Source organism: Plantactinospora mayteni (assembly GCF_016862935.1).
GTDB classification, from domain to species: domain Bacteria; phylum Actinomycetota; class Actinomycetes; order Mycobacteriales; family Micromonosporaceae; genus Plantactinospora; species Plantactinospora mayteni.
In genome coordinates, this window is sequence record NZ_BONX01000031.1 from 1 (window position 1) to 55,905 (window position 55,905).

General features: G+C 71.6%; 59 protein-coding genes and 1 pseudogene (1 of these 60 only partly in view). 42 read left to right on the plus strand and 18 right to left on the minus strand.

The window, feature by feature from the left end:
• Positions 1–904: pseudogene (locus Pma05_RS22195) on the plus strand (hypothetical protein); the annotation flags it as partial.
• 224 nt (positions 905–1,128) lie between these two features.
• Here the strand turns inward: Pma05_RS22195 and Pma05_RS22200 are convergent.
• The gene (locus Pma05_RS22200; protein ID WP_239312855.1) at positions 1,129–1,323 is read right to left on the minus strand and encodes a winged helix-turn-helix domain-containing protein; all 195 of its coding nucleotides are present in this window, start codon (positions 1,321–1,323) and stop codon (positions 1,129–1,131) included.
• A 353-nt stretch (positions 1,324–1,676) separates the two neighbouring features.
• Here Pma05_RS22200 and Pma05_RS22205 point away from each other — a divergent pair, with 353 nt between their 5' ends.
• The 8 genes from Pma05_RS22205 (at position 1,677) to Pma05_RS22240 (ending at position 9,505) form a co-directional block, all read left to right on the plus strand.
• On the plus strand, positions 1,677–2,711 hold the full coding sequence (locus Pma05_RS22205) for an ABC transporter substrate-binding protein (RefSeq protein ID WP_203859384.1): 1,035 nt from the start codon (positions 1,677–1,679) through the stop codon (positions 2,709–2,711).
• 11 nt (positions 2,712–2,722) lie between these two features.
• Positions 2,723–3,514, plus strand: a complete 792-nt coding sequence (locus tag Pma05_RS22210; protein ID WP_203859385.1) for an ABC transporter permease — start codon at positions 2,723–2,725, stop codon at positions 3,512–3,514.
• 19 nt (positions 3,515–3,533) lie between these two features.
• Positions 3,534–4,319 carry a class I SAM-dependent methyltransferase gene (locus Pma05_RS22215; protein WP_203859386.1) on the plus strand — a complete coding sequence of 262 codons (786 nt, stop codon included), beginning with the start codon at positions 3,534–3,536 and terminating at the stop codon, positions 4,317–4,319.
• A 275-nt stretch (positions 4,320–4,594) separates the two neighbouring features.
• Positions 4,595–4,948, plus strand: coding sequence for a hypothetical protein (locus Pma05_RS22220; RefSeq protein ID WP_203859387.1), 354 nt, complete (start codon positions 4,595–4,597; stop codon positions 4,946–4,948).
• Positions 4,949–5,060: 112 nt separating this feature from the next.
• Positions 5,061–5,906, plus strand: a complete 846-nt coding sequence (locus Pma05_RS22225; RefSeq protein ID WP_203859388.1) for an alpha/beta fold hydrolase — start codon at positions 5,061–5,063, stop codon at positions 5,904–5,906.
• Between the two features lie 124 nt (positions 5,907–6,030).
• On the plus strand, positions 6,031–7,863 hold the full coding sequence (locus Pma05_RS22230; protein WP_203859389.1) for an NHL domain-containing thioredoxin family protein: 1,833 nt from the start codon (positions 6,031–6,033) through the stop codon (positions 7,861–7,863).
• Positions 7,864–7,942: 79 nt separating this feature from the next.
• Positions 7,943–8,620 (plus strand): PAQR family membrane homeostasis protein TrhA, encoded by a 678-nt coding sequence (gene trhA, locus Pma05_RS22235; RefSeq protein WP_203859390.1) that lies wholly within the window; start codon positions 7,943–7,945, stop codon positions 8,618–8,620.
• A gap of 333 nt (positions 8,621–8,953) precedes the next feature.
• Positions 8,954–9,505: a SixA phosphatase family protein gene (locus Pma05_RS22240; protein ID WP_239312895.1), complete on the plus strand. Its 552-nt coding sequence runs from the start codon at positions 8,954–8,956 to the stop codon at positions 9,503–9,505.
• 81 nt (positions 9,506–9,586) lie between these two features.
• On the opposite strand, the gene Pma05_RS22245 is transcribed toward Pma05_RS22240, so the two are convergent.
• The 4 genes from Pma05_RS22245 to Pma05_RS22260 all read right to left on the minus strand — a co-directional run bounded on the left by Pma05_RS22245 (position 9,587) and on the right by Pma05_RS22260 (position 14,107).
• A complete protein-coding gene (locus Pma05_RS22245; RefSeq protein WP_203859392.1) occupies positions 9,587–9,856 on the minus strand; it encodes a DUF6458 family protein in 270 nt (89 codons plus the stop codon).
• 144 nt (positions 9,857–10,000) lie between these two features.
• Entirely contained in the window at positions 10,001–11,890 is a 1,890-nt protein-coding gene (locus Pma05_RS22250; protein WP_203859393.1) for an acyl-CoA dehydrogenase, read from the minus strand.
• A 229-nt stretch (positions 11,891–12,119) separates the two neighbouring features.
• A complete protein-coding gene (locus Pma05_RS22255; RefSeq protein WP_203859394.1) occupies positions 12,120–13,247 on the minus strand; it encodes a PP2C family protein-serine/threonine phosphatase in 1,128 nt (375 codons plus the stop codon).
• A 224-nt stretch (positions 13,248–13,471) separates the two neighbouring features.
• Positions 13,472–14,107 (minus strand): septal ring lytic transglycosylase RlpA family protein, encoded by a 636-nt coding sequence (locus Pma05_RS22260; RefSeq protein ID WP_239312858.1) that lies wholly within the window; start codon positions 14,105–14,107, stop codon positions 13,472–13,474.
• Between the two features lie 189 nt (positions 14,108–14,296).
• Between Pma05_RS22260 and Pma05_RS22265 the strand changes: the two genes are divergently transcribed.
• The gene (locus Pma05_RS22265) at positions 14,297–14,848 is read left to right on the plus strand and encodes a phosphoribosyltransferase family protein (protein ID WP_203859395.1); all 552 of its coding nucleotides are present in this window, start codon (positions 14,297–14,299) and stop codon (positions 14,846–14,848) included.
• Between the two features lie 144 nt (positions 14,849–14,992).
• On the opposite strand, the gene Pma05_RS22270 is transcribed toward Pma05_RS22265, so the two are convergent.
• The 3 genes from Pma05_RS22270 to Pma05_RS22280 are packed head-to-tail and all read right to left on the minus strand — an operon-like array spanning position 14,993 to position 18,227.
• Positions 14,993–16,123 carry an SUMF1/EgtB/PvdO family nonheme iron enzyme gene (locus Pma05_RS22270; RefSeq protein WP_203859396.1) on the minus strand — a complete coding sequence of 377 codons (1,131 nt, stop codon included), beginning with the start codon at positions 16,121–16,123 and terminating at the stop codon, positions 14,993–14,995.
• A 5-nt stretch (positions 16,124–16,128) separates the two neighbouring features.
• Positions 16,129–17,487, minus strand: coding sequence for a radical SAM protein (locus tag Pma05_RS22275; protein ID WP_203859397.1), 1,359 nt, complete (start codon positions 17,485–17,487; stop codon positions 16,129–16,131).
• Between the two features lie 17 nt (positions 17,488–17,504).
• Positions 17,505–18,227 (minus strand): hypothetical protein, encoded by a 723-nt coding sequence (locus tag Pma05_RS22280; protein ID WP_203859398.1) that lies wholly within the window; start codon positions 18,225–18,227, stop codon positions 17,505–17,507.
• 177 nt (positions 18,228–18,404) lie between these two features.
• Between Pma05_RS22280 and Pma05_RS22285 the strand changes: the two genes are divergently transcribed.
• The 3 genes from Pma05_RS22285 (at position 18,405) to Pma05_RS22295 (ending at position 22,494) form a co-directional block, all read left to right on the plus strand.
• The gene (locus tag Pma05_RS22285) at positions 18,405–19,091 is read left to right on the plus strand and encodes a response regulator (protein WP_203859399.1); all 687 of its coding nucleotides are present in this window, start codon (positions 18,405–18,407) and stop codon (positions 19,089–19,091) included.
• A complete protein-coding gene (locus Pma05_RS22290; RefSeq protein ID WP_425567671.1) occupies positions 19,088–20,206 on the plus strand; it encodes a HAMP domain-containing sensor histidine kinase in 1,119 nt (372 codons plus the stop codon). The genes Pma05_RS22285 and Pma05_RS22290 overlap by 4 nt, the downstream gene beginning before the upstream one ends.
• 524 nt (positions 20,207–20,730) lie before the next feature.
• Positions 20,731–22,494 (plus strand): DUF4153 domain-containing protein, encoded by a 1,764-nt coding sequence (locus tag Pma05_RS22295; RefSeq protein ID WP_239312861.1) that lies wholly within the window; start codon positions 20,731–20,733, stop codon positions 22,492–22,494.
• Between the two features lie 119 nt (positions 22,495–22,613).
• Here Pma05_RS22295 and Pma05_RS22300 read toward each other — a convergent pair whose 3' ends face one another.
• Positions 22,614–22,901 (minus strand): hypothetical protein, encoded by a 288-nt coding sequence (locus tag Pma05_RS22300; RefSeq protein WP_203859400.1) that lies wholly within the window; start codon positions 22,899–22,901, stop codon positions 22,614–22,616.
• Between the two features lie 3 nt (positions 22,902–22,904).
• On the minus strand, positions 22,905–23,264 hold the full coding sequence (locus Pma05_RS22305) for a hypothetical protein (RefSeq protein ID WP_203859401.1): 360 nt from the start codon (positions 23,262–23,264) through the stop codon (positions 22,905–22,907).
• A 224-nt stretch (positions 23,265–23,488) separates the two neighbouring features.
• On the opposite strand from Pma05_RS22305, the gene Pma05_RS22310 reads away from it, so the two are divergent.
• The 17 genes from Pma05_RS22310 (at position 23,489) to Pma05_RS22390 (ending at position 39,692) form a co-directional block, all read left to right on the plus strand.
• Positions 23,489–24,265, plus strand: a complete 777-nt coding sequence (locus Pma05_RS22310) for a helix-turn-helix domain-containing protein (protein ID WP_203859402.1) — start codon at positions 23,489–23,491, stop codon at positions 24,263–24,265.
• On the plus strand, positions 24,258–24,446 hold the full coding sequence (locus Pma05_RS22315; RefSeq protein ID WP_372441527.1) for a DUF397 domain-containing protein: 189 nt from the start codon (positions 24,258–24,260) through the stop codon (positions 24,444–24,446). Before Pma05_RS22310 ends, Pma05_RS22315 begins: the two co-directional genes overlap by 8 nt.
• Positions 24,447–24,623: 177 nt before the next feature.
• Positions 24,624–25,031: a hypothetical protein gene (locus tag Pma05_RS22320; protein WP_239312897.1), complete on the plus strand. Its 408-nt coding sequence runs from the start codon at positions 24,624–24,626 to the stop codon at positions 25,029–25,031.
• A 1-nt stretch (position 25,032) separates the two neighbouring features.
• A complete protein-coding gene (locus Pma05_RS22325; RefSeq protein WP_203859404.1) occupies positions 25,033–26,676 on the plus strand; it encodes a sodium/solute symporter in 1,644 nt (547 codons plus the stop codon).
• A gap of 47 nt (positions 26,677–26,723) precedes the next feature.
• Positions 26,724–27,290, plus strand: coding sequence for a flavin reductase family protein (locus tag Pma05_RS22330; RefSeq protein ID WP_203859405.1), 567 nt, complete (start codon positions 26,724–26,726; stop codon positions 27,288–27,290).
• Between the two features lie 208 nt (positions 27,291–27,498).
• Positions 27,499–27,882: a DUF485 domain-containing protein gene (locus tag Pma05_RS22335; RefSeq protein WP_203859406.1), complete on the plus strand. Its 384-nt coding sequence runs from the start codon at positions 27,499–27,501 to the stop codon at positions 27,880–27,882.
• Positions 27,879–29,573 (plus strand): monocarboxylic acid transporter, encoded by a 1,695-nt coding sequence (locus tag Pma05_RS22340; RefSeq protein ID WP_203859407.1) that lies wholly within the window; start codon positions 27,879–27,881, stop codon positions 29,571–29,573. Before Pma05_RS22335 ends, Pma05_RS22340 begins: the two co-directional genes overlap by 4 nt.
• Before the next feature lie 162 nt (positions 29,574–29,735).
• Positions 29,736–30,716, plus strand: coding sequence for a UDP-glucuronic acid decarboxylase family protein (locus tag Pma05_RS22345; protein WP_203859408.1), 981 nt, complete (start codon positions 29,736–29,738; stop codon positions 30,714–30,716).
• Between the two features lie 76 nt (positions 30,717–30,792).
• Complete coding sequence (locus Pma05_RS22350; RefSeq protein WP_239312864.1) at positions 30,793–32,049, plus strand: LCP family protein; 1,257 nt, start codon at positions 30,793–30,795, stop codon at positions 32,047–32,049.
• Between the two features lie 164 nt (positions 32,050–32,213).
• Entirely contained in the window at positions 32,214–33,470 is a 1,257-nt protein-coding gene (locus Pma05_RS22355) for an LCP family protein (RefSeq protein ID WP_203859409.1), read from the plus strand.
• Between the two features lie 275 nt (positions 33,471–33,745).
• Positions 33,746–34,690: an LCP family protein gene (locus Pma05_RS22360; RefSeq protein WP_443678468.1), complete on the plus strand. Its 945-nt coding sequence runs from the start codon at positions 33,746–33,748 to the stop codon at positions 34,688–34,690.
• Between the two features lie 75 nt (positions 34,691–34,765).
• Positions 34,766–35,101: a rhodanese-like domain-containing protein gene (locus tag Pma05_RS22365; RefSeq protein WP_203859410.1), complete on the plus strand. Its 336-nt coding sequence runs from the start codon at positions 34,766–34,768 to the stop codon at positions 35,099–35,101.
• A gap of 17 nt (positions 35,102–35,118) precedes the next feature.
• Positions 35,119–35,958 (plus strand): glycerophosphodiester phosphodiesterase, encoded by an 840-nt coding sequence (locus Pma05_RS22370; RefSeq protein ID WP_275414733.1) that lies wholly within the window; start codon positions 35,119–35,121, stop codon positions 35,956–35,958.
• Positions 35,959–36,110: 152 nt separating this feature from the next.
• Positions 36,111–37,571, plus strand: a complete 1,461-nt coding sequence (locus Pma05_RS22375) for a sensor histidine kinase (protein WP_203859411.1) — start codon at positions 36,111–36,113, stop codon at positions 37,569–37,571.
• Positions 37,572–37,752: 181 nt separating this feature from the next.
• A complete protein-coding gene (locus tag Pma05_RS22380) occupies positions 37,753–38,160 on the plus strand; it encodes an ATP-binding protein (RefSeq protein WP_203859528.1) in 408 nt (135 codons plus the stop codon).
• A gap of 285 nt (positions 38,161–38,445) precedes the next feature.
• Positions 38,446–39,363, plus strand: a complete 918-nt coding sequence (locus Pma05_RS22385) for a DUF5926 family protein (RefSeq protein WP_372441528.1) — start codon at positions 38,446–38,448, stop codon at positions 39,361–39,363.
• Positions 39,364–39,485: 122 nt separating this feature from the next.
• Positions 39,486–39,692 (plus strand): hypothetical protein, encoded by a 207-nt coding sequence (locus tag Pma05_RS22390; protein ID WP_203859412.1) that lies wholly within the window; start codon positions 39,486–39,488, stop codon positions 39,690–39,692.
• Between the two features lie 300 nt (positions 39,693–39,992).
• On the opposite strand, the gene Pma05_RS22395 is transcribed toward Pma05_RS22390, so the two are convergent.
• The 3 genes from Pma05_RS22395 to Pma05_RS22405 form a co-directional block, all read right to left on the minus strand.
• Positions 39,993–40,193 (minus strand): DUF397 domain-containing protein, encoded by a 201-nt coding sequence (locus Pma05_RS22395; RefSeq protein ID WP_203859413.1) that lies wholly within the window; start codon positions 40,191–40,193, stop codon positions 39,993–39,995.
• Positions 40,194–40,348: 155 nt separating this feature from the next.
• On the minus strand, positions 40,349–40,549 hold the full coding sequence (locus tag Pma05_RS22400; RefSeq protein WP_203859414.1) for a DUF397 domain-containing protein: 201 nt from the start codon (positions 40,547–40,549) through the stop codon (positions 40,349–40,351).
• Positions 40,542–41,318, minus strand: coding sequence for a helix-turn-helix domain-containing protein (locus Pma05_RS22405; protein ID WP_275414735.1), 777 nt, complete (start codon positions 41,316–41,318; stop codon positions 40,542–40,544). The genes Pma05_RS22400 and Pma05_RS22405 overlap by 8 nt, the downstream gene beginning before the upstream one ends.
• A gap of 621 nt (positions 41,319–41,939) precedes the next feature.
• On the opposite strand from Pma05_RS22405, the gene Pma05_RS22410 reads away from it, so the two are divergent.
• Positions 41,940–42,227: a flavin reductase gene (locus tag Pma05_RS22410; RefSeq protein ID WP_203859416.1), complete on the plus strand. Its 288-nt coding sequence runs from the start codon at positions 41,940–41,942 to the stop codon at positions 42,225–42,227.
• A gap of 155 nt (positions 42,228–42,382) precedes the next feature.
• Here the strand turns inward: Pma05_RS22410 and Pma05_RS22415 are convergent, their stop codons facing one another.
• Positions 42,383–43,609: an arginine deiminase gene (locus Pma05_RS22415; protein WP_203859417.1), complete on the minus strand. Its 1,227-nt coding sequence runs from the start codon at positions 43,607–43,609 to the stop codon at positions 42,383–42,385.
• A gap of 164 nt (positions 43,610–43,773) precedes the next feature.
• On the opposite strand from Pma05_RS22415, the gene Pma05_RS22420 reads away from it, so the two are divergent.
• The 5 genes from Pma05_RS22420 to pheA all read left to right on the plus strand — a co-directional run bounded on the left by Pma05_RS22420 (position 43,774) and on the right by pheA (position 47,583).
• Positions 43,774–44,511, plus strand: a complete 738-nt coding sequence (locus Pma05_RS22420; RefSeq protein WP_203859418.1) for a hypothetical protein — start codon at positions 43,774–43,776, stop codon at positions 44,509–44,511.
• Between the two features lie 231 nt (positions 44,512–44,742).
• On the plus strand, positions 44,743–45,180 hold the full coding sequence (locus Pma05_RS22425; RefSeq protein ID WP_372441535.1) for a PAS domain-containing protein: 438 nt from the start codon (positions 44,743–44,745) through the stop codon (positions 45,178–45,180).
• A 301-nt stretch (positions 45,181–45,481) separates the two neighbouring features.
• Positions 45,482–45,871, plus strand: coding sequence for an ACT domain-containing protein (locus Pma05_RS22430; RefSeq protein ID WP_203859420.1), 390 nt, complete (start codon positions 45,482–45,484; stop codon positions 45,869–45,871).
• Between the two features lie 196 nt (positions 45,872–46,067).
• Entirely contained in the window at positions 46,068–46,616 is a 549-nt protein-coding gene (locus tag Pma05_RS22435) for a hypothetical protein (protein WP_239312871.1), read from the plus strand.
• A gap of 10 nt (positions 46,617–46,626) precedes the next feature.
• Positions 46,627–47,583: a prephenate dehydratase gene (pheA, locus tag Pma05_RS22440; protein WP_203859422.1), complete on the plus strand. Its 957-nt coding sequence runs from the start codon at positions 46,627–46,629 to the stop codon at positions 47,581–47,583.
• A 45-nt stretch (positions 47,584–47,628) separates the two neighbouring features.
• Here the strand turns inward: pheA and Pma05_RS22445 are convergent, their stop codons facing one another.
• The 3 genes from Pma05_RS22445 to Pma05_RS22455 form a co-directional block, all read right to left on the minus strand.
• The gene (locus Pma05_RS22445) at positions 47,629–48,357 is read right to left on the minus strand and encodes an AIM24 family protein (protein ID WP_203859423.1); all 729 of its coding nucleotides are present in this window, start codon (positions 48,355–48,357) and stop codon (positions 47,629–47,631) included.
• Positions 48,358–48,458: 101 nt separating this feature from the next.
• Complete coding sequence (locus Pma05_RS22450; RefSeq protein ID WP_203859530.1) at positions 48,459–48,800, minus strand: metallopeptidase family protein; 342 nt, start codon at positions 48,798–48,800, stop codon at positions 48,459–48,461.
• Between the two features lie 173 nt (positions 48,801–48,973).
• Entirely contained in the window at positions 48,974–49,405 is a 432-nt protein-coding gene (locus tag Pma05_RS22455; RefSeq protein ID WP_203859424.1) for an OsmC family protein, read from the minus strand.
• Between the two features lie 186 nt (positions 49,406–49,591).
• Here Pma05_RS22455 and Pma05_RS22460 point away from each other — a divergent pair, with 186 nt between their 5' ends.
• The 4 genes from Pma05_RS22460 to Pma05_RS22475 all read left to right on the plus strand — a co-directional run bounded on the left by Pma05_RS22460 (position 49,592) and on the right by Pma05_RS22475 (position 53,589).
• Complete coding sequence (locus Pma05_RS22460) at positions 49,592–50,407, plus strand: hypothetical protein (RefSeq protein WP_203859425.1); 816 nt, start codon at positions 49,592–49,594, stop codon at positions 50,405–50,407.
• A 73-nt stretch (positions 50,408–50,480) separates the two neighbouring features.
• Positions 50,481–51,737, plus strand: a complete 1,257-nt coding sequence (gene serS / locus Pma05_RS22465; RefSeq protein ID WP_203859426.1) for a serine--tRNA ligase — start codon at positions 50,481–50,483, stop codon at positions 51,735–51,737.
• Between the two features lie 152 nt (positions 51,738–51,889).
• The gene (locus tag Pma05_RS22470; RefSeq protein WP_203859427.1) at positions 51,890–52,711 is read left to right on the plus strand and encodes an HAD family hydrolase; all 822 of its coding nucleotides are present in this window, start codon (positions 51,890–51,892) and stop codon (positions 52,709–52,711) included.
• Positions 52,711–53,589: an HAD family hydrolase gene (locus Pma05_RS22475; RefSeq protein ID WP_203859428.1), complete on the plus strand. Its 879-nt coding sequence runs from the start codon at positions 52,711–52,713 to the stop codon at positions 53,587–53,589. Before Pma05_RS22470 ends, Pma05_RS22475 begins: the two co-directional genes overlap by 1 nt.
• A 67-nt stretch (positions 53,590–53,656) precedes the next feature.
• On the opposite strand, the gene Pma05_RS22480 is transcribed toward Pma05_RS22475, so the two are convergent.
• The gene (locus tag Pma05_RS22480) at positions 53,657–54,262 is read right to left on the minus strand and encodes a bacterial proteasome activator family protein (RefSeq protein ID WP_203859429.1); all 606 of its coding nucleotides are present in this window, start codon (positions 54,260–54,262) and stop codon (positions 53,657–53,659) included.
• A gap of 114 nt (positions 54,263–54,376) precedes the next feature.
• Here Pma05_RS22480 and Pma05_RS22485 point away from each other — a divergent pair, with 114 nt between their 5' ends.
• Together Pma05_RS22485 and Pma05_RS22490 are read left to right on the plus strand one after the other, a co-directional pair.
• Positions 54,377–55,216, plus strand: coding sequence for an alpha/beta hydrolase family protein (locus Pma05_RS22485; protein ID WP_203859430.1), 840 nt, complete (start codon positions 54,377–54,379; stop codon positions 55,214–55,216).
• Between the two features lie 46 nt (positions 55,217–55,262).
• Positions 55,263–55,905: the 5' portion of an ABC transporter substrate-binding protein gene (locus Pma05_RS22490; RefSeq protein ID WP_203859431.1), read on the plus strand. It continues 569 nt past the right edge of the window; only the first 643 of its 1,212 coding nucleotides appear in the window; its start codon is at positions 55,263–55,265; its stop codon lies off the right edge, out of view.

Here is a 55,905-nt window from a genome sequence, read left to right on the forward strand (position 1 = left end):
ACAGGACCGGTTCGGCGGCCCCGCACCGTTCGACGGGGACCGGTTCGGCGGGCCCGGGCAGGGCGAGCCCGACCGGTTCGGTGGCCCCGGACCGGCCGGTGGCGGTCAGTTCGGTGGCCCCGGTCCCGCCGGTGCTGGCCAGTTCGGTGGACCCGCGCCCTTCGACGGAGACCGGTTCGGTGGCCCCGGTCCGGCTGCTGACCCCGGCCAGTTCGGCGCGTCCGCACCGACCGGCACCGACCGGTTCGGCGGGCCGCCCGGGCCGCCCGACTTCGGGCCACCCCCCGGGCAACCGGGCTTCGGGCCGCCGCCCGGGGCCTCGGGCTTCGGGCCGCCGCCCGACGGGGACGGCCCCGGGTTCGGCCGGCCCGGTGCCGCAGGTGCGGGACCGGCGGCGTACGGAGCGCCCGGGGCGGGACCGGGGCCGTACGGGGCACCGCCCGGCGGCACGCCTCCGTACGGGTCACCGGCGCCCGGCGGCCCGAGCTGGGGCGCATCGGGCGAGGGCGAGCAGGGCCGGTTCGACTCGTTCAAGCCCGAGGCTGCGGAGTCGGAGACGAAGACCGAACCGCCGACGCCGCAGGTACGCAACGGCAAGGTGCTGTTCCTGGTACTGGTCGCGGCGGTACTGCTGCTGGCGATCCCGCTGGGCACGCTCTGGCTGCTCGGCAAGATCGGCAGCGAGGAGGCGGCACCCCCGTTCAACCCGGCGGTGGGCGCCTGCGTCAAGGACTCCGGCGGTACGCCCGTGATCGCGGACTGCGCCGAGCAGGGCGTCTTCAAGGTCGGCGCGAAGGTGACCGACAAGAAGGAGTGCCCGGCGGACACCCCGCAGACGATCGTCGTACCGGATCGCAAGGAAGTGCTCTGCCTGCAACCGGCGGCGGCACCGACCGGCGGATAACAACTCGGTACGGCTCAACCAACCCAGCGGCTCAGCGACACGCAGCGCCCCGCCTCCCGGTCCACCTGAGGCGGGGCGCTGTGTCGTCGCTGTGCCGGACCTTTCCGGGGCTTGCTCCACCTTGGACCACCGAATGGCGGCTCAGCCCGGCGGAGCACCGCTCGCCGGTCTGCCCGGGCTTTCCCCGATCAGTCTGCCCGGGCTTTCCCCGATCACCGAGCGCGTCAGTCGGGAGCGGGCGTCACGTACACGCCCCTGCCTTGATGCCCCTGGAGCACACCCCGCTCCTGTAGCCGTGCCAACGCCTGTTTGATGGTCGGCGCCGAGCACTTGTACTGCTCCCGGAGCTGGCTGATCGAGGGTAGCTGGTCGCCCGGCCGAAGCTCGCCACTCGCGATCTTGGCCTCTACGTCTCGCATGACGCGGCGGTACACCGGCTCAGCCGGCGAGGCAGGTGCAGGCATATGAGGTCCCCCTGGGTAGTCAACAAGATCGGACCATGACTGACCTGGCAACACAAGCGAGCCTAGACATCGACGTTGACTTGGATTGCCTGGCAATCTAAGTTGGCTGGGCAGGTCCGGGTGATCACCACGGCAGGCGACTCCTCCGAGTTCGTCCGCACCCGCTCCTTTGTCGTGCCGCGACAACGGCGCGACCGTGACCCGCATCACGTCGGCATCCGCGCTCAGCCGTGCCCGCAGCGCTCCGTGGCCCGGAGGATCCCGACCCCAACTTGGCTTACCAAGCTTTACAAGTGTGAGGAGATCACATGACGCTCGTACTGACTCGCCGTCGCCTGCTGGCCGGTGCGGCGGTGACCGCCACCGCCGCGGCGATGACGGCCTGTGGCGAAGACGACGGCGAGAGCAGCAGCAGCGGCCAGCAACCGGTGGAGAAGGTTTCCATCCTGAGCGGGGCGGGCTTCCAGGGCCGGGAAGCCCCGATCTTCGTGGCCCGGGCCAAGGGCTGGTTCACCGAGGTCGGGCTGGAGGTGCAGGTCCTTCCGGGCAAGGGCACCACGAGCAACCTACAGACCCTGGCCGGGGGTCAGGCCACCTTCGCGACGGTGGACGTGAACGGCGCCATGATCGAATTCACCCGTAACGGCGGCATCAAGGACTTCAGGCTGACGTCCGTGCTGCACCAGCGGAACCTGGCCTGCTTCGTCGCGCTCAAGTCGAGCGGGATCGCCACGCCGCGCGACCTCGCCGGCAAGACGCTCTCCTACATTCCCGGCGGGATCAACTACCTCCTCTTCAGCACCTATGCGCGGCTGGCGGGCTTCGACTCCTCCAAGGTCAAGTGGGTGAGCAACCCGATCGCGCCCCAGCACGCGGCGATGCTCGCCCAGAAGAAGGTCGACGCGATCAGCCAGTTCGTCCCGGCGGTGGAATCCGTCCGGACGGTGGCGAAGCAGGAGGTGGTGACCCTGCCCTTCACGGACTACATCGGTGACCTGCACGGTTCCGCCATCGGCGTCACCACGGAGACCGCGCAGAACAAGCCGGACCTGGTCCGCCGCTTCAACCGGGCTCTGCTGCGCGGGCTGGAGTACGCCGTCAACCATCCCGAAGAGGCGGGCCAGATCTACGCATCGGAGAAGGAGACGCAGGGACAGCCCCCGGCGGCGGCGGTCGCCGAGGTCAAGGCCCTGCGGGCGTACGTCGAGGGCATCTCGGACACCCCGCTCGGCCAGTTCGACGAGGCGCGGATGGCCAAGAACATCGCGATCCTCCAGGCTGCCGGCACGATTCCGGTGGGCCTCACCCCGAAGGACATCATCGCGCCCGAACTGGTCGGGTAGGCCACGTCCGCATGCCACCCCGCGCACGCTCCGCGCGTCTCCCCCACTGGCGGGCCGCGCTGTCCACCGTCGGAACCCCGCTGGTGGGCATCGCCGGGTTCATAGCCGCCTGGTGGGCGGCGGTCGTCGTCCTGGACGTCGCGCCGTACATCGTGCCGGGGCCGCCGGCGGTGGCTGCGGCGATCCGGGATCAGCCGGGCTATCTACTACAGAACGCAGCCGTCACTCTCGGCGAGGCGATGGCGGGATTCGCTCTCGCGATCGCCTCCGCCGTGCTGCTCGGCACCATCCTCGCGGCATCACGCCGGCTCGAACGGGCGCTGTATCCGATGCTGTTGACCCTCAGCAGCACACCGAAACCGGTCTTCGCGCCGCTGCTCATCACCATCGGCGGGTTCGGAGCCGGACCGAAGGTGGTGCTGGTCTGGCTGATGTGCTTCTTCCCGATCGCGCTGGCCACCAGTACCGGGCTCACCGCCACGTCCGCGGAGTTCGTGGAGCTGGCCCAATCCCTCAATGCCTCGCGGTGGACCACCTTTCTGAAGTTCCGCGTGCCCGCCGCGCTCCCGCACATCTTCGGCGGCCTCCGGATCGCGCTGCCGCTCGCGCTCATCGGCGCGACCGTCGCCGAACTGTTCGGTGCGACCCAGGGACTCGGCGTCGTCATCCAGAACGCCGGCACCAACGCGGCCCTGGCCTGGGCGGCGATTGTCGTGCTCGCCGCGATGAGCATCAACCTCTTCTACGCCCTCACCGCCACGTTACGGGCGCTCGCCCCGTGGATCCGCCACACGACCGCCTGACACCCACGAGGAGAAACCTGTGTCGACCACGTACATCTTCCAGGACGCCGAAACCGACAACGACGTCATGCTCCGGGCACTGGCCGGCATGTACGACCCGTTCAGCGAGCAACGACTTCGTGGTGCCGGAATCTCGCCCGACGCCCGGTGTCTGGTGATCGCCGTGGGCGGGAGCAGCATCGCCGGTACGATCGCCGGGCTGGCCCCGCGCGGCGAGGTGATCGCGACCGATGTCGATCTGCGCGCCTGCCAGCGGGATCCCCGGGTCGACCTGCGCGAACACAACGTCGTGACCGATCCCCTGCCCGGCACGTTCGACCTCATCCACGTCCGGCTCCTCCTCGGGCACCTGCCGCAGCGGCTCGACATCCTCAGGAAGCTCGTCGACGCCCTCAACCCGCACGGGATCCTGGCGGTGGAGGAATTCGAGCCGACCTGGCGTACCAGCGTGCTGGCCGCGCCGGACCCCGACGAGGCCGACCGGCTGTTCGGTGCCTACCACGACGCGTTCCAGGTCGCCTTGCAGGACGCCGGAAACCGCTCGAAGTGGAGCCGCCGGGTGCACGGCGCCCTGCTCGACCTGGGCATGACGGAGTGCGACACCGTCGGGCACACCGGGACCTGGGCCGGCGGCAGCCACGGATGCCTGCTCCCGTGGGGGACGGCTGGTGCGATCCGCCAGAAGCTGATCGACGCGGGTATGTCAGCAGCCGACATCGACGCCTTCCGGCACCTGCTCCTCCTCCCCGAGCTGCGGGTCAAGAGCAATCTCGCGTTGTCCACCATCGCACGGCGCCCACGTTGAGCCCGGTTCGCGACGAGGACCGGAAGCCGTCGGGGTGGGCAAAGGCCCAATCGCGCCGACTACCGGCAAACTGCCAGAGACATGACCGAGTGGGGCAACCGCACATTGGGTAGGGTCTATCCGGCGCTGCCGACCGACGCCATCGAGTTACGCAGCGTAATACCCGCCATGGCGACGGACCAGCACGAGTGCCGCCGGGGAGTCGGACGGGTACCCCGCCGCGAGAGCTACGCATTTCCGCATCCGAGACCCTGAGAGTTCGCAAGGAGCCGTCGATGGCCACCGATCCTCATCCGGGCTGGTGTGACCCGGGCGAATGCACCGCGAGCTTTCGCGGCGTACACCCCGATTCCTCACCACCGACCCACGCCAGTCGGTGGTACGACTGCAATCCGCAGGACGACCGGCAGGCGGTCGAGGTAAGGGCTCAGCTCGTGCAGTACGTCGACGACCCACAGCCGCGACCCTTCGTACGCTTCGCCCGGACCGACTTCGAGGACCGGCAGGTCTTCCACATCACCGTCGACCAGGGTGGTGCCCTGGTGGCGGCGCTGACCGACATGCTCCGCCGCGCCGGCGACACCGTACCGGCCGGCGGGGCACGGCCACGGGTCAGCTCGTCGCCGTAGCCGCCGGCCCGCTCCCGCCGGGTCGCGCGGTGCGGCCCGGACCGGGAGGGTGGGGCGGGCCGGACCGGGGGTGGTTCGCGGCACCGGCCCACGTACGTGACACTCTGGGGCAGTGGAACACGAGATCAAAGTCGCCCCTGGTTTCCGGCTGTGGGTCGAGGAGTCCGGTGATCCGGGCGGTCCGCCGCTGCTGCTGGTGATGGGCGCGGGCGCGTCCGGCCTGACCTGGCCGGACTCCATGATGGAGGCGTTGGGCCGGCACCACCGGCTCGTACGCTACGACCACCGCGACGTCGGACGCTCGACCTGGGCCTTCGACGACAACCCGTACGCGCTCACCGACCTCGCCGCCGACGCGGTGAAGATCCTCGACGCCCTGGCCATCGACCGTACCCACGTGGTGGGGATGTCGATGGGCGGGATGCTGACCCAACTGCTGCTGCTCGACCACCCCGACCGGCTGGCGACGGCGACCCTGATCGGCACCACTCCGATGGACGGTGGCCCGGTCGAGGCGCCCGGGATCGACCCGGCCCTGCTGGCGATCTGGGAGACCATTGCCGAACCACGGGACCGCGACGCCGAACTCGACTGGCGGGTCCGGCACTGGCGGATCCTCAACGGCGGCGAGCTGCCGTTCGACCCGGAGGAGTTCCGCCGCCGGGAGGAGCGGATCATCGCGCACGCGGGACGGCACGACAATCCGGCCGCGCACGCCCGGGCCGGCCAGGAGGGTCTCGCCCGGGCCGCCGAACTGGAGGCGGTCACGACTCCGGTCCTGGTGATCGATTCTCCGGCCGACCCGATCGTCGGTACCGCGTACGCCCGGCATCTCGGCACGCTGCTCGGCAACGCCCGGCTGGTCACCGTCCCCGGGCTCGGGCACGCCCTGTCGGAGGCGGTCGGCCCGCAACTCGCCGAGGTGATCCTCAAGCACACGACCACGCACAATCCGTGATCTCCGCCATCCTCGGCCCGGCCGTTCCGGGTACGCCACCGGCCCGCGCCGCCACCCCCTAGCTGCCCCGACGGCCCCTCCCCCGACCCCGGGCCGGGCGCCGCCGATGGGGCAGGATGGGGTGATGCAACCACGCGTGCGGGCACCTGAGCTGCGGGGCCGAGGTTGGCTCAACACCGGCGGCCGGGAGCTGACCCTCGCAGACCTTCGCGGCAAGATCGTCTTGCTGGACTTCTGGACCTTCTGCTGCATCAACTGCCTGCACGTGCTGGACGAGTTGCGCCCACTGGAGGAGAAGTACGGCGACGCCCTGGTGGTGATCGGGGTGCACTCGCCGAAGTTCGAGCACGAACGCGACCCGGACGCCCTGGCCGCCGCGGTCGAGCGGTACGGCGTCGCCCACCCCGTACTCGACGACGCGGAGATGGCCGTCTGGCAGCAGTACGCCGCGAAGGCGTGGCCGACACTCAACGTGATCGACCCGGAGGGCTACGTCGTCGCCTCGATGGCCGGCGAGGGGCACGCCGAGGGGCTCTCCCGACTGCTCGACGAGTTGATCGCCACGCACGAGGCGAAGGGCACGCTGCACCGGGGCGACGGCCCGTACGTGCCACCGGCCGAGCCGGAGACCCCGCTGCGGTTCCCCGGCAAGGCGATCGTGCTGGACGGCGGAAACCTGCTGGTCTCGGACTCGGCCCGGCACTCCGTGGTCGAGCTGGCGCCGGACGGCGAGACGGTGCTGCGCCGGATCGGTTCCGGCGAGCGGGGCCGGTCGGACGGCCCGGCCGAGCTGGCCCGGTTCGCCGAGCCGCAGGGCGTGTGCCGGCTGCCCGCGCACGCCGCCGAGGTCGCCGGCTACGACATCGTGGTCGCGGACACCGTCAACCACCTGCTCCGGGGCGTACGGCTGGCGACCGGCGAGGTGACCACGGTGGCCGGTACCGGCCGGCAGTGGCGCTCGACTGTGGACGACCACGCGCACGACGCGCTCGCCGCCGACCTCTCCTCCCCCTGGGACCTCGCCTGGTATGACGACCGGGTCATCGTGGCGATGGCCGGCATCCACCAGCTCTGGTGGTTCGACCCGATCAAGCGGACCGTCGGCGTCTACGCCGGCACCACCGTGGAGGCGCTGCGGGACGGGCCGCTGCCGGATGTCTGGATGGCCCAGCCGTCCGGCCTCTCGACCTCCGCCGACGGCCGTCGGCTGTGGATCGCCGACAGTGAGACCAGCGCGCTGCGGTTCGTCTCCGACGGCGTGCTGACCACCGCCGTCGGCCAGGGCCTCTTCGACTTCGGCCACGTCGACGGTCCGGCCGGGCAGGCGCTGTTCCAGCATCCGCTGGGGGTCGGCGCGCTGCCGGACGGTTCGGTGCTGGTGGCCGACACCTACAACGGCGCGGTCCGGCGCTTCGACCCGGAGACCGGGACCGTCACGACGGTCGCCACCGGGCTGGCCGAGCCGAGCGACGTGCTGCTGACCGGGGACGGCGAGGTGCTGGTGGTCGAGTCCGCCGGGCACCGGCTGAGCCGGCTGGCGCCGGGCGCCCTCTCCGCGGCCGGGGCCAGCACGATCGCCGGGAGTCGACACCGTACGGAGCGTCCGCCGACCGATCTTGCCGCCGGGGAACTGACCCTGGACGTCGTCTTCGAGCCGCCGCCGGGGCAGAAGCTGGACGAGTCGTTCGGCCCCTCCACTCGGCTGGAGGTCTCCGCCTCCCCGCCCGAGTTGCTGCTCGACGGTGCCGGGGTGGGTACCGAGCTGTCCCGCCGGTTGGTGCTGAACGACCAGGTCAGTTCGGGGGTGCTCCAGGTCGTCGCGCAGGCCGCCACCTGTGACGCCGAGGCCGAACACGCCGCCTGCCACCTGAGCCGCCAGGACTGGGGTGTGCCGGTACGCGTCACCCCGGACGGGGTGCACCGGCTGCCGCTCATCCTGCGTGGCCTGGACAGTTGACCCTCGAACCGGAGACGTGACCGGAAGCACCGTCGCAACCACTACCCCTGAGTAACCTACGGTGCCGTAACCTGGTCGGGTGAGTACTTCCGCCCCGATCCGGCTGCGCCCGGTCGACCTGGGCAAGCCACGGATGCGCGGCTGGCTGCACGCGTACGCCTTCTTCGTCGCGGTACTGGCCGGTGTCGTGCTCTGCGCGATCGCCGCCACCCGGCCGGGCTGGACGCCCCTGGTGAGCTGCCTCGTCTACAGCGTCACGGTCTGCGGCCTCTTCGGCACCAGCGCGCTCTACCACCGGCGGGTCTGGTCCGAACGCGGCTACCGGGTGATGCGTCGGCTGGACCACTCGATGATCTTCGTCTTCATCGCCGGTACGTACACCCCGTTCTGCCTGCTGGTGCTCTCGCCCACCAGCGCCGCCGTACTGCTGCTGATCGTCTGGACGGGCGCACTCGCCGGGGTGGCGACGAAGCTGGTCTGGCCGCACGCGCCCCGCTGGGTCTCGGCGCCGCTCTATCTCGCCCTGGGCTGGGTGGCCGTCGCGGTCCTGCCGGACATCCTGGACCGGGGCGGGGTCACCGTGCTCGCGCTGCTGGTCGCCGGGGGCGCGGCCTACAGCATCGGCGCCGTCTGCTACGCGCTGCGCCGCCCCAACCCGTGGCCCACCGTCTTCGGCCACCACGAGTTGTTCCACGCCTGCACGCTGGTCGCGGCGATCTGCCACCACGTCGCGATCTACTTCGCCCTCTTCGCCTGAGCGCTGGGCGGTTCGGGTCGAAAGAGGTTCACTGTTACGGGTCGGGCGGGTCGGGCCGGTACCGGCCACGGTCGCGGCACCCATCGACATAGCCAGGCGTTTCAAACCCGAATCCGGCAAGCTGGGAACAGCGTCGCTGCCGGTGCCGAACCGGCCGGACGGCGGCCGAACCGGCCGGACGGCGGCCGGACCGGACGGGCGCCGCAAGCCGGGACCGGCCGACGGGACGCACACGCCACGCGACCCAGGGAGACCATCGTGACGGATACCAGCGGGACCGCCGGACCCAGCGACCCGGGCGGCGCGCGGCGGCCGGACGTACCCGGACGGAGCCTGGTGCTGCTCCGGCACGCGAAGGCCGAGCGGCCGACGACCGCGCCGGACGCCGACCGCCCGCTCACCGCCCGGGGGCACGCGGACGCCGCCGCCGCGGGGGCCTGGCTCGGCCACGGCGGCTACCTGCCGACGGTGGTCCTCTGCTCGCCCGCCAAGCGCACCCGACAGACCTGGCACGACGTCGCGCTGGGCATGGCGGCACCGCCGACCCGCCCGCTCGGCGTCCCGGCCGGACAGGCCGGGTCCGCCCCCGCCGGCCCGCCCGCCGGCGGCGCGGTGCCGGCGGTCCGCTACGACCAGCGGATCTACCACGGGTACGCGACGGACCTGCTCGAACTCGTCCGCGACACGGACCCGCAGGCGGGCACGCTGCTGCTGATCGGGCACAACCCGAGCATCTCGGAACTGTCCACTCTGCTCGATCCGGTGCACGCCGACCCGGAAGGGCTGCGTACCAGCGGAATCGTGATCCACCGGATCGCCGGCGAGTGGGCGGACGTAACCGCCCAGGCGGGGCCGATCGTGAAGTGGCACACCGCCCGGGGCTGACCGCCCCTCCGATCGCTCGCGTACCCAGACGGGTCGGTGCCCGGCCGGTGGCATCGCCAACCAGGCCGGGCGCCGGGGATGTCAGGTGGGTGGTGCGCTCGGCGGCGGCGGATCCGGCGGCGGTGGCATCATCGCCGTCGGATGCGACAGCCTGTTCTCCTCGACGATCAGGGTCCGCGCCCGCTTCTTGCGGTCCTGCCAGTACCACATCGTGGTGGCCAGCACCGCGACCCCGGCCAGGATGAAGACCCAGCCGACCGCGCGAAGATCGAGCCACCAGACGTTGGCCCTGACCGCGAACGTCAGGATGGCTCCCAGCGTGATGAGGAAAATTCCCGTACCGATGCCCATGTCCGCTGCACTCCCCCGTGCGATGGGTCGTGGGCTTTCATGACAAATCAGGTCAAACTACTCCTAGCACCGCCTCAACAATAGCGCGACGGCCGGGAAGCAATACAGCTCCACCGGCCGCCGAAAAACGCTCGTGCCGCCCGCCTAGAAAGCGTCCTCGGGCAGGTCCATCAGCTCCAGGTCGGCCGCCTGCACGATCCGCCGGTCGGCACCGATCCGGGGCAGTACCTCCCGGGCGAAGAACCGGGCGGCGGCCAGCTTGCCGGTGTAGAACGCCTTGTCCGCCTCGGTCACCTCGCCGCTCAGCGCCCGCAGCGCCACCTCGGCCTGCCGTTGCAGCAGCCAGCCGACCGTCAGGTCGCCGACGGCGAGCAGGAAGCGCCGGCTGCTGAGCCCGACCTTGTAGAGCGCCCGGGCCTCGCCGCCCTGCGCGTCGCCGAGCCACCCGGTCATGGTGCCGAGCATCGCCTGCACCTCGCCGAGCGCCCGACCCAGCGCGGCCCGCTCCTCCTTGAGCTGCCCGTCGCCCGGCTCGGCCGAGTCGGTCGCGGCCGACTCGGTGCCGCCGGCCTCCACGAACGCCCCGATCTCGCCGGCCACCGCCATCAGGCTGGTACCGCGATCCCGGACGATCTTCCGGAAGAACAGGTCGAGGCTCTGGATCGCGGTCGTACCCTCGTAGAGAGTGTCGATCTTCGCGTCCCGGACGTACTGCTCCAGCGGGTAGTCCTGGAGGAAACCGGAGCCGCCGAACGTCTGCAACGACTCGTGGCCGAGCAGTTCGTAGGCACGTTCCGAGCCGACACCCTTGACCACCGGCAGCAACAGGTCGTTGACGCCCTTCGCCAGCTTGACGGTCGACTCGTCACCGTTCGCCTCGGCGATGTTGATCCGGTCCTGCCAGGTCGCGGTGTAGCAGACCAGCGCCCGGAGGCCCTCGGCGTACGCCTTCTGGAGCATCAGCGAACGGCGCACGTCCGGGTGGTGCGTGATGGTCACCCGGGGCGCGTTCCGGTCCGTCGAGCGGACCAGGTCGGCGCCCTGTACCCGGCTCTTCGCGTACTCCAGGGCGTTGAGGTAGCCGGTGGAGAGTGTGGCGATCGCCTTGGTGCCGACCATCATCCGGGCGTACTCGATGATCAGGAACATCTGCCGGATGCCGTCGTGCACGTCGCCGAGCAGCCAGCCCTTGGCCGGTACGCCGTGCTCGCCGAAGGTCATCTCGCAGGTGTTCGAGACCTTCAACCCCATCTTGTGTTCGAGGTTGGTCGCGTAGACGCCGTTGCGCTCGCCCAGCTCCCCGGTCTCGTCGTCGAAGTGGAACTTGGGGACCACGAACAGCGACAGCCCCTTGGTACCGGGACCGCCGGCCCCCTCCACCCCGACCGGCCGGGCCAGGACGTAGTGGATGATGTTGTCCGTCAGATCGTGCTCACCACTGGTGATGAACCGCTTGACGCCCTCGATGTGCCAGGAGCCGTCCGGCTGCGGGATCGCCCGGGCCCGGCCGGCGCCCACGTCCGAACCGGCGTCCGGCTCGGTGAGCACCATGGTCGCGGCCCACTGCTTCTCGACGAAGAGCTTGGCCCACTTCTTCTGCCGCTCGGTGCCCTCCCGATAGAGGGTGTGCGCGAACGAGGGGCCGCCGGCGTACATCCACAGTGGTGCGTTGGCGCCGAGGATCAGCTCGGCGGCCGACCACCAGAGCGCGCGGGGCGCCATCGTGCCGTCCAGCTCGGTCGGCAGGTCCATCCGCCAGAACTCGGACTCCATCAGCGTCTGGAAGGACTTCTTGAACGACTCGGGCAGCGGCGCGCTGTGCGTGGCCGGGTCGAAGACCGGCGGGTTGCGGTCGCTGTCGGTGTAGCTGGCCGCCAGGTCCTCCCGGGCCAGCCGCTCCACCTCGGCGAGCACGCTCCGCGCGGTGTCGGCGTCCAGTTCGGCGTACGGGCCGGCGCCGAACGCCTGGTCCGCGCCGAAGACCTCGAAGAGGTTGAACTCGAGGTCTCGCCGATTGCTCCTGTAGTGGGTCATACGCCTCTGCCCCCCGGACTCACGACAACAGGTTACCCGGCAGTAACAGTGGTTATATTACTCGTGGGTAAGTCGCGGCGAAGTACCCGCTCCAGTGACCCGTACCACAGTGACAGCAACCTGACGCGGAGTGCCGGACCAGACGTCCACGCGTCGCGCTCGCCCTCCGGCCGGGAAGGGCGCCGAGGATCAGGGCAGGTCGTCGCCGCCCCACCGGCCCGGGGACCGGTCAGCCGTCGGCGGCGCCGACCTCCCAGCTCGGCACCGGCGCCGCGGTTGCCGAGTGCGGTCCCGGGTACTCCATCAGGACCAGTGCGATGTCGTCGTCGAGCCGACCGCGTACCCACTCGACCAGGGCCGTCTCCAGCGAGGCCAGACCGTCGGCGACCGTACCGTGCCCGAGCAGCCGCCAGGCCCGGTCCACGGTCGGGAAGAACTCCCCGTCCCGGCGGGCCTCGCCGAGCCCGTCGGTGAAGAGCAGCAGCCGGTCGCCCGGTTCGAGCCGCTCGACCCGGGGCCGGACCACCGGCATGAACCCGAGGGGCGGCGCGGGTGCCGGCGGCTCCATCGGAATCACCTGACCGCGACGGAGCAGCAGGGGTGCCGGATGACCACAGTTGACGATCGTGAGCGTACCGCCGCGCTCCTCGACCAGGGCGGCGGTGACGAAGTCCTCGTCGCCGACGTTGCGGGCCACCGCCCGGTCCAGGTCGGCCACGATGGCCCGCAGGTCGGCCCGCTCGTACGCCACGTGCCGGTACGAGCCGAGCACGATGCTGGCCAGCCGGACCGCGTCCAGCCCCTTGCCCCGGACGTCGCCGATGATGATCCGCACCCCGTACGGGGTGTCGATCGCCTCGTACAGGTCACCGCCGATGTCGGCGGCGGCGGTCGACGAGATGTAGTGCCCGGCCACCGCCAGGCTGCCGACCTGCGGGCCGACCGGACGCAGCACCGCCTGCTGGGCCACGGAGGCGAGCTTGGACAACTCGGCGATCCGCTGCTCCTGCCGCTGCCGGATGACCGCGAAGAGCGCCGCGATCGCCGTCGCCAACACCACACCGATCAGGTTGACCGTGGTGGCCAGCGCCACCACCCGGCCGCCCCAGGCCAGCGAGCCGGCCAGCACGGTGGCGATCACGCCGACCGCGAGTACCACCCGCCAGGAGGCGAACGCGGCGGCCAGGAACGGGGCCGCCGCGACCAGGCCGACATAGTTGACCTTGGATTCGTCCGCGAACTCCACCACCGAGACGAGCGCGAGCAGCCCGAGGGCCGCGCCGAGACCGGCGCGGGAACCTTGGCTCAGCGGGCGACGGCCCGGTGGCATCAGTCGCATGGGTACGCGGAACAGCATGCCTGATCGACGACCGCGATTGTACGAAGTTGACTCCTCGTCCGATCGGGTTCTGGCCACCTGGCGCATCCCACCGGTCCGGTTCCGCCGGATCTTGTCGGCGGGTCAGCCAACCGTTGCAAGTCGAATGAACATTCTTAGATCACGTACCTCACATCACGTCGCGCGCTCGCCCGGTCACCGACCCGTTCCACCGCCGCACCTCGGTCGGGGACTGCCGGCGCTCAGCCGAGGACCTCGTACCGTACGTCGATCTCGCCGAGGCTCAGCGCGGCGATCGCCTCGAAGGCGGCCCGGGACAGGTCGATGCAGCGGCCCTCGATGAACGGTCCCCGGTCGTTGATCCGGACCACCACCGACCGGCCGTTGTCCGGGTTCGTCACCCGGACCCGGGTGTCGAAGGGCAGGGTCTTGTGCGCGGCGGTCAGCGCGTTCGGGTCGAACGCCTCACCGTTCGCGGTGACCTGCCCCTCGTCGTAGTAGGACGCGCCGCACGAGCCGGTCTGCACCACCCGGGCGGTCGGGCTGGTCGCCGGCCGCTGGGTGGCGGGCTTCTTCGCGGTACTGGTCCGGGTCTGGCTCGGCGAAGGGCGGGCGCTGGCCCGGGAGGCGCGCGCGGGCGACCGGCTCGGCGTGGGCGTGACCGCGTCCGGGGTCGGGCTGGGGGACGCCGTCACCGGCCCGCTCGGGGTGGTCGCGTCGACCAGGGCCGGCACCGAGCCGGAGTTGGCGGCCGGCTCCGTGCCGAGCCTCACCACACCGGCCGCACCCGCGCCGACCAGCGCGACGGCGACCGCACCGGCCGCCACCATGCCGGTCGGCCAGCGCAGAATCCGAACTCGGACATGCTTCCCAGCCACCGCACCGTCCTCTCACCAGAACTAACAGAGATCGGGTCGGACCGTAACGAGGGAGGTACTTCGGAAGTCAACGTGATCACCTGCTTTCGCCCGACTATGTGGTGAAACGTGTAGCCGATCATCCGACCCCGACTGGGTCGGACGTGCCCCGTGCCCGGGGCGGGCCGGCGATGCCGCAAGATGGTCTCCGTGCGCGCTGAGCTGAGTAGGCGGCTGGTCGAGGCGTTCCGGTGGACCGATCCGGGGCCGGAGAGCAGACACCTGGTCAGCGACCCGTCCGGCTGGTGGCGGGACCCGGCGATCCTCGCCGGGATCGGACCGGCCCTGGCCGAGCCGTTCCGGGCGGACCCGCCGACCGTCGTGGTCGCGCCCGAGGTCACCGGTCTGCTGCTCGGGCCGCTGGTGGCGACCGCGCTGGGCGTCGGGTTCGTGCCGGCGTACAAGAACACCGGCGGGCGGCGGATCGCGGAGCCGAGCACCTGGGCCTGGACCGGGTCCGACTACCGGGGCCGCCGGCTGGCTCTCGGGGTACGGGACCGGCACCTGGGACCCGGCGACCGGGTACTGGTGGCGGACGACTGGGTGGCCACCGGCGCCCAGGTACGCGCCGTGCACGAGATCGCCGCCCTGCGCGGAGCCACCGTGCTCGGCACGACCTGCCTGGTCGCCGAGGCTACGCCGGAGGTGGCGGCGGAACTCCGGCTCGACCACCTGCTGACCCCGGCCGACTTGGACAACTGACCGCCCCGACGCCTGACCGTCCTGCGCCGGCCGTTCCGCGCCGACGCGCCCTGCTCGCCGGCCTCTTGACGGGCCACAGCCGTCAGGGCATGCGCTTTGTCAGGCGTCCGGTTGACGGCCACAGCCGTCAGGGCATGCGGTGTGTCAGGCGTCCGGTGTCGGGGGTTCGGTGCGGCAGAGCCGGAAGCCGATGTTCGGGGCGAGGTGTTCGCTCCAGCCGCCGTCCCGCCAGCTCGTCGAGGCGCGGGACATCCGGAACGAGACGCTGACCGTACCGGCACAGTCGGCCCAGGAACCGCCGCGCAGCACCCGCTGCTCCCCGTCGACCGGCCCGGTCGGATTGTCCACCGGGCTCTCCAGGTAGTACTCGGCGTCGTACCAGTCGGCGGTCCACTCCCAGACCGAGCCGGCCATCCCGTACAGGCCGTAGCCGTTGGGTGGGAGCCGGCGCATCGGCAGGACCGACAACTCGTCGAACCGGTCGAAGTCGCAGCGCTGTGGGGTCGGCGGCTCGTCACCCCACGGATAGCGGCGGCCGACCAGCCCACCCCGGGCCGCCCGCTCCCACTCCGCCTCGCTGGGCAGCCGGTAGCGGACCGTACCCGTGGAGATCCGCTCGCCGAACTCCTCGGCCTCCTGCGCCGAGACGCAGACCATCGGCTTGTGGTCGTATCCCCACGGTCGGCTCGGGTCCGCCCGGGGCGGTACGCCGAAGACGGACGCCGGGTCGACCGGCTGGCCGCCCCGGGTCAGCTCCATCCGGGGATGGTGCGCGTGCCAGTCGACGGCCCGGGTGGTCTCGTCCTCGCAGTACTGCAGGCGGATCCGGTTCGCCCCGTCGAGCGCGAACCAGCCGTCCCGGTCGACCCCGGCGGCGTCCTCCGGCGGGCGTCCGTCCGGCGGCGGCAGCCAACCCATCAACCGGCAGTACGCCGACCAGCTCACCGGGGTCTCGGAGAGCCAGTAGCCGTCCAGCCGCACCCGGTGTACCGGCCACTCGTCCGGGTCGGCCGTGTCCGAGCCCATCAGGAAGGTACCGGCCGGGACGTACCGGAAGGTCAGGCCGTGCTCCTCGACGGCCAACCGGTCCAGCAGCTCGCGGCGCGCCCCGGTCAGCTCGGCGTCGTCCGGGTCGAGCGCGTACGCCCGGTCGTAGACCGCCGCCGCGGCCCGCAGCTCGCCGACCCGCACCAGTTTGCGGGCCAGCCGGCGCAGCCGTACCGGACCGCCGGTCGCCGCCGACTCGGCGCGCAGCCACTCCTCGGTCGCACCCACCCCGGTCAGCCCCCGCAGGCCGGCCGGGCCCGACCGGTCCCCGCCGACACGTCCAACACGACCAGCGGGTTGCGTACCGGCTCCGGCGAGTGCCGTTCCAGCGCCACCTGGCCCTCGATCCACGGGTCCGGCGCGTTCACCGAACCGTTCAGCACCAGGGCCCGGGCCCGACAGCCGCCGCCGAAGGTGGCCGTCTGGCCCCGGGCGCTGGCCGGCTCGGTGTGCGGCAACGCCCGGATCGCCCGGAACCCGGTGCTGTGCCGCCAGATCTCGGCCAGCGACAGGTCCCGGACGTTCGCCGCGACGAACCGGGGGCCGAGGAAGCTGCACGGGTTGACGTCACCGGAGACCGAGACCGAACAGACCAGGTTGCCGGCACCGCAGCCGTAGTTCTGCTGGACCACCGACTGCGTCTCGTGCCGGGTCTGCGGGCCGAACGGGTCGATCTGGCGCAGCTCCATCCGGTCGTCGTCCATCCGGGCCAGGGTGTTCAGCGCGGTGTGGTATTCCGCGAAGCTCGGCATCAGCTCCAGGTGCCGCTGCGCCACCCCGACCGGATAGAGCGGCCGGAACACCGCCGTGTCCGCGCCCACCTCGCGGGCGAGCCGGGCGCACGCCTCGACCTCCTCGACGTTCGACCGCATGATGGTGAAGGCCAGGGTGAACCGGGCGTACCGGCGGAGCACCGCCAGCCGGTCCAGCACCTTTTCGAAGGTGCCGGCGCCGCGTACCCGGTCGTTGGTCTCCGCCGTCGCACCCTCCAGGCTGACGTTGAGCCAGACCAGTTCCCGCCGGCCGAACTCCCGGGCGATCTCCTCGGTGATCAGCAGCCCGTTGGTGGTGACGCAGGGTGCGAGGCCGTACGCGGTGGCGAGGTCGATGATCTGGAAGAGGTCCTTGCGGAGCAGCGGCTCACCGCCGGTCAGCCCGAGCCGGAAGCTGCCGAGGCTGGCCATCTCGGCGAAGAGCCGGTCGAGTTCGGCCAGGCTCAGCCGCTGCTCCCGGCGCGGCAGGTCACCGGCGAAGCAGTGCGTACAGCTCAGGTTGCAGGCCGAGACGACCTCCAGGTGTACGGCGAGCGGCCCGGCCAGGTGGTCGGCGGGCGGCTCCGGACCGTCGAGTATGACCCCGGCGAACCGGTGCCGCACGGTGAAGAAGCCCAGCTCGTAGAAGTGCTCGTAGAAGCGGAGCATCCGGGTCCGCAGCTCGTCGTCGGTGACCTCCGCCAGCACCTCCCCGATCGGCCGGTCGACCAGCCGGCGCAGCAGCTCGGTCGCCTCGGCGTCGAACGGCAGGTATCGCGAGGTGCGGCGGTCGAAGACCAGGCTGCCGAAGTGTTCGGGAATCAGCACCAGCGGGGGCACCCGACCTCCTCCGTCCGTCACCGCGCCGCCCCGCCGTCGGTCGAGCCGCCGGTCGCACTGTCGAGCGAGCCGTCCGGCAGGCCGTCGACGGAGCCGTCGGTCGCGTCGTCCGGGGCGAGGTGGAAGGTCTTGCGTACCCAGATCGGCCCGGTCCCGTCCGGCACGCCGAGCCCCACCGCGCCCAGCTCGGCGAGCTGCCCGACCTGGTAGCCGGCCTGGTCCCAGCCGGTGCCCTCCGGCGGACGGTGCCCGGCGCGCGGCTCCATCGGCGCCCAGTCGGTGTCGTCGAAGTCCAGCCCGCTCCACCGGTCGTCCGCCGGCTCGGTCGACGTCCACCGCCAGGTGCCGTCCACCGTGGACAGAATCGAGGTCTCGCCGGTCTGCTCCGGGGTGGAGTCGACGTGCGAGTCGCCGGCCGGACGGTGCACGGCGGCGAACATCAGCGCGATGTACCCGGGGTCGACCTCGGCGACCGTGAAGGCGAGGACATGCTCGCCGTACGGGACGACGGGGCGGGCCGAGGGCGGTTCCGCGCCGTCGAGCAGCATCCGGCACTCCCCGGCGGTGTAGAGCCGGATCCGCAGCGGTATCCCGGCGAGCGGGTCGCGCCAGCGGAGCACCACGCCACCGCAGCCGGCCGGCACCTCGCAGTGCCCGTGCTCCTCCAGGATGAACAGCGGCGACTCCTTGGCGTACCTGGACACCGAGTTGAGCTTCAGTTCCCGGTCCCGCATACCCACCTCTCGTCCCGGCGTCCCAAGGTCGCCAAACCTATCGCAGCGGCGCCATCCCGGGACGTACCTTTTCCTGCCCCGCTTCTGCTGGTCCGACGGTTATCCACAGGGCGGCGCGGTTCTCCACAGGTTGTTCACAACGTGATCCAGGTTCGCGCACGCCGGCTTTCTAGAGTCAGGGCCATGACGGAACGCCGGATCCTGGTCGTCGAGGACGAGCACACCATCGCCGAGTCGGTGGCCGCCCGACTGCGTGCCGAGGGCTTCGTGGTGGAGATCGCCCGGGACGGGCCGAGCGCCGTCGAGGCGTTCCGGCGCGGACGGCCGGAACTGGTGGTCCTCGACGTGATGCTGCCCGGCTTCGACGGCCTGGAGGTGTGCCGGCGGATCCAGGCCGACCGGCCGGTACCGGTGCTGATGCTGACCGCCCGGGACGACGAGACGGACCTGCTGGTCGGGCTCGCCGTCGGCGCCGACGACTACCTCACCAAGCCGTTCTCGCTGCGCGAACTCGCCGCCCGGGTACACGCGCTGCTGCGCCGGGTCGACCGGGCGGCGACCGCGGCACGCAACGGCGCCGAGATCCTCCGGATCGGGGACCTCGAAATCAACCAGGCCGAGCGGCGGGTCCGCCGGGACGGGGTCGAGGCGCACCTGACCCCGACCGAGTTCGACCTGCTGACGCACTTCGCCAACCGGCCCCGGATGGTACTGCCCCGGGAACGGCTGCTCGCCGACGTCTGGGGCTGGGCCGACAGCTCGGGTACCCGCACCGTCGACAGCCACGTCAAGGCCCTGCGCCGCAAGCTCGGCGCCGATCTGATCCGCACCGTGCACGGAGTCGGCTACGCGTTGGAGGTACGGCCGTGACCAGCTTCTGGACCACCGTCAACCGGACGATGGACGTACTGCCCCGACCGCTGGACCCGATCTGGTCGATCAAGCTGAAGCTCGGCATCCTGATCGTCGGCTCGGGTGCCGCCGGCATGACCGTCTTCATCATCGGCATCGGCTGGCTGCCGCCCTGGACCACCGCCACGGCGATCGGGTTGGCGCTGCTCACCTCGCAGGTACTGGCCCACGGGATGACCTCGCCGCTGCGGGAGATGACCGCGGCGGCCCGGGCGATGGCCCGGGGCGACTACACCCGACAGGTACGGGCCAGTTCCCGGGACGAGGTCGGCACGCTGGCCGCCGCGTTCAACCAGATGGCCGGGGACCTGGCCGAGGCCGACCGGCGCCGCCGGGAGCTGATCGCGAACGTGTCGCACGAGCTGCGTACCCCGATCACCGCCCTCCAGGGCGTACTGGAGAACATCGTCGACGGGGTCGCGGAGCCGGACCTGCCGACGCTGCGGGTCGCGCTGGCCCAGACCGAGCGGCTCGGTCACCTGGTCGCCGACCTGCTCGACCTGTCCCGGCTGGACGCCGGGGTGCTGCCGCTGCGGCGGCAGACCGTCGACGTGGCGGAGTTCCTGGACGAGGTGATCCAACAGGCCACGGTCACCGCGGCCGGCGCCGGGCGCGACGTCCGGTTCGAGGTACGCCAGCAGTCCGCACCGCTGACCGTGCAGGCCGATCCCCGACGGCTGCACCAGGTCTTCGCCAACCTGCTGGACAACGCGGCCCGGCACAGTCCACCCGGCGGCACCGTACTGGTAGCGGCCCAGCGAGTCGGCGACGAGCTGCGGTTCGAGGTGACCGACGAGGGCGAGGGGATACCGGCCCGGCTCCGGCCGGAGGTGTTCGAGCGCTTCAGCCGGGGTGAGCGGACCAGCGACGGCGGCACCGGGCTGGGACTGGCGATCGCGCACTGGGTGGTGGAGTTGCACGGCGGCACCATCGCCGTCGCCGACCGTCCCCTGGTCCAGCCCGGTACGACCAGCCGCTCGGACCGTCCGGTCGGCTGCCAGATCCGGGTGAGCCTGCCGATCGTGGCACCGCCCACCGGGGAGCACTCCGCCGTACTGGTAGAGCAGCGATGAACGAGGTGGAATCGACGATGAACGACCGACCGACCGAACCCGCGAACGGATCCGCGACCGAACCCGCGAACGGACCGACCCCGCAGACCAGCACCGGCACGCCACCGACGGCGGCGCCGCCCGTTCCGGCACCCGACTCGGCGTCGTCGACTCCGCCGGCAGCGGCGACTCCCGGACCGACCCCAGCCACGACAACGGCCGCACCGACTCCCGCGCCCACCCCTGGCACGGCAACAGCCGCACCGACTCCCGCGCCCGCACCGGTCACGACAGCGGGGGCACCGGCCCCAGCTACGACCACGGCGCCAGCGCCGCCCGGACCAACCCCGGCTACGGCAACGGCGGCACCGACTTCCGGCGGTTCGGGGCACCCACCGGCTCCCGGGCAACGGCCGGGTCCGTCTTCGGTGCCCGGTCCGGCGGCGGGTGGACGGCCGGCACCGCCTCGGCCGGCCTGGCTGGGACAGCCCGGCGGCGGTCCGACCCCCGCGCCGCAGGGTCCGCCCGGACCCGCTGCCTGGGCGGTGCCGGCGTGGACGCCGCCGCCACCGCCACCGCCGTCCTGGATCGCGACCCGCTGGCCCGGACCGGCCGGCGGGCCGACCCAGCCGGTGCTGGTCGGAGTCGCCGCAGCGGCGGCAGTCGCCGCGGTGAGCCTTCCGCTGACCCGCCCCGGGATCGGCTGGCTGGTCGCCGGAGTCGCCGGAACGGCGGCGCTGGTAACCGCCGCCTGGCCCACCCCGCGTCCCGCGAACACCTCCGACGACGCCCGCCCGGCCAGCGACCCCGGCTCCGCCCGACCGACGGGCACCCCTGGCTCCGCCGCCCCGGCGACCACCGCCGGCCCCACCCAACCGGCGGCAACACCGACCCCACCAGCCGCCGCACCGGTCCAGCCAGCGGTCACACCGGCCCAGGCAGCGGTCACACCGCCTCAACCAGCGGTCGCACCGGTCAAAGGGGTGGTCACACCGGTCGGGGCGGAGGGCCGGCCGATCGGTGGGTGGCGGCGGATCGGTGGGGTACGGCCGTTCTGGGCCGCCACGACCGTCGCGCTGCTCGGTGTCGGCACGTTCAGGGCGGCGGGCTGGCTGTTCCTGCTCTGCCTGCTCACCGCAGCGGTCACCGCGACGCTGACCCTAACGGACGGCCGGTCGGTACGCGCGATGCTGCTCTCCGCCCTGGTGCCGCCGGCAGCCGTGATCCGGTCAATAGAGTGGCTGGTCAACAGAAAGAACCGCTCGTCGCGATCGGGCCGGGGACCGGCGGTCGGCCGTACCCTGGTCAGCGTCCTGGTCTCGGTCGGCCTGCTGGTGGTCTTCGGCCTGCTCTTCTCCTCCGCCGACGCGGCCTTCGCCGGGCTGGTGGACACGCTCCTTCCGGAGCTGTCCGCCGCCACCGTGTTCCGCTGGGTCTTCGTGTTCGGACTGGTCGGCGCGGCGCTGCTCGGCGCGGCGTACGTGCTGGCGGGCCCACCGGACCTGACCGGAATGGCGTCCGGCCCGAGCCGGCTACGGCTGCGCCGGGCCGACTGGATCCTGCCGGTCGCACTGCTCGACGCGCTCTTCGCCGGGTTCGTGGCGGTCCAGGTCACCACCCTCTTCGGCGGTTCGGACCACGTACTGCGGACCGCCGGCCTCACCTACGCCGAGTACGCCCGGCGCGGCTTCTGGCAACTGCTCGCCGTATCCCTGCTCACCCTGCTGGTGATCGGTGCCGCCGCGCGCTGGGCGCCCCGGGAGAGCCGGTCCGACCGGGCCCTGGTCCGGATCCTGCTCGGCGCGCTAACCCTGCTCAGCCTGGTGGTAGTGGCCTCGGCACTGTTCCGGATGGACGTCTACGCCGACGCGTACGGCGCGACCCGGCTCCGGCTGCTGGTCGCCGTCTGCGAGGCGTGGTTGGGGCTGGTCTTCGTACTGATCGCGGTGGCCGGGGTACGGCTGGCCGCCCGCTGGCTGCCCGGGATGGCGATCGGTACGGCGGTACTCGCGCTGCTCGCCCTGGCGGTGGCGAACCCGGACCGGCTGATCGCCGAGCACAACGTCGACCGGTACCGGCAGAGCGGCCAGATCGACGTCGCCTACCTGTCCGGGCTCTCCGCCGACGCGGTACCGGCGCTCGACCGGTTGCCGGATTCGCTGCGCGACTGCGCGCTGTGGAGCCTGGCGGCCGATTCCCGACCAGACGACTGGCGGGAGACCAATCTCGCCCGGATCGAGGCCCGGCGGATTCTGGCCGAACGCCCGGCGACCAGCCGAAGGTTCTGCCCGGCCCGATCCGGATGGTGACCTGACCCAGCCCTGACGACGACTCGACTGTCCTGCGCAGGAGGCCCACCCCGGGCCGCCATCGTTACGGGGGAAGAACTGGCGGCCCGGGGCAGGTGGTGGGTGATGAGGCACGTTCGTCATCGCTGGCGCGGTACCCAGTAGAGGATCTGGCCGACGATCAGCGCGGGATGCCGGTCGGGTAACGCCTCCAGGGCGCGGGGAAGGTGCGCGGCGAGGTACATCATCAGCCCGACCCGGTTACCGTCGAAGCCGATCAGCAGCGACAGGCGGGCGTGTGGGCAGGGCCAGTCGTGTTCGCACTCCACACAGGCATACGTGGCTCCGGGGAGATGCTGGCCGATCTGGCGCTCAAGCCGGCGCCGTCGGGCGATGTGCCGATCCCAACGCGCCCACGGCCCGATCACCGGTCAGACCCGCTCGCTGTGCCGGGCGCGGTGTTCCTGCGCGGGCGTCAGGTTTCCCGCGCGGCCGTTGGAGAGGTACACACGAGTGGGCGCGTTCCACATCGGACGCCGGTTGGTCGGCCGGACGGATGTGTGGTTGCGGGCAGGGTTGGCCGCGCGGGCAATCGCCGTGTCGGTGACTGCGGCGCGGACGGCCCGGCGGAACTCGGCGCGGGACAGTGGCGGTACCGGCGCCGGCTGGTAGGGCATCGGCACCAACTCGGCCGTGTCGGGGCATGTCCAACGCCAGCCGCACCGGCAATAGCGCCAGAGACGACGCCAGTCCCGGCGATGCGTCTGACGCGGTCTGCGAAACAGTTTCACGATGGTGCCTCCCGTCCGTGGAATGGGACGGGGGCGCTGCCAGGCTCCGACACACAGGCAACGCCCCCGTTTTGGCACCTCACCCGGTCAAGTGTGAATCCTGCGGGACGCCCGGACGGGGTGCTTGAAATCCACGGTGGACTAGGACCCGGGTGGAGCGGAAGATGAATGAACGAGAGTCCTAATGGAGCTTTTGCTAGCTGATCTGGAGCCGGGTGGACTACATGAGCGACCTACGGAAAATCCTCAGAGAACAGCGGGCACAGGCTGGTATGACCCGTGACCAGGTCGGCGCGGCCGTCGGTCTCAGCGGCGCCTCAATCGCGTCATTCGAGCAGGGCCGGATGATTCCCCAGCCGGACACGGCGAGGCTCCTGGACGAGTTGTTCAAGACCGGCGAGAAAGTCCGGCGGGCCGTCAACGAGGCCCGAGAGGACTCCCGGCCGCCGTGGCTGCGCCCCTGGACGGATCATGAGCAGCGTGCGACCCTGCTCAGGTGGTGGGAGCCGCTGCTAATGCCGGGCTTGCTCCAGATCGAGGAGTACGCGCGGGCCGTCCTACGCGGTGGCTGGGTGGTAGACGACGCGGTTGACCGGACCATTCAGGTTCGCCACGACAGGCAGGCCGCAACCGTGAACAGGCCCACGCCTCCGGCCCTGACGGCCATCATCGGCGAGTTTGCCCTGATGTGTACACCACCCGAGATAGACCGTGAGCAGCTAAAGCACTTGCTCGAAATCAGCCACCGGCCAAGAGTGCAGGTGCTGGTCGTGCCCCGGTCCGCTGGTCTACATGGCGGCTTGCAAGGTGCGTTCGTGCTGGCCTCGCTTCCGGCAAGGGGCCGCGCCGGCTACGTGGACGACCAGCTTCGGGGGCGGGTGGTGACGGATGGGGGAGACTTGGACCAGTTGGAAGTATCGTGGGAGATCGTCGCCGGCCTTGCCCTGCCGGTGCAGCCGTCGAGAGACCTTATAGCGAAAGCGATCAATGACCATGACTGACCTCACGCCCCGGTGGCGCAAGAGCACCCGCAGTGGGTCCAACCAGGGTGCTTGTGTCGAAGTGGCCGACAATCTTCCCGGCCGGGTGCTGGTCCGGGACACCAAGGACCGGGACGGCGGCACGCTGACCTTCGAGCCGGCCGCTTGGCAGGCGTTCATCAGCCTCGCCAGGCAGCACTGACCGCAGCACCCCCGAGGGGCTTTCGGCGTCGTGCCGGGGGCCCTTTGCTTCGACGGACTGAAGGTGTGCCGGCGGATCCAGGCCGACCGACCGCCGGCCAACCAGGCGGGCTGCCCGGTGCCGGGCCAGATGGTTACTTGACTTTCCTGGCCAGGCGGTGAGACTGCCGGAGTGGCCATCCCCATCGATCGGCAGCCGGAGCCGGGGCCGCCCGGGCCACCGCGCCGGACCCGGGTGGTACTGGCCGAGGTGGCCCGCAGCGACACCGGCGCCGAGCGGACCAGGGCCGAGCTGAGTCAGCAGACCCAGGTCGGCGAGGCCCTGCTCCGGGGGCTGATCCGCGCCCAGCTCGCCCTGGCGCTGCGGCTGTCGCTGGTGGTCGGGATCGGGCTCGGCGGTCTGCCGCTGCTCTTCGCGATCGCCCCGGAGGTCGGCGCGGCGAAACTGTTCGGGGTCAACCTGCCCTGGCTGCTGCTCGGGCTGGCCGCCTTCCCGTTCCTGGTCGCGGTCGGCTGGGCGTACGTGCACCTGGCGGAGCGCAACGAGCAGGACTTCATCGACGTGGTCCAGCGGCCGGAGCGCTGAGGTGGGCAACGCCTACACCGTGCCGGCGATCATCGTGGTCACCCTGGTCACGGTCGCGATCGGCTTCTACGGGCTGACCCTGGCCCGGACCACCTCGGACTTCCTGGTGGCGTCCCGGATGGTCAGCCCGACCTGGAATGCGGCGGCGATCGGCGGCGAATACCTCTCCGCCGCCTCCTTCCTCGGCATCGCCGGCCTGATCCTCAAGTACGGCGTGGACGTGCTCTGGTATCCGGTCGGTTTCGCCGCCGGCTACCTGGCGCTGCTGCTCTTCGTGGCCGCGCCGCTGCGCCGCTCCGGCGCCTTCACCCTGCCCGACTTCTGCGAGCTGCGGCTCGGCTCGCGGCGGCTGCGCAAACTCGCCACCGCCTTCGTCGTCTTCATCGGCTGGCTCTATCTGGTGCCGCAGTTGCAGGGGGCCGGGCTGACCCTGACCACGGTCGCCGGTGGACCCTACGAGCTGGGTGCGCTGCTGGTCGGCGCGGTGGTCACCGCCAACGTCGCGCTGGGCGGAATGCGCGCGGTCACCTTCGTGCAGGCGTTTCAGTACTGGCTCAAGCTCACCGCGCTGGCCGTACCCGCGATCTTCCTGGCGTTGCAGTGGCAGGCGGACTCCCGACCGCCGGTGACCCCGGTCGGTGGTCCGGTCTTCCCGGCCGCGACCACCGTCGTGGTCGAGGAGCCGGCGAGGCTCACCCTGCCGGACGGCTCCGCCCGGGAGGTACGCCCCGGCGAGGAGCTGTCGTTCGCGGCCGGCGACCCGGTGCCGGAGATCTCCAGCGTGGACGCCGCCAAGGGGGCGGACTGGCTGCTGCCGAGCATGGCCGGCGACGACGACCGGGGCCTCTTCGCCACGTACTCGCTGATCCTGGCGACCTTCCTCGGCACGATGGGGCTGCCACACGTACTCGTGCGGTTCTACACGAATCCGGACGGCGCGGCGGCCCGGCGTACCACCCTGGTGGTGCTGGCCCTGGTCGGCGCGTTCTATCTCTTCCCCACCCTGTACGGCGTCCTCGGCCGGATCTACACCCCGCAACTGCTGCTGACCGGGCGGACCGACGCGGTGGTCGTACTCCTGCCCGGTGCGGCGCTCGGCGACGGCCTGACCGGGCAGTTGCTGGCCGCGCTGGTCGCCGCCGGTGCCTTCGCCGCCTTCCTCTCCACCTCCTCCGGCCTGCTCACCAGCGTGGCCGGGGTGCTCTCCACCGACGTGCTCGGCCGGGGCTCGGTACGCGACTTCCGGCTGGCCACGGTCGTCGGCGGGCTGGTGCCGATGGTGCTGGCGCTGCACGTCTCCGGGCTGGACGTCTCCCAGGTCGTCGGGCTGGCCTTCGCGGTCGCCGCGTCGAGCTTCTGCCCGCTGCTGGTGCTCGGCATCTGGTGGCGCGGCCTGACCGATGCCGGAGCGGCGGCCGGAATCCTGGTCGGCGGGGGCGCGGCCGTCGGCGCGGTGCTGTTCACCGTGGTCGGGCCGGAGTTGTCCGGCTGGCCCGCCGTGCTGATCGCCCAGCCGGCCGCCTGGACCGTGCCGCTGGCCTTCACCGTGATGGTCACCGTCTCCTGGGCCACCCGGCGCCGGGCGCCGACCGACATCGCCGCAACCATGCTGCGGTTGCACGCCCCGGAGACGCTCCGGCTCTGATCCGGCAGGCGCCTCTTCCGGTACGACCGGCCGGGCAGAATGGGGCGGTGAACCGAGCCGATCCGCCGGGCGGGCAGATCCACCACACCGACCCGTTCGCCACCCCGGAGCGGGACCGCTCGCCGGTGCGCCGGCTGCGTGGTCGGCTACCGGCGGCGGTGACGCTCTGGACGGCGTACGCGGAGACGACCGCGACCGGCGACCCGGGCGACCCGGCCGGGCTGACCGTCTCGTCCACGCTGGTCGCCGACGGCGAACCGGGTCGACTGCTCGGACTGGTCGACGAGGAGTCGGAGCTGTGGGCGGCGGCGTCGGAGAGCGGGCGGTTCGCCGTGACGCTGCTCGGCCCGGCACACCGGCAGCTCGCCGACCGGTTCGCCGGACTCTTCCCGGCCCCGGGCGGCCTCTTCGCCACCGACGAGTGGACCCGCACCCCGTACGGGCCGGTGCCGGGCGGGGCCGGGATCGGCGGCTGGGCCGGCTGCCGGCTGGACGGCGCCCGGGAGTACGGCTGGGCGCTGCTGGTCGAGGCCACCATCGAGACGGTCGAGTTGGCGGGTACGGCGGCACCGCTGCTGCACCACCGCGGCCGGTACCGCGAACTGGCCGACTAGACCTGCGGGCTCCCCCGCGCCGTCCCAGCCCCGGGCCATCGCGTCCGCCGACCCGTCGCCAAGCGGCGTGACCGGGGTCACTGGGCGCAGCCACCGGCCCGTTCGGCGCAGCCGCCGACCAGGCTCCGGATCACTGCTTTCCGATATCCGGACGGCTCCATACGGTGCGCGGAAACTCCCCTGCCCCTGTGAAGGTGGTGAGACCAGCATGTCTACCGACACTCCCGCACCGGCCAGCACACCGGCCGAACGGTACGTCGCCGCACAGCGATCGGACGAGTTCGCCGGGTTGCGCAAGGCGCTACGCGGCTTCGTCTTCCCGATGACCGTGGCGTTCTTCCTCTGGTACGCGCTCTACGTGATCCTCTCCGCGTACGCACGCGGTTTCATGGGCACCAAGCTCGTCGGCAACATCAACGTGGCCCTCGTCTTCGGCCTGTTGCAGTTCGTCTCCACCTTCCTGATCGCCTGGCTCTACTCCCGGCACGCCGAACGCAAGCTGGACCCGATCGCCGACAAGATCCGTGAGGAGCTGAGCGGCGCGACGGACGAGCAGAAGACGGACGAGCAGAAGGAGGAGGCGACGTCATGAGTCGAGACGTCCTCGCCGGGTTCACCCTGGCGGCGGAGGCGGGGAGCAGCAACACCGCCCGTACCCTGACCATCACGCTCTTCCTGGTCTTCGTCGCGGTGACCCTGGCCATCACCATCTGGGCCAGCCGGCAGACCAAGACAGCCACCGACTACTACGCCGGTGGTCGCTCCTTCTCCGGCTTCCAGAACGGCATGGCGATCGGCGGCGACTACATGTCCGCCGCGTCGTTCCTCGGCATCGCCGGCATCATCGCGCTGTACGGCTACGACGGCTTCCTCTACTCGATCGGCTTCCTGGTCGCCTGGCTGGTCGCCCTGCTGCTGGTGGCGGAGCTGCTCCGGAACTCGGGCCGCTACACGATGGCCGACGTACTGGCGTTCCGGATGCGGCAGAAGCCGGTCCGGACCGCGGCGGCGGTCTCCACGATCACCGTCTCGATCTTCTACCTGCTGGCCCAGATGGTCGGCGCGGGCGCGCTGGTGGCGCTGCTGCTGGGCATCCGGCCGGGGACGACGTTCCTCGGCATGGACGCGGACGCGGCGAAGATCGCCACCATCATCATGGTCGGCGCCCTCATGATCATCTACGTCACGGTGGGTGGCATGAAGGGCACCACCTACGTGCAGATCGTCAAGGCGTTCCTGCTGATGAGCGGCGCCCTGGTGATGACGATCCTGGTGCTGGCGCACTACAAGTTCAACCTCTCCACCCTGCTCGGCGACGCCGCGAACGCCTCCGGCAAGGGTTCCGCGTTCCTCGAACCAGGACTGCGGTACGGCGTCGAGGTCGCCGGAGACGCGACGAAGACCTTCTACAACAAGGTCGACCTGCTCTCCCTCGGCATCGCCCTGGTGCTCGGTACCGCCGGTCTGCCGCACATCCTGATCCGCTTCTACACCGTGCCGACCGCCAAGGCGGCCCGGAAGAGCGTGCTCTGGGCGATCGGCATCATCGGCACGTTCTACCTGTTCACCCTGGCCCTCGGCTTCGGCGCGGCGGCCCTGGTCGGCCGGGAGGCGATCACCGCACAGGACGCGGCCGGCAACACCGCGGCGCCACAGCTCGCCGAGGCGCTCGGGGTCGACTTCCTCGGCGGCGACGTCGGCGGGGCGGCCATGCTGGCGGTCATCGCGGCGGTGGCCTTCGCCACCATCCTCGCCGTGGTCGCCGGGCTCACCCTGGCCTCCTCGTCCAGCCTGGCGCACGACTTCTACGCCAACGTCATCAAGGGCGGCCAGGCGTCCGAGCGGCAGGAGGTCAACGTCGCCCGGATCTCGGCCCTGGTCATCGGCGCGATCTCGATCGTGCTGTCGATCTTCGCGCAGAACCTGAACGTGGCATTCCTGGTGGCCCTGGCCTTCGCGGTGGCGGCCTCCGGCAACCTGCCGGCGATCCTCTACAGCCTGTTCTGGAAGAGGTTCAACACCTCCGGCGCGGTCTGGGCGATCTACGGCGGTCTGATCAGCGCCGTCGGGTTGGTGTTCTTCTCCCCGGTGGTCTCCGGGGCGCCCACCGCGATGTTCCCGGACAACGACTGGCAGTGGTTCCCGCTGTCGAACCCGGGCATCATCTCCATCCCGATCGGCTTCCTCTGCGGCTGGATCGGCACGATCATCTCGAAGGAGACGGACGAGGAGAAGTACGCCGAACTGGAGGTGCGGTCCCTCACCGGCGCCGGAGCACACTGACCGTCGACCCACTCGACGGTCACCGACAGTCAGATCGGTACAACGGGTGGTGTCGGGTACGAAGGTGACCCGGCACCACCCCGTCCGACCGACCCCGGCCGGACCGCCTCGGACGGGGTCCCTCGGCCAACCGGTGATCAGCTTTCTGGGTAGGCTGGGCTCATGGTGGTAGCCCAGCGTTTCGGAGCGGAACACCGGATCCTCGTCACCGGCGGTGCCGGATTCGTCCCATCCCACCTGGTCGACGCGCTGATCGCGCGGGGCTGCACGGTGGTCGCGGTCGACAACTTCGTCACCGGGTCCAAGGAAAACGTCGCCCACCTGGCGGACCATCCCCGGTTCACCCTGGTCGAGGCGGACGTCTCGGAGGGACTGCCCGCGCACCACCCGGCGATCGCCGAGCGGTTCGACGCCATCATGCACCTGGCTTCGCCGGCCAGCCCCACCGACTTCGCCTCGCTGCCGATCGAGATCCTCCGGGTCGGTTCGCTGGCCACCCTGCACCTGCTCGACCGGGCGGTCGCCGACCGGGCCCGCTTCCTGCTCGCCTCCACCTCCGAGGCGTACGGCGACCCGCAGGTGCACCCGCAGGTCGAGACGTACTGGGGCAACGTCAACCCGATCGGCGTACGCAGCGTCTACGACGAGGCCAAGCGGTTCGCCGAGGCGAGCACGATGGCCTACCACCGCTACCACGGGCTCGACGTCGCCATCGTCCGGATCTTCAACACCTACGGCCCCCGGATGCGGCCGGACGACGGGCGGGCCATCCCCACCTTCATCACCCAGGCACTGCGCGGCGAGCCGCTGACCGTGCACGGCACCGGCGCGCAGACCCGGTCCATCTGCTACGTCAGCGATCTGGTCCGGGGCATCCTGCTGCTGCTCGACTCCACCGAGACCGGCCCGATCAACTGCGGCACCGAGCACGAGGTGTCGATGCGCGAACTGGCCGAGACGATCGCCGAGCTGACCGGCAGCCGATCCAAGGTGAGCTACATCACCCGGACCGCCGACGACCCGGAGATGCGCCGGCCGGATCTCACCCTCGCCCGGGAGCGGCTCGGCTACGAGCCCGAGGTGACTCCGGCCGAGGGGCTGCGCCGGACGATCGACCACTTCAGCCAGCGGTTGGCGGGCTAGCGGAGGATACCCGGGTTCCGGCCAGCCGGGACGTGGCACCCAGAGGTTTCTTGGTTCCGCTACGTACCCTGAGGGCATGTTCGAGAGCCCCGCACCGAACGCGGCCAGCAGTTCGTACCCGATGACGGCCGGCGGATCCGCCGGCCGGGCCTCGGTGCCCGGCCCTGGTCAGGCGGCCGGGTCGAGCCGGATCTCCGGCCGGGCGCACGTCTCCGGCGTACCAGGTCAGGCCCGCCCCTACGACCCGCCGATCGGTCCCGGCGGCGGTGGTCCCGGCGGTCCCGGCGGCCCGGTTCTGCCCGGCGACCCCGGCCGGCGCGGTCCACGCCCCCGCTGGGGTCGGATCGCCCTGGTCGTCGGCGTCGCGGTGCTGGTGCTGGGCCTGCTCGCCGGCGGTGGCCTCTGGCTCTACGTCAGAGGGCTCGACGACGACCTGGCCCGGACCGACCCGTTCTCCGAACTGGCCGACGGCCGGCCCAAGTCGGTCAGCGGCGCGTTGAACATCCTGCTCGTCGGCAGCGACTCCCGGGACCCGGACGCCCCGGTCGACCAGGCCGGCAAGTGGCGGGCCGACACCATCATCGTGATGCACATCCCGGCCAGCCACGACAAGGCATACCTGGTCTCGGTGCCCCGGGACCTCTACGTGCCGATCCCGGAGAACGCCAAGGCGGAGTGCGACAGCGGCGAACGCCGCAAGATCAACGCGGCGTTCGCGCTCGGCGGCCTGCCCCTGGCGGTACGCACCGTGGAGTGCTTCACCGACGTCCGGATCGACCATGTGATGGCGATCGACTTCGCCGGCTTCAAGGAGGTCACCGACGCGCTGGGCGGGGTCGACCTGAAGGTCGAGCGCAACATCACCTCGATCCACAAGCCGTACCGGAAGTTCAAGAAGGGCGTCAACCACATGGACGGGGCCGAGGCGCTGGACTGGATCCGGCAGCGCTACCAGTTCCCGGACGGCGACTTCGCCCGGATGCGGCACCAGCAGGAGTTCCTGCGGGCCCTGATGGACAAGGCGGCCAGCAGCGGCACCCTGACCAACCCGGGCAAGCTGAACGCCTTCCTCAAGTCGGTCACCAGCGCGGTCACCGTCGACGAGGGCTTCTCCCTGGTCGACATGGCGATCCAGTTCCGCAACCTGCGCGGCGACAACCTCCAGTTCATCACCAGCCCGCACAACGGCAGCGAGACCATCAACGGCGAGTCGGTGGTGGTGTCGAACCGGGAGAAGGCGCTGGCCATGTACCGCGCGATGGCGGGGGACACAATGGACGACTGGGTCACGGCGAACGTCGCCCCGACGCCCACACCGGCCAACGGCGGTTGAACCGACCCGGGACGTACCCGTAGACGAAGAGGGCGTACCCGCAGATGAAGGCGGCGTACCCGTAGATGAACGGGAGCAGGTAACGTAGTTGAACTCGGGGCGACTGGCGGGTGTCCGCATCGTGTCATGCGTCCCGCCCCCTCACCCCTGACCCTGGAGCAGGCATGCCGGTGCAATCCCGCCGACGTCCCCCACGCCCCACCTCGCCGGTCCCGCCCTCCCGGGCGACCGCGTCGGTGGGGCCCGGCGCCCCGCTCGACGACTGGGCGGAGACGCCGAACGGCACCGGCGGCAAGGGGAACAAGGGCAAGGGGAGCAAGGGCAAGAACGCCCGGCGCCGCAGGACGCCGCTCTGGGCCCGCCTCACCCTGGTCTTCGGCGCGGTGCTGATGCTCGCCAGCGGGGTGGCCATCGTCGGCATGCAGGTGGTGATCGACCAGGCCACCAGCACCATCCAGCAGGAGAACCTGCTCGGTGCCGCGAGCAAGTCCGACGCCGAGGGCGGCGAGGACCTGAAGGGGCCGATCGACCTGCTGCTGCTCGGCATCGACGCGCGGGCCCGGCTGGACGCCGACAACGTACGGGCCGACACCATCATCGTGCTGCACATCCCGGCCAGCCACGACCAGGCGTACCTGCTCTCCATCCCGCGCGACACCGAGGTGCAGGTGCCGGCGTTCAAGGCCAGCAGGTACGGCGGCGGCACCGCCAAGGCGACCGAGGCGTTCTACCACGGCGCGCAGAACGGCGGCGGGCTCTCCGGCGGCGCGCAGTTGATGGCGCTGACCATCAACAAGCTGACCGGGATCAGTTTCGACGGCGCGGCGATCATCAACTTCAGCGGCTTCAAAAAGATCATCGACGCCCTCGGCACCATCCCGATGTGCGTTCGCCAGGAGGTCAAGTCGCACCACATGAAGCTGGTCGACGGCAAGCCGATGTGGAACCACGAGGCCGACAAGGTCAGCGGCGTCAAGAAGCCGGTGGTGCACAAGAAGGGTTGCCGGCAGATGGCGGGCTGGGAGGCCCTGGACTACTCGCGCCAGCGCTACGGCCTGACCCACGGCGACTACGACCGCCAGCAGAACCAGCAGCAACTGATCAAGGCGATGGCCAAGAAGGCCATGAGCGACGGCGTGACGACCGACATCGGCAAGCTGAACCAGTTGATGAAGGCGGCCGGCGAGGCGCTGATCATGGACACCAGCGGCACCCCGATCGCCGACTTCATCTTCACCATGCGTGGCGTGGCAGCCAACGACCTGGTGTTGCTGCGTACCAACGACGGCAACTTCGCCGGCAACGACAACGGTCGGGAGACTCTCAAACCGATCAGCCAGGAGATGTTCGCGGCGGTCAAGAACGACAGGTTGGACGAGTTCATCATCAACAATCCGACCGTGCTCGCCCCGAGCAAGTAGCCCGCCTTCGCTGCGGGCATCGCCAGCGAATATCCCAAAAGCCACTGGACGCCCAAACCGGGCCCCTAGCCTGAGGTGAGAAGGCTTCACTCAGCCGGGTCCGGGGAGGGGTCACGTTCACACCCAAGCGGGCGGTTCCGGGCCAACCCGGGCAGCCAGGAGGCGACTTCGGCGCCGAGCGTACCGGTGACTCCGGAGGCGCCCGGCGGTCCCGGCAGCGGCGTAAGGCCCCCGTCTGGGCGAAGATCGCGCTCGGGCTCGGCCTGGTCCTGCTGGTGATCTCCGCAGCCGGCGGCGCCGGCCTGCACATGCTGACCAACCGTTACGACAACAGCGTGGTCAAGCAACTGCTCCTCGACCCGGCCGCCCGAAGCGACCGGGGCGACGTCGCCGGCCCGCTCAACTACCTGCTGGTCGGCTCCGACGAGCGCCCCACCGCCAGCCCCGGTGCCGACCAGCGTTCGGACACCATCATGATCGCCCACCTGCCCGCCGGGCTGGACCGGGCCTATCTGATCTCGGTACCCCGGGACCTGCTCGTCGAGATCCCGCCCGCTCCGGCCAGCGGCTGGCCCGGCGGCTCCGACAAAATCAACTCGGCGTTCCAGTACGGCGGCGGTGGCGAGGGCGGCACCCGACTCCTCTCCGCGACCCTGAGCCGGCTCACCGGGATCCGCTTCGACGGTGCCGCCCTGGTGAACTTCGCAGGCTTCCAGCGCGCCATCGACCTGCTCGGCGGGGTACGGATGTGCGTCGACACCCCGGTCCGGTCGATACACACCCGGTACGTCTTCGAGGCCGGCTGCCACCAGATGAACGGGGCACAGGCGCTCGACTACGCCCGCCAGCGCTACGACCTGCCGAACGGCGACTTCGACCGGCAGCGGCACCAGCAGCAACTGTTACGGGCGATGATGGACCGGGCCACCACCACGGACATGCTCCGCAACCCGATCCGGCTGGACCAGGTGATCCGGGCCATCGGCTCGTCGTTCACCGTCGACACCAACGGCGTACCGCTGGAGGAGCTGATCTTCGGGCTGCGCCGGGTCCGCTCCGACGCGCTGCGCGGGATCCAGCTCCCGTCCCACTCCGAGACGATCGACGAGGTCTCGTACGTCCTGTTGGACGAGCCGGCCAGCACCCTCTTCACCTCGATGCACGCCGAGGACCTGGACAACTGGGCACGGCAGCACCCGAAGTGGGTCAACCCACTCTAGGTTCCGGCACCGTCCCTCCAACGCCGTCCGTCCAGATCCCGGCGATGGCGCGGACAGGCTCTACCCTTGGTAACCGTGTTCGCAGCCAACATTCCCTCCGTGACCGCCACCGAGGTACCCGCCGACGCCTACCTGCTCGACGTACGGGAGCCGGACGAGTGGACGGCCGGGCACGCGCCCGGCGCCCACCATCTGCCGATGATGGAGGTGCCGGCGCGGATGTCCGAGATCCCGACCGACGCCGACGTGGTGGTGGTCTGCCGTTCCGGCGGTCGCTCCGGCCAGGTGGTCGGCTACCTGATGAACAACGGCTGGGACAACGTCCGCAACCTCGACGGCGGGATGCGGCAGTGGGCCGCCGCCGGCCGGCCGCTGGCCAGCGAGGACGGCCAGCCCGCCCGGGTCGTCTAGAACCGGCCGTCGGCACCGTGAGCGCGAGGAGCGGCCCGGGACGGCGAGCCCCAGAGCACGGACAACCAGCCGACACCCCGCTGGTCTTCGCGCACCGGGGCTCCTCGGCGACGATGCCGGAGCACACCCTGGCGGCGTACCTCCAGGCGTTGTCCGAGGGCGCGGACGGGCTGGAGTGCGACGTACGGCTGAGTCGGGACGGGCACCTGGTCTGCGTACACGACCGGCGGCTGGAGCGGACCAGCAACGGCCGGGGGCCGGTCGGGGCGTACACCCTGGCGGAGCTGGAACGGCTCGACTACGGCTCCTGGCACCGCGGGGCCGCGCCCGACGGCGACCTGCCGCCGGATCCGGAGCGGACCCGGCTGCTCACCCTGGACGCCCTGCTCCGGGCGGTCCGGGCCGCCGACCGCGAGGTCGAGCTGCTGATCGAGACGAAACATCCGGCCCGGTACGGCTCCGGCGTCGAGCGCCGGCTGACCGCGCTGCTGGACCGGCACGGCCTGGCCGATCCCCGGCCGGACGATCCGGTACGCGCGACCGTGATGTCCTTCTCCCCACTGGCCGTACGCCAGATCCGCCGGCTGGCGCCCCGACTGTCGACGGTACTGCTGCTGGAGCTGGCGCCTCCCGGGCTGCGCCGGGGCCGGCTGCCGTTCGGCGCCCGGATCGCCGGCCCGAGCCTCAAGCTGCTCCGCACCCGCCCGCAGCTCGTCCCGGCCCTGCACCGGGCGGGCAACCGGGTCTACGTCTGGACCGTCAACGACGCTCCTGAGCTGGACCTGGCCCTGGCCTGCGGGGTGGACGGGATCATCACCGACCGGCCCGCCATGGTCCTCGACCGGCTGGGCCGCTGAGCCGGGCCAGGTCGCGCGCCGCGGGTTGACACGCCGCCGCAGTCGTCCCTGGTGCCGCGTTACCTGGCAGACCGGCCGTCGGGTGCCTGGGAGGTCGCATCGGCCGGATGGCGGTACTGCCGAAAGCCCCGCCGAACGGGCAGACTCGGGGCATGCCGGAACGCCCCGATTACCCCTGCCTCATCGCCGGCCACGCCGAGGTGCTGGAGATGCTGAACACGGGGGAGGTGGGGCTTCCCGTGCTCAACCGGCTGTTACGGGTCGCCACTCAGGCGCTCCGGGCGCCCGGCGTCGCCTTCGTGGAGTTCGGTCCGAACGGCGGCCGGGTGGTCTCCGGCAACGGTGAGCTGGACTGGGCGGTCGGCCGGCCGATCCCGATCATCGAGCAGCCGGCCGACGAGCTGGTCTGCGGCCCGGGCGCACGCGCGATGAGCGTCGACGTCCTCCCTCCGGACCTGGCCGAGGAGCTGGACGGGCGCGGCCTGCGGCACCTGCTCGCCGCCCGGGTCGAGATCGGCGGCCTGGCCATCGGCAACCTCTACGCGCTCTACCCTGACGCCGAGCGCCCCGACGACCCCGAACACCGCTCGGTCCTCGGCTTCCTGGCCGCCACCGCCGCGCACATGTACGGCGACCAGGCCGGCCTGCCGGTGCACGGTGACGGCACGGTGGTCGCGGCGCTGGCCGACGGGCTGGCGATCGTCACCCGGGACGCCACCGTGCAGCTCTGGAACCCGGCCGCCGAGAAGGTCACCGGGCTGCGCGCCGCCGAACTGCTCGACCGGCCGCTGCCGTTTCCGGTGCCGCCACCCGGGCAGGTGCTCGACCACCGGCTGCCGGACGGGCGCTGGCTCAAGATCACCTCTGGTGAGCTGCCGGGTACGGCGGCATCCCGGGTGGTCACCTTCCGGGACAGCAGCGACCAGCACATCCGGGACCACGACCGGGACCTCTTCGTGGCGGTGACCAGCCACGAACTCCGTACCCCGGTCACGGTCATCAAGGGGTACGCCGACACGCTCGGCACGCACTGGGAGTCGCTCTCCGACTCGGACCGGCGGCAGGCGGCCGGGGTGATCGGCCAGCGCGCCGGCGAACTGGCCCGACTGGTGGACCGGCTGCTCGCCACCACCAACGACGCCGGCCCGGTCGGCGGTTCCCCGCCGGTCCCCTTCGACCTGCTCGACACGCTCCGGGCGGCCGTCGTCGACCTCCCCGCCGAACTGCGCCACCGGCTGGTCATCCAGCTTCCGGAGAACCTGCCGAAGGCGCTCGGCGACCGGGCCAGCCTGGCGACGGTACTGACCGAGCTGGCCACCAACGCCGGAAAATACTCGCCGGACGGCTCGCCCGTGCTGCTGACCGCCGAGGCCGACCGGCGGACCGTGGCGTTCCGGGTGAGCGACCGGGGAATCGGGGTACGTCCCGAGCATGTCGAGCGCGCGTTCCAACGGTTCTGGCAGGGGGAGTCCGGTGACCGCCGCCGCTATCCCGGCGCTGGCCTGGGGCTCTACCTCGTACGCCGGATTGTCGAGCGACAGAACGGCTGGGTTTCCCTCCGCCAGCGCGACGGTGGCGGTACGGTCGCAGAGGTACGGCTGCCCCGAGGCTGAACCGAGGTCGCCCGGTGGCGCCGCGCCCCGGTGGTCCGTCGAGGAGGCACCTGGAGTGAACCCTTTCCCACCTGGACCGCGCGGCGCTCACGCACCCCGTCCAGCCGTGCGGTCCGTCGGACGGCAAGGAGAAGTCGCAGAGGGTTCGACATCGAGCGTCTCGACCGAACGATCGTGGTGCCTGCTGGTGCCGCAGCACGCCCAGGGTGCCCGTACCGCCCGGCACCGGCTCGGTGCCGAACTCGACGGTACGGTGCCGGCGGCCCTGCTCGCCGACGCCGAGATGGTGGCGGCCGAACTGCTCGGCAACGCCGTACGGCACGCCGCGCCGCTGCCCGGCGGGATGATCCGGCTGACCTGGCTGCTGCGTACCGGCCCTACCGCCCACACCGTGCAGATCCGGGTGACCGACGGCGGCGCCGCCGGCCCGCCCCGGATGCGCCAGGTCGGACCGGATGCGACGGACGGTCGGGGACTCCTCCTGGTGGCCGCGCTCGCCACCGACTGGGGGGTCGAGCGCGACGGGCTGGGGCAGAGCGTCTGGGCCCGGCTGGTCCATCCGCTCCGGCACACCGCCGCCGTCCCGTAACCCGCCCCCGCCGCCCCGCTCCCTGACCCGTTCCCCCGCCCCGCTCCCGTCGCCGCCCCGTGGCCCGGTTCCCGTCGCGCCGCTCCGTGACCCGCTCCCACCGCCGCTCCGTGACCCGCTCCCACCGCTGCCCGGTCGGCCGGGTCTCGCTGCCCGGTGGCGGGGTCTCGCTGCCCGGTCGGCCGGGTCTCGCCGTTCGGTGCGGCTCCCGTCCATCCGCAGGTGAATCGCCGGTAGTGCCGCCCGGTGCCCGCGCCGGCGCGGTTGGGCCTAGGCTGTCTCGCCGTGGGCAAGCGTCGAAAGAGTTCCCGGTCCGCGGTGGCGGACGCCAGCAGTGCCGCGAGCGGGGAGAGCCGGGCCGAGAAGCGGCAGAAGGTACGGGACATCTTCGTACCCCGTCCCTTCGAGGGGCTGACCGACGAGGCGGAGTGGATCGCGCTCCGTGAGCTGGTGCCGGCGGCCTCCGCCCCGCTGACCCTCGCGCCCCACCTGGTCGAGGAATTCGGGGACCGCCCCGTCACCCTGGCCACCGTGCTGCCGATGGCCACGCCCGCGATCACCAAGGCGGACGGCCGGATCATGATCGGTCTCCAGCGGCACGTACAGTCCGGCGACGTCTCCCGGGACCTGGCCGAGGCGCTGCTCTGCGCGCTGCGTACCGAGCCCGGCGGCACGGTCTCGGTGCCGGCACTGCCCGGCGAGGGTCCCCGGCTGCCGGACGTACTGGTCGACGGGCCGCTCGACATCACCATGCACGACGGATTCGAGTTCTGGCTCGACCCGGGTGCCGGGGACGACCCCAACGTCAAGGCGTCGCTCGAACGCGCCAACGCCTCCATCTACCCGACGGTCCGGCTGGCGGCGGCGCCCGCCGCGTACTGGTGTCAGGTCACCGACAAGAGCCACGTCCGCTGGGTACTCCCCGACGACGAGGACGCCGCGCTGGACGCGCTCTCCCGGCTCTCCGCCGACGGTGAGCTGCCGCTCGCCCCGCAGACCAAGTTCGCCGGGATGTTCCGGGCACACGGCCGACTCGTACCCGTCTGGGACATCCCCCGGGACGCCGCCGCCGAGTCCTGGGAGGCCCCGCTGGCGGACTTCGCGAAGCGGTACGCCGCCGTCCTCGCCGACCCGGCCCCGCTGGACGCCGCCGCCCGCCGCGCGAAGCAGGGCCTACTCGGCCGCCAGCTCACGCTCCGCTAGCTCTCGACGCCCAGGCAGCCTACGAAGCATCACTCCGGCTCGCACTCGCCCGCCGGGACCGCGAACACCGGCCGGAACACCTCGCCCTGTCCCTCGTCGCGCTCGACCCCGGCGTGGCATGGGTGCTGAGCGCTGCCGGCGTCGACACCCCGCCCCTGCTCGCCGACCTGGCCGACACCTTCCCGCCACCGCCACGCAACCCGCTGCTGCGCGCCGAACGCCGAATTGGCCAGCGATCACGCGGCCACGACCTCATCCGGCGCTACCAGCACACAACCGGACGCACGGTCACCTCGGGCGGCGCACTCACCACCCTCATCACCGGCTAACCCAAATCCGGGCACCGCGACAACCGCGCGCCGAAACGACCGTGCACCCGCCGGCCGTGCACCCGCCACCGGACCGTGCACCCGGCGCCGCCACCCCTCGTCAGGCACCACCCGCGAAGTGCCGGCCCGCCGGCCCCCACCCCTGGGCACATCAAGATTCTTGGCGACTAATGGTTCGCCAGCCGCCATAACTTGCCAAGAATCTTGGGTCACGCCGAACGAAGCTCTCGGCCTGCGTCGGGAACGGAGCGGCCTCCGGCAGTGGATGCCGGAGGCCGCTTTCGTCGTGGTGTGAGGCGGTCAGCCGACCGGCCCGATTCGCTTCGCCAAGTCGACGAACGCCTGCCAGCCCGCCGGCCCGAACGCCAGCGTGCCCCCGTCGCGGTCCTTGGTGTCCCGGACCAGCACCCGACCGGGCAGATTGTCAGCCACCTCGACGCAAGCACCCTGGTTCCCGCTGCTACGGGTGCTCTTGCGCCACCGTGGCGCCAGGTCAGTCATGATCGTTGATCTCCCTTTCCCGGAGAGGACCCCGACGACTGCACGGGTAGACCCCCCGAGAGGCCATTGTCGATATCCGCGATGTGTCCGGTCCAGAGGAGACGAAGCGGCCCCAGCAGTGATGCCGAAGGCCGCTCTGTCGTTGTGGGGCGCGGTCAGCCGACCGGCCCGATTCGCTTCGCCAGGTCGACGAACGCCTGCCAGCCCGCCGCCCCGAACGCCAGCGTGCCCCCGTCACGGTCCTTGGTGTCCCGGACCAGCACCCGACCGGGCAGATTGTCAGCCACCTCAACGCAAGCACCCTGGTTAGAGCTGCTGCGGGTGCTCTTGCGCCACTGCGGCACCAGGTCAGTCATGATCGTCAATCGCTCTCTGGAGGAGGTCCCTTGACGGCTGCACCGGTAGGGCCAGCCCGCTGACAATCTCCCACGATACTTCCAACTGGTCCAGATCTCCCCCGTCCGTCACCACCCGGCCCTGAAGCTGGTCATCGACATAGCCGGCCCGGCGGTTGCCGGGGAGCGTCGCCAACACAAACGCACCCGCCAGGCCGGCGTGCAATCCAGCGGACCGGGGCACCACAAGAACCTGGACCTTCGGTCGCTGGCTGAGCTCCAGCAGGTGTTGCAGTTGCTCGCGGCGCAGCTCGGATGGCCCGATGGTCAGCGCAAACTCACTGATGATGGCGGAAAGCGTCGGGGGCTTGGGGCGGTCGACAGTGGCAGCCTGCCGCTGCTGCCGGACCTGGATGGCTCGGTCCACCACCTCGTCCGACAGCCAGCCGCCATGCAGCACGGCGCGTGCATACTCCTCGATCTGGAGCAGACCTGGCAGGAGTAGGGGTTCCCACCAGCGGAGGAGGGTGGCTCGCTCCTCGTGTTCGGTCCACGGGCGGAGCCAGGGCGGTCGGGCGTCCGCTCGGGCGTGGACGGCGGCCTGCTGGATCTCGTCCTCGGAGTCGAAGAACTTATCCAACTGGGCAGCCGTCTCAGGTTGGGGAATCAACCGGCCCTGCTCGATCGCGGCGATCAGCGACGCACTCACCTTGACCGCGCGGCCGAGTTGCGCCTGTGTCATGCGACGCCCGACCCGGTGTCTCCTGAGGACCTCTCGGAGTTCGTTCACGTACTACTCCCGGATGCAGTAGAGGATGCTATAGACGTCTATATTGCCGTCTGCACATCTTCCGCTACTCGGTGTCAGAAGTCCAAGGTGGATGTCAAGCGCCCCCGCTCGGCCCCCGTGACCTTCCACCCGGGCGGAGCGCCCACGGGGGCGGTGCCGGTGTCCGTACTGGTGCCGCCCCCCGTCCGCATCTCGCCGACGGGAGGCAGCCACATGAGACACGCTCGCAAGGTCAAACAGCCCCGACACCGCCGCGCATGGTGGCGCCTGTGGCGGTACTGCCAATGTGGTTACCGGTGGCGCTGCCCGGACTCGGCGGACATGGTGCCGGCACCCTCCCGGCCACCGGCCCCGCCCTCGCAGGCCGAACTGACCAGAACCGGGCTGACCAGAACCGAGCAAGCTAGAACCGAGCAAGCTAGAACCGAGCGGGCCGAGAGCGAGCGGGCCGAGAGTCGCGGACTGACGCCGGACGCCCCGCCCGCACCGTCCCGATCCCGGGTGACGAACCGTCGACCCGCCTGGGACGCGCCCACCCGTTCGCACCTGGCCAACGGTCGCGCGGGAGCCCTCACTCCCGGGCAGGAACACCGCGCCCGGCGCGGTGCACGGGTGTGACCGGTGATCGGGCCACAGATGCGCTGGGAGCGGTTCGCCGCACGACGACGCAGGCGCGAGCGCCAAGCCGCCGGACACGCCCCGGCAGAGACCTACGACTGCCGCGAATGTGAGCACCCCTGGCCATGCCCGCAGGCGCGTCTCTCCCTGCTCCTCGGCTTCGAGGGCGACCGGATCGGACTGATGATGTACCTCGGTGCCCACCTCGCCCGTGCGCTGCAACAACTGCCCGACACACACCCCGCGCTGATCGTCGGGCAGATCCTCCACTGGGTACCGCGCCGCTACTGACCTGCCTCGTCACCCGAGCGACCCGCCCCGGTCCGCCGCCTTCCCCTCGGCGACCGGGGCGGGTCCGCGCCGTGCCACGGCAGCGGGTCCGCGAGCGCCGGGGCAAGATCGTGCTCTGTCGGGGCAGGAGTGGCTGCGCCGGGCGTTGGAGGGCACTACTTCAGGGAAGTAGCAGGGTCTTGCAGGGGCTCCCGGACGAGGGGGCAGGACATGCAGCGTGGGCCGCCCCGGCCCGAGCCGAGTTCGGAGCCGGCGATCCGGATCACCTCGATGCCGGCGCGCTCCAGCTGCGCATTGGTCTCCACGTTGCGCTCGTAGGCGACGCAGAGCCGGGGTGCGAGCGCCAGGGTGTTGTTGCCGTCGTCCCACTGCTCGCGTTCCGCCGTCACCGGGTCCAGGCCGGTGTCGATCACCCGGAGCGTGTCCAGGTCCATCGCGTCGGCCGCCGCGCGCAGGAACGGCGCCGGTCCGTCGAGCTGGAGGTCGCCGTCCGCGCCGGCCACCACGGTGTACGCCGAGAGCGTGTCGGCGATGTTCGGATACATCAGTACCGCGTCGACGTCGACCATCGTGCAGACGGTGTCCAGGTGCATGGTGGCGCGCTCCTGGGCGATCGGCACCACCAGGATGGTGTGCGCCAGCCCGGCCTCGAAGACCTGGCGGGCCAGCCGCTCCGCCCCGGCCGGGGTGGTGCGCTCGCCGACCCCGACCGCCAGCACCCCGGGAGCGAGCAGCAGTACGTCGCCGCCCTCCAGGTGCTCCAGGCCGGGGCCGTACACGAAGGAGGTGCCCGCGAACCGGGGGTGGTACCGGTAGATCGCGTCGGTCAGGCTGGTCTCCCGGCCCCGGGCCGGCATGGCCAGGCTGGTCACCGCGGCGTGGTCGCCGATCCAGGTGGACGAGTCGCGGGTGAAGAGCAGGTTCGGCAGCGGGTCGATCACGAAGTCCAGCCGGTCCATCAGCCGGTAGACCAGGCCGCCGCCCCGATCGCCGCCGAGCCGCAGCTCCTCGTGGGCGAGGCCGGCGATCAGCACGCCGGCCAGCGCGGCCGGATCGAGGTACGAGAGATGCGCCGCCACCCGCCGGCGCAGCGTGTCACCCAGTCGGGTGTCGGCGAGTACCCGCTCGGTCAGCTCGGACCGCGCGTCCGGCACGGCGAGCGTCTCGGCGAGTAGGGTTCCGATGTAGAGCACCTCGACTCCGCGCTCGCGCAGCGCGGCGGCGAACGCGTCGTGCTCCTCCTGCGCCCGCCCGACCCAGGGGATCGCGTCGAAGAGAAGCGAGTCGTTGTTCCGGGGCGTGAGTCGGGCGAGTTCAGGTCCGGGACGATGCAGAAGTACGGTGCCGAGACGGCCGACCTCGCTGTCCACGAAATGGGTCATCTTCGCAGCGTATGGCAGCGGTTGGCACCATCCGGGAAAAAGGGCTTCGGGTGAATAGGGCATTCATCCACACTCACTCCGGCGCTTCGACTTGCCGGTCCCTAGGTCTGGCCACGTACCGTAGTGAGGAGATAACTTCGAGGGACCTTTTGCCGGAGGTCACGATGACTGTCTTTTCCGCACGATCAGCGGTTCCCGCTGCGCGGGCCCTCCCTCCCGCGCCGGTCAACCAACCACCCCCGCTGGAGGCCGTCCGGCCGACACCGATGGACTGGGCCCGTCGGCGTCGCGCCGAGCGGGACGCCCGCCGGATCGAGGCGGCCGGCGCACGGGCGTTGAGCCGACTCGATCATCTCGGTCCATCGTGGCACGTGGTCGACTGGCCACGCACCGAGATGACCGAGGTGAGCATGCTCGACCTGGACTACCGGTCCCGGGACGAGCGCGCGGGCTTCCTCGCCATCGGTCCCAGCGGCATCTTCGCGGTCACCGTTGCCGACCACGGTCGGTCCCGGGTCCTGATCGCCGGAGACGTCGTGCAGATCAACGGCAAGCGCCCGGCGTACGTGTCGGAGGCGCGGCGGGACGCGAAGCGGGCGGCCAAGGCGCTCTCCAACGCGGTCGGCCTGACCATTCCGGTCACCCCGGTGCTGACCTTCGTCGGCTCCGGCGTGATCAGCGTCTACGGACTGCCCAAGGAGTGCCTGGTGGCGACCCACCGGGAACTCGACCGGCTGCTCGTCGCGGGCGGTAACCGGATCAGCGCCGCCACGGCGGAGAAGCTGTCCCGGGTCGCCCAGTCCCCCTCCACCTGGCTGAACGCCCCGTACCGCTCGGCGGCGGACTACCGGTGGTACGAGGAGGGCCGAACGGCGGCTGACAAGCACGCCGGTCGCCGGTAGCGTCACCAGCCGACGCCACTCGCTGGGCGGCGCCCCGTCCCCCGTGGGGACGCCGGGGGGTGTGCCGTGCCGGCGAGGGCTGCGGGATGGCCCGACCGGCCGGCGCATCGCGGGGCTCGCGACCCCGCTGGGCACCGGCTAGCGTGGGGCGTGGTGCGGCAAATAGGAGGCGCGGTGGCCCACGTCGAACTCTCGATCTCGGAGGCGTTCCCGACGCCGGCGACATCGTCGCTGGGGCACGGGTCCACCGGCTTCGACGACGCCGACGGGCGAGGGCACCTCGACGGGCTGACACGGTGGTCCGAGACGGTCTCGACGGCCGCCGAGCCGTGCCTGCTGATCGACCGGGAGACCACCATCGCCGCCGTCTCGCCGTCCTGTTGCCAACTGCTCGGCCTCGGCACCCCGCTCGACGCGCTCGGCCTCCCGCTGCTCGGCAGCGAACTGCGGCTGCTCGACTTCACCGCCGCCCGGGGCGAGCTGACCGAGCAGGACGTCGAGAAGATCCCCCCGCTGCTCGCCCTGCACTCGGGCCGGCTCGCCCGAGGGCTGCTCCGGGTGCGCTTCCCGGAGGTCGACGGGCCGGACGCCACCGTCGACGCGATCGCCACCCCGATCCTCACCGACGGCCACGTCGCCGGCTCGCTCACCTTCTTCGCCGAGGTATGAACCCCTGCACCAAGGCGTGAGCACCGCCTCCGAGGCGAGAGCCTTTCGCCAAGGTGTGAGCAGCACGTCCGAGGCGTGAGCAGTGCCTCCGAGGTGTGAGCAGCGCGTTCGCGGCGTGAGTCGCTTCGCCGAGGTGTGAGCAGCGCCTCCGAGGTGTGACGACCGCCGGTCACCGGCTGGACAGCTTTCCGAGACATACCGGCCACCTGGGCGACTTCGGGCAGGTGACGCGCGTCGCGATCTCGCCTTCCCACCGGGCCAGGGTGTTGGGCCGGTGCCGTACCCCCCGTAAGGTCTCCTCATGCTGGACATCGCACTGCTGCCGGAGGAGTACGCCGTCTGCCGGCTGCCCGCCGGCTCACCGGTGCCGGCCGGCCTGCTGAGCCCTCCGGCGGACTCCGGCGTGCTGTCGGTGACCCGGAGCGGCGCCGAACTGTCGATCATCTGCCGGGCCGACCAGGTCCCGGCCGACGCCACCGTCGAGACCCCGTGGCGCTGCCTCCAGGTAGCCGGCCCGCTCGACCTGGCACTGACCGGAATCCTCGCCTCCCTGGTCGTCCCGCTGGCCGACGCCCGGGTCAACATCGTGGCGTTCTCGACCTTCGACACCGACTACCTGCTGGTCCCCTCGGTACGCCTCGTCGAGGCGCTCGCGGCACTGCGGCAGTTCGGACACCGGATCACCACCTGAGGCACACCAGATCACCGCCCGAGGCGGCGGGTCACCACCTAAGACACCAGAGCACCACCTGAGGCACAGGCACCGGATCAGCAGGTGAGGCGGCGGGTCACCACCTGAGGGGTGGGCGATCAAGCCGACGCCCTACCATTGGCGGGGCCATCCGCCGCACCACCCACGGCAGCCATCTATGCCCGAGGACCCGGCCGTGCCCCGTCACCCGTCATCCGGCCCCACCGCAGGCCGGCTCCGCGCCGTCGGCGCCCTGCTCGGCTGCCTGGCCCTGGCCGGCTGCCTGGCCCTGGCAGCCTGCGGAGTGCCGCCCGAACTCCAGGAGCCCCGGGCCACCCCCACCCGGTCGACCCCCACCCCGACGGTCGGCCCCACCGGTACGCCGACGTTCGGGCCGAGCGGGTCGCCGACGCCGACCCCGGTGCCCACCGCGCTGGCCGCCTGCCCGGCCGGACAGCCGAGTCGGGACCAGGTGACCGCGCTGCTGCGCCGCACCGCGAACCTGCCCCGGTCCGGCCGGGTCACCTACCAGAGCGGGCCGCTCTGTGTGGAGGACTGGCAGTACAGCGTCCTGACGGTGGCCGACCGGGAGCCGTTGCAGGCGGTGACCCGGGGTCGCGCCGGCAACCTGCGGCTGGTCACCGCCGGCTCCGACGTCTGTAGCATCACCGTCCGGGCCGAGGCGCCGCCCGCGCTCCGGACGGCGGTGTGCGACGCGCCCCCGCCGGCGTACGGCGGTTTGTAGGCTGGACGGCATGCCCGGAACACCGCCGACCCGCTTCGTCTACCTCGGGCCCGAGGGGACCTTCGCCGAGCAGGCGTTGCGTACGATTCCGGCCGCGGAACGCGGCAGCCGTACGCCGGCGCGCAGCGTACCGGAGGCGCTGGACGCGGTGAGGGCCGGTGACGCCGACGCCGCGCTGGTACCGCTGGAGAACTCGATCGGCGGTGCGGTGGCGGTCACCCTCGACGAAATGGTCGACGGCGAGCCGCTGGTGATCACCCGCGAGGTGGTGCTGCCGGTCGAGTTCGTGCTCGCCACGCCGCCGGGCCGGACCCTCGCCGAGGTGCACACCGTGGCCGCCCACCCGCAGGCGTCCACCCAGTGCCGCCGCTGGCTCCGCGAGCACCTGCCCGACGCGGTCGTGGTGGACGTGCTCTCCAACGCCGCCGCCGCGCTCGCCGCCACCGAGCGCCAACAGGACGCCGCGATCTGCGCGCCGATCGGCGCCGCCCGGCAGCGGCTGGCCATCCTCGCCGACAAGATCGCCGACCATGACGACGCGGTGACCCGGTTCGTGCTGCTCAGCCGGCCGGGACCGCCGCCGCCCCGGACCGGTGACGACCTGACCTCGCTCGCCGTCTACATCGCGCACGACCGGGTCGGCGCGCTGCTCGCCGTGCTGATGGAGTTGGCGGTACGCGGGGTCAACCTGACCCGGATCGAGTCCCGGCCCACCGGCGAGGCGCTCGGCCGCTACGCCTTCTTCCTCGACTGCACCGGGCACGTCGCCGACGACCGGGTCGGCGAGGCGCTCCAGGGGCTGCGCAGGATCTGCGCCGAGGTGCGCTTCCTGGGGTCGTACCCGAGGCATCGCGGGAGCACGGCGGTGGCCGAACGGCCGGTCCCGGCGCCGGCCGGGCTCTCCGACGTCGACTACGCCGACGCGGCGGCCTGGCTGACCCGGCTGCGCGCCGGCCAACTCTCCTGACCTGACGGACCCCGGGGCACCCGGACGGGGTGCCCCGGCAGCCGATCAGTCCATCAGTTGGTTGAGCAGTCCGCCGCCACCGCCCTGCTCCTGGCGGCCCATGCCCTGGATCGGCGGCTCCTCGGAGGGCTGGACGACCACGAAGCCCTGGCCGGCGAAGCTCATCGTGAACGCCTCACCGGTACGCCGGCCGAGCAGCGTGCCAAGGCCGAGCTGCTCGGCCCGGTGGTAGCCGGTCTGTAGGCTCGCCGACCAGCAGACCGCTGCCTGCGGGTCGACGTACGTCGGCGCGTCGACGTTGAGCACCACCGGGATGCCCTTGGTGGTGATCGCGATCCGGCCGTAGCCGGTGAAGACGCAGTTGAACAGGCCGGACGACGACATCATGCCGGCGCCGCCGACCATCTTGATGTCGTATTGCAGGGTGGAGTCGAAGGCGAGCACGCTGGAGCCGTTGATCGACAGCGCGTCGCCCGGCTCCAGGTCGATGATGTGCACGTCCGCCGCGTAGTCGGCGAGGAAGACGTCGCCCCGCCCGCTGATCTTCATCAGCGGGACACCCTCGCCGGTCAGCTTCTGCTTGAGAAACTTGCCGAGCCCGCCCGAGCCCAGCGCCTGAAACTGCACCTGCCCCTGGTACGCGACCATGGAGCCGACCCGGGCCATCGCCTCGCCGTTAAGTTCGATCTTCAACATCTTGGAGTTTTGCAGCCGCATGCCCGGCTGGTGTGACTCCTTCTCCAGGTTCTCTGCCGAGAACAGCGCGCTGCGCATCACGTTCCTCCTGACGGGTGGAGGACCGAGGGTAGGCAACCGACGCAACGGGGCAGGTCCCGGGGGTGTTGGTTCCCGCTGGTCAGGCCGCCGGCCGCTGGTCAGGCCCAGCCGAGGTCGTGCAGCCGGTGGTCGTCGATGCCGAAGTGGTGGGCGATCTCGTGCACGACCGTGATCGCGACCTCGTCGACGACGTCGTCCTCGCTGTCGCAGATCCGCAGGATCGGCCGGCGGTAGATGAAGATCCGGTCGGGTAGTACCCCGGCGTAGTCCCAGCCCCGGCTGGTCAGCGCGTGGCCCTCGTAGAGGCCGAGGAGTTCGGGGCCGTCCTCCGGCGAGTCGTCCTCGACCAGGATGACGACGTTGCTCATCAGGTTGAGCAGTTCCTCCGGCACCTCGTCGAGGGCCTCGGCGACCAGTTCCTCGAAACGCTCGCGGCTCATCTCGACCGGCACCGCCCAATTGTGCCGCACCCGACGCACTGCCGGCATCGACGATCGGGGACCAGGCGTCGACGATCGCGATGATCAGGGCCGGCGGCGCCGCTCTCCGCGACCTACCGGGAACTTGCCCTGACCACCGCGATCGGGGGATGGGTGGGGAGGTTACGCCAGGATCAGGCGGAGAGGCGGGCGTTGAGCGAGATCTCGGCCCCGGGCGAGAGCAGCCGGGAGATCGGGCAACCCGCCTTGGCGGCCTCGGCCAGCTTGTTGAACTCGGCCTCGTCGATCCCCGGCACGTCGCCGACGGTGTCGAGGTCGATCCGGGTCACCGTCATGCCCGCGTCGGTCTTGTCGAGATGCACCTGGGCGGTGGTCTCGACCGAGGTGGGCGTGAATCCGGCGTCGGCGAGGGCCTTGGAGAAGGCCATCGAGAAGCAGCCGGCGTGCGCGGCGCCGATCAGCTCCTCCGGGTTGGTGCCCTCGCCCTCCTCGAAGCGGGACTTGAACGAGTAGTTCCCCTGCAACCCGCCCTTGCCGGTGCGGATCGTGCCGGAACCTTCGGTGAGATTGCCCTGCCAGCGGGCGGATGCGGTGCGGATAGGCATGGTGCCGACGCTAGCTCAAAGCAACCGGCGGCGCGACGACCCGGGCCAGGACGACCCGGGCCATGGCGACCCGGGCCATGGCGACCCGGGCCGTGGCGACCCGGGCCACTCGGCCTTCGGTGCGGGGCCGGTCCGCCGGTGCTGTGCCATCATCGATCCAGGAGCCCGCCGTGGAAGGGATCAGCGATGCCCGACGACGTCTCCATCCCCCGGCAGGACGGGCCGGACGGCCGTCGGGACGCCGGCCGGGAGGATCCGGCGCGCTCGGGCGACGACGCGGACACCACACCGGACGGTGCCAGCATCGTGTCGTGGGGCGACCGTCGGCCCGCCGGCGGGCGGGCCGGGCTGGCGCTGCACCGGCTCGGCCGGGACAGCCGGCTGGTACCGGTGGTCGGTGCCGCCGGGGCGGTCGCCGTCTTCGCCTCGCTGATCGGCGACTGGGCGGTCACCAGCTTGACGGTCGAGGGTGCCGAGGACGCGGTCGCGCTGGGCAGCGGGGTGGCGGACATGTCGGCGTTCGGCACGGCGTACCTGGTCGGGGTGTTCGGGGTACTCGGCTGCCTGGCGCTGGTCTTCTTCGGCTCGCCCGGGGTACGCCACAACGCCCGGGTCGCCGGGCTGGCCGTGGCCGGGGCGGTGCTCGGAGTACTGCTCGCCACCACCGGCTCGCTCGACACCCTGGCCGACCGCTGGCAGATGTACGGCCAACTGGACGGGATGGTCATCGAGTACGGCCAGGGCCTCGTGCTGGCGTACGTCGGTGTCGGCGGACTCGGGCTGGCCCTGCTGCTCGCCGGGCGGTTCGTCCGGCGTACCGCGGTCGACCCGGCGCCGGCCGCCGAGCCGGGCGTACCGGCCGGACCCGTCGCGGCCGAGGAGTCCGACTGGCCGTGGCGGCGGCCCCGGGCGGCCGGCACACCGGAGGTACCCGACGACGATGACGGCCGGCCGCCGCCGATCGACCTGACGGTGACCCCGACCAAGCCGTTCGCGCACTGAGCCGTCCCCGCGCCGAGCCGCCGGGCGTATCTCGATACACCTGTCCGGCCGCACACCGGTAGGCTCGGTTCCCGTGATTGACCTGCGTCTGCTCCGCGACGATCCGGATACCGTACGTGCCAGCCAGCGTGCCCGTGGCGAGTCCGAGTCCGTGGTCGACGACCTGCTGCGGGCCGACCAGGAGCGGCGGGCGGCGGTCGGGCGCTTCGAGGCGCTCCGGGCCGAGCAGAAGCAGCTCGGCAAGCGGATGCCGAAGGCCGACCCGGCGGAGAAGGCCGGGCTGCTCGCCCGGACCAAGGAACTCTCCACCGAGGTGAAGGCGGCCGAGGCGGCGGTCGGCGCGGCCGAGGCGGCGCTGCGCCAGGCGCAGTACGCGATCCCGAACGTGGTCGAGCCGGGCACCCCGCCCGGCGGCGAGGACGACTTCGTGGTGCTCCGCGAGGTCGGCACCCGGCCCGAGATCGAGAACCCGCGCGACCACCTGGAACTGGGCGAGGCGCTGCGGGCGATCGACGTCGAGCGCGGCGCGAAGACCTCGGGCAGCCGGTTCTACTACCTGACCGGGGTGGGCGCGCTGCTCCAGCTCGGCCTGCTGCAACTCGCCGTCGCCCAGGCGGTGGAGTACGGCTTCGTCCCGAGCATCACCCCGTCGCTGGTCAAGCCGGAGGCGATGGAGGGCACCGGGTTCCTCGGCTCGCACGCCAGCGAGGTCTACCGGCTGGAGGCCGACGACCTGTTCCTGGTCGGCACCAGTGAGGTGGCGCTGGCCGCGTACCACTCGGGGGAGATCCTGGACCTGGCCGAGCCGGTCCGGTACGCCGGCTGGTCGTCCTGCTACCGCCGCGAGGCCGGGTCGTACGGCCGGGACACCCGGGGGATCATGCGGGTGCACCAGTTCGACAAGGTCGAGATGTTCTCCTACTGCCGCCCCGAGGAGGCGCACGCCGAGCACCTCCGGCTGCTGGCCTGGGAGGAGGAGATGCTGGCCAAGGTCGAACTACCGTACCGGGTGATCGACGTGGCAGCGGGTGACCTGGGCAGCAGCGCGGCCCGCAAGTACGACTGCGAGGCGTGGGTACCGTCGCAGGGCCGCTACCGGGAGGTCACCTCGACCTCGAACTGCACCACCTTCCAGGCCCGGCGACTGAACGTGCGATACCGGGACGACCAGGGCCGCCCGCAGATGGCCGCGACTCTGAACGGCACCCTGGCCACCACCCGCTGGCTGGTGCCGATCCTGGAGAACCACCAGCAACCGGACGGCTCGGTACGGGTCCCCAAGGCCCTCCAGCCCTACCTGGGCGGTCGGGACGTGCTCGAACCGAAGTGAACCCCTGCGGTGGAGAGCACTTCACACAAATGTCATGGAGCCACCCCGGAAGGTGAGATACGGTTGCTGCCCCGTGACCGCCAGCTGATCCGGTAGCAGCAGGTTCCGGCAGTTCAGCCACGCCTGGCGGGCGGCGGGGTGGAGGAGGAGCCATGCCCCGACCCGGGTTGCCGAAGCTGATCGCCACCGACCTCGACGGCACGCTGGTGCGTACCGACGAGACCGTCTCCGGGTACACCCACGAGGTGCTGGACCGGGTTCGGGCCGCCGGCATTCCGGTGGTCGGCGCCACCGGGCGCGGGCCCCGGCTCGCCGAACTCACCCGCAACGACATCCGGGCCGCCGACTTCCTGGTGATGGCCGGCGGCGGCCGGGTGGTCGACCAGACCGACCCGGCCGGGCCGGTGATCCTCCGCGACGAGCGGCTGCCCGGTGCGTCCCTGGCCGAGCTGCTCCGGGTACTGGAGGCCGAGGTGGGCCCGCTGACCGTGATGGTCGAGGCGCTGGACGCGCCCGGTGCCCCGCTCTGGGGTGATTTCGACGCGACCTGGCCCTACCAGGACCGGTTCGAGGCGCGGACCCGGGTCGACTGCCTGGGCCGGGACGTGATCAAGGCGTTCGCCCGGACCCCCGACCACGACGTGGACACCCTGCTCGAAACCGCCCGCCGGGTCGTACCGGCGGAGCAGGCCGCGATCACCCAGGCCGGGCTCGGCTTCATCGAGATCTGCCCGCCCGGGGTGGACAAGGCGACCGGACTGGCGGTGGTGGCCCAGACCCTCGGCGTCGACCCGGCCGAGGTGCTGGTCTTCGGGGACATGCCGAACGACCTGCCGATGTTCGAGTGGGCCGGCTGGGCCCGGGTGGCGGTCTCCAACGCCCACCCCACCGTACGGCGGGCCGCCGACGAGGTGACCCTGCGCAACGACGACGACGGGGTGGCGGTCTACCTCGATCGACTACTCTCGCGTTGATGGGACGACTACCTCGGCTGGTGGCCACGGATCTCGACGGCACGCTGCTGCGGGCGGACAAGTCGGTCAGCCCGCGTACCGTCGAGGCGATCTCGCGGATCTCCGCCGAGGGCACCGGTGTGGTGCTGGTGACCGGGCGCCCGATCCGTTGGCTCCAGCACGTCTACGACCAACTGGGCCAGCCGCTGCCCACGATCTGCGCCAACGGCGCGGTGGTCTACGACCCGGTCGTCGACCAGGTGCTCCGGGCCGATCCGCTCGCCCCCGACCTGCTCGCCGAGGTGGTCCAGCGGCTCCGCGCCGAGGTGCCCGGGGTGAGCTTCGCGGTCGAGGTGACCGACAGCCGCGAGTTCCGGCACGAACTGGCATATCCGCTGAACTGGGACCGGGGCTACCCCGACATCCGGGTCATCGAGACGCCGGCCGACCTGCATGCCGTACCGGCGGTGAAGCTGCTGGCCCGGGCCGGTGCGCAGGACCCGGACGCGTTCGTGAAGGTGGTGGCCGCGGCGCTGGCCGGGCTCGCCGAGGCGACCCACTCGTCGTACACCGGGCTGATCGAGATCTCGGCGGCCGGGGTGACCAAGGCGGCCGGGCTGGCCTGGTATTGCACCCAGCACGGGGTGGACGCCGCCGACGTGGTCGCCTTCGGGGACATGCCGAACGACGTACCGATGCTCACCTGGGTCGGTCGGGCGGTGGCGGTGGCGAACGCGCATCCGGCCGTACTGGAGATCGCCGGTGACGTGACGGCGAGCAACGAGGAGGACGGGGTCGCGGCGTACCTGGAGACGCTGCTCGACGCCGACTCGCCGGACGGCGCCGACGGCGCGGGAGCGGGCAGCCACGCCGCGGACCGGATCGCCGGCCCGGCCTGACCCACCCACGCCGGCCCGGCCGGGCTCGCGTTTCTCGCCTGTCCGGGACCGGTCGGCGGGTCTGGGGTTACAGGTACTGGCCGGGGCCGGGGCCCTCACCGGGTTGTCCGGCGGTGCCGCCCGGCATCCCCGGAAGGGTGCCGCCGGGGCCCACCGGCAGCGCCGGGCGCCCGCCGGAACGCATCTGCTCCAACTGCATCCGGGCCGCCATCTGCTGGGCGACCAGGGTCGCCTGGATGCCGTGGAAAAGCCCCTCCAGCCAGCCGACCAGTTGGGCCTGGGCGATCCGCAGCTCCGCCTCGCTCGGCACGGAGTCCTCGCCGAACGGCAGGGAGAGCCGCTCCAGCTCATCCCGCAACTCCGGGGCGAGCCCGTCCTCCAGCTCGACGATCGACCGCTGGTGGATCTCCCGCAGCCGGTGCCGGCTGGCGTCGTCGAGCGGTGCGGCCTTGACCTCCTCCAGCAACTGCTTGATCATGCTGCCGATCCGCATCACCTTCGCCGGCTGCTCGATCAACCGCGCCGGGTCCTCGCCAGGCGTCTCGCCGTCGGTCGGCACGGTGCCGACCGGGCGCCCGTCCGGGCCGACCACCAGCACGGTACCGCCGCCGGGACGCTTCTCCGCCGGAGCCGAGTCGTCGTTGTCTTCCTGGGAACGTGGCACGTCGGTCATGCCCCCATCCTCCCGCAACCACCGTCCGGCTCGCGCGCCGCCCACTGTCGGGACCGTGTGCTGCTACTGCCCCTCTGGGGGTAGTAGCAGCACACGCACCGTACGGTCACCACCATGAGCGGAGAGGGCGGCGGTGATGCGCGGGGGGTGCTCCAGCGGCCGGCGCCGCCGGCCGACGTCGCACTGCGGTACGGCGCCGGTCCCGAGCACGTCGCCGACCTGCGCCTGCCGGCCGAGCCCGCCGGTCCGGCCCAGCCGCTGGTGGTGGTCGTGCACGGCGGCTTCTGGCGGGCCGAGTACGACCGCCGGCACACCGGACCGCTCGCGGCGGACCTGGCCGCCCGGGGGTACCCGGTGGCCCAGTTGGAGTACCGCCGGACGGGGCAGCCGGGCGGCGGCTGGCCGGGCACCTTCGACGACGTCGCGGCCGGGATCGCCGCGCTGCCCGGGCTGGTCGAGGCCGTGCTGCCGGCCGGCCGGATGGCACCGGGCCCGCCGATCCTGCTCGGGCACTCCGCCGGCGGACACCTCGCGCTCTGGGCCGCGCTGCGCGCCCCGGCCGGGGTACGCGGGGTGCTCGCCCTGGCCCCGGTGCTGGACCTCGCCGAGGCGTACCGGCTGGACCTGGACGGTGGCGCGGTGGCCGCGCTGCTCGGCGGCGGTCCGGAGGACGTGCCGGACCTCTACGCCACGGCCGACCCGACCCGCTCGGCGGCGCCCCCGGTCCCGGCCTCGATCGTGCACGGCACCCTGGACCGGCAGGTACCGGTGGAGCCGAGTCGCCGGTACGCTGCCGGGGCCACCAGCACCGACCTACGCTTCGTCGAGCTGCCCGAATGCGAGCACTTCGGGGTGATCGACCCGCTGTCCCGCGCGTGGCCCGTCGTACTGGCCGAGTTACATTGGCTTGCTGGAAGATCAGGCGGCATTGACGCAGCATCGCGTTCCCGGTAGAACCCCGGGAGGGCTGCGCGCCCCCACGCCGCCCCGGGAGGGATCCGTGTCGCAGATGGACCGCAGACGAGCGCTCAAGGTGCTGGGCTCGCTCGGCGCGCTCGGCGCCACCGGGCTGGCCGCCGCGTGCGGCCGGTCGGACGACCTCGAAACCGAGGAGCCGATCAGCGACGAGCCGGTACGGATCGGCATGATCGTCGCACAGTCCGGCGTATACAAGCCGATCGGCGACGAGATGGTCCGGGGCTTCCAGCTCTATCTCGACCTGAACGACCAGCGGCTCGGCGGGCACCCGGTCGACCTGGTCATCGCCGACGAGGGCGAGACCCCCGAGTCCGGCCGGGCCGCCCTGGACCAGCTCGTCAAGCAGGGGGTACTGGCGCTCACCGGAGTGGTCAACTCGGCGGTCATGCTCGGCCTGCGGGACACCGTGGAGCAGGCGAAGATCCCGCTGATCGGCTCCAACGCGTCCCCGTCGACGTTGCAGAGCGTCGTCTACATCTGGCGTACGTCGTATATCAACGACGAGCCGGGGCGGGCGCTGGCGGCGTACGTCAAGGAGCAGGTCGGGGCGGACGGCCGGGTGGCGATCATCGCCCCGGAGTACGACGCCGGCCTCGACTCGGTACAGGGCTTCCGGCAGAGCTTCGGGGAGTCCGACGAGCGGATCTCCGACCCGGTGATCTGGA

Excerpts from the sequence above, each read along its gene's own strand:
- Pma05_RS22445 (WP_203859423.1), bottom strand. The coding sequence starts at position 48,357 with ATGCGCAGCGCGCTGTTCTCGGCAGAGAACCTGGAGAAGGAGTCACAC.
- Pma05_RS22400 (WP_203859414.1), bottom strand. The coding sequence starts at position 40,549 with ATGACTGACCTGGTGCCGCAGTGGCGCAAGAGCACCCGCAGCAGCTCT.
- Pma05_RS22315 (WP_372441527.1), top strand. The coding sequence starts at position 24,258 with ATGACTGACCTCACGCCCCGGTGGCGCAAGAGCACCCGCAGTGGGTCC.
- Pma05_RS22420 (WP_203859418.1), top strand. The coding sequence starts at position 43,774 with ATGACTGTCTTTTCCGCACGATCAGCGGTTCCCGCTGCGCGGGCCCTC.
- Pma05_RS22395 (WP_203859413.1), bottom strand. The coding sequence starts at position 40,193 with ATGACTGACCTGGCGCCACGGTGGCGCAAGAGCACCCGTAGCAGCGGG.
- Pma05_RS22230 (WP_203859389.1), top strand. The coding sequence starts at position 6,031 with ATGCAACCACGCGTGCGGGCACCTGAGCTGCGGGGCCGAGGTTGGCTC.
- Pma05_RS22480 (WP_203859429.1), bottom strand. The coding sequence starts at position 54,262 with ATGACCGACGTGCCACGTTCCCAGGAAGACAACGACGACTCGGCTCCG.
- Pma05_RS22340 (WP_203859407.1), top strand. The coding sequence starts at position 27,879 with ATGAGTCGAGACGTCCTCGCCGGGTTCACCCTGGCGGCGGAGGCGGGG.
- Pma05_RS22205 (WP_203859384.1), top strand. The coding sequence starts at position 1,677 with ATGACGCTCGTACTGACTCGCCGTCGCCTGCTGGCCGGTGCGGCGGTG.
- Pma05_RS22450 (WP_203859530.1), bottom strand. The coding sequence starts at position 48,800 with ATGAGCCGCGAGCGTTTCGAGGAACTGGTCGCCGAGGCCCTCGACGAG.
- Pma05_RS22310 (WP_203859402.1), top strand. The coding sequence starts at position 23,489 with ATGAGCGACCTACGGAAAATCCTCAGAGAACAGCGGGCACAGGCTGGT.
- Pma05_RS22375 (WP_203859411.1), top strand. The coding sequence starts at position 36,111 with ATGCCGGAACGCCCCGATTACCCCTGCCTCATCGCCGGCCACGCCGAG.
- Pma05_RS22485 (WP_203859430.1), top strand. The coding sequence starts at position 54,377 with ATGAGCGGAGAGGGCGGCGGTGATGCGCGGGGGGTGCTCCAGCGGCCG.
- Pma05_RS22335 (WP_203859406.1), top strand. The coding sequence starts at position 27,499 with ATGTCTACCGACACTCCCGCACCGGCCAGCACACCGGCCGAACGGTAC.
- Pma05_RS22470 (WP_203859427.1), top strand. The coding sequence starts at position 51,890 with ATGCCCCGACCCGGGTTGCCGAAGCTGATCGCCACCGACCTCGACGGC.
- Pma05_RS22220 (WP_203859387.1), top strand. The coding sequence starts at position 4,595 with ATGGCCACCGATCCTCATCCGGGCTGGTGTGACCCGGGCGAATGCACC.
- Pma05_RS22415 (WP_203859417.1), bottom strand. The coding sequence starts at position 43,609 with ATGACCCATTTCGTGGACAGCGAGGTCGGCCGTCTCGGCACCGTACTT.
- Pma05_RS22245 (WP_203859392.1), bottom strand. The coding sequence starts at position 9,856 with ATGGGCATCGGTACGGGAATTTTCCTCATCACGCTGGGAGCCATCCTG.
- Pma05_RS22285 (WP_203859399.1), top strand. The coding sequence starts at position 18,405 with ATGACGGAACGCCGGATCCTGGTCGTCGAGGACGAGCACACCATCGCC.
- Pma05_RS22350 (WP_239312864.1), top strand. The coding sequence starts at position 30,793 with ATGTTCGAGAGCCCCGCACCGAACGCGGCCAGCAGTTCGTACCCGATG.
- Pma05_RS22355 (WP_203859409.1), top strand. The coding sequence starts at position 32,214 with ATGCCGGTGCAATCCCGCCGACGTCCCCCACGCCCCACCTCGCCGGTC.
- Pma05_RS22345 (WP_203859408.1), top strand. The coding sequence starts at position 29,736 with ATGGTGGTAGCCCAGCGTTTCGGAGCGGAACACCGGATCCTCGTCACC.
- pheA (WP_203859422.1), top strand. The coding sequence starts at position 46,627 with ATGCCCGGAACACCGCCGACCCGCTTCGTCTACCTCGGGCCCGAGGGG.
- Pma05_RS22210 (WP_203859385.1), top strand. The coding sequence starts at position 2,723 with ATGCCACCCCGCGCACGCTCCGCGCGTCTCCCCCACTGGCGGGCCGCG.
- Pma05_RS22430 (WP_203859420.1), top strand. The coding sequence starts at position 45,482 with ATGCTGGACATCGCACTGCTGCCGGAGGAGTACGCCGTCTGCCGGCTG.
- Pma05_RS22460 (WP_203859425.1), top strand. The coding sequence starts at position 49,592 with ATGCCCGACGACGTCTCCATCCCCCGGCAGGACGGGCCGGACGGCCGT.
- Pma05_RS22455 (WP_203859424.1), bottom strand. The coding sequence starts at position 49,405 with ATGCCTATCCGCACCGCATCCGCCCGCTGGCAGGGCAATCTCACCGAA.
- Pma05_RS22255 (WP_203859394.1), bottom strand. The coding sequence starts at position 13,247 with ATGCTGTTCCGCGTACCCATGCGACTGATGCCACCGGGCCGTCGCCCG.
- Pma05_RS22475 (WP_203859428.1), top strand. The coding sequence starts at position 52,711 with ATGGGACGACTACCTCGGCTGGTGGCCACGGATCTCGACGGCACGCTG.
- Pma05_RS22250 (WP_203859393.1), bottom strand. The coding sequence starts at position 11,890 with ATGACCCACTACAGGAGCAATCGGCGAGACCTCGAGTTCAACCTCTTC.
- Pma05_RS22200 (WP_239312855.1), bottom strand. The coding sequence starts at position 1,323 with ATGCGAGACGTAGAGGCCAAGATCGCGAGTGGCGAGCTTCGGCCGGGC.